We start from the raw sequence: 53,150 nt of genomic DNA, 5'->3' as shown, positions 1-53,150 counted from the left end.
ATAGTTAAGTGGGAAACGATGTGGGAAGGCATAGACAGCTAGGAGGTTGGCTTAGAAGCAGCCACCCTTTAAAGAAAGCGTAATAGCTCACTAGTCGAGTCGGCCTGCGCGGAAGATGTAACGGGGCTAAAACTATGTGCCGAAGCTGCGGATGTAACTTTTAAGTTACGTGGTAGGGGAGCGTTCTGTAAGCCGAAGAAGGTGTATTGAGAAGTATGCTGGAGGTATCAGAAGTGCGAATGCTGACGTGAGTAACGACAAAACGGGTGAAAAACCCGTTCGCTGAAAGACCAAGGGTTCCAGTCCAACGTTAATCGGGGCTGGGTGAGTCGACCCCTAAGGCGAGGCCGAGAGGCGTAGTCGATGGGAAATTGGTTAATATTCCAATACTTCTGTGTAATGCGATGAGAGGACGGAGAAGGTTAAGTCAGCCTGGCGTTGGTTGTCCAGGTGGAAGACAGTAGGCATGCATCTTAGGCAAATCCGGGGTGCTCTATGCTGAGAGTCGATAGCAAGCTGTACTTGTACAGTGAAGTGGCTGATACCATGCTTCCAGGAAAAGTCTCTAAGCTTCAGTTACACAGGAATCGTACCCGAAACCGACACAGGTGGTCAGGTCGAGTAGACCAAAGCGCTTGAGAGAACTCTGCTGAAGGAACTAGGCAAAATGGTACCGTAACTTCGGGAGAAGGTACGCTGCTGACGGTGATGGGACTTGCTCCCTGAGCGGTTGGCAGCCGCAGAAACCAGGCCGCTGCAACTGTTTATTAAAAACATAGCACTCTGCAAACACGAAAGTGGACGTATAGGGTGTGATGCCTGCCCGGTGCTGGAAGGTTAATTGATGGGGTTAGCGTAAGCGAAGCTCTTGATCGAAGCCCCAGTAAACGGCGGCCGTAACTATAACGGTCCTAAGGTAGCGAAATTCCTTGTCGGGTAAGTTCCGACCTGCACGAATGGCATAATGATGGCGGCGCTGTCTCCAGCAGAGGCTCAGTGAAATCGAAATCGCTGTGAAGATGCAGTGTACCCGCGGCTAGACGGAAAGACCCCGTGAACCTTTACTGCAGCTTGACATTGAACTTTGACCTTACTTGTGTAGGATAGGTGGGAGGCTTTGAAGTTGGAACGCTAGTTCCAATGGAGCCGTCCTTGAAATACCACCCTGGTAATGTTGAGGTTCTAACTCTGCCCCGTAATCCGGGACGAGGACCATGTCTGGTGGGTAGTTTGACTGGGGCGGTCTCCTCCTAAAGAGTAACGGAGGAGTACGAAGGTGCGCTCAGCGTGGTCGGAAATCACGCGTAGAGTATAAAGGCAAAAGCGCGCTTAACTGCGAGACCCACAAGTCGAGCAGGTACGAAAGTAGGTCTTAGTGATCCGGTGGTTCTGTATGGAAGGGCCATCGCTCAACGGATAAAAGGTACTCTGGGGATAACAGGCTGATACCGCCCAAGAGTTCATATCGACGGCGGTGTTTGGCACCTCGATGTCGGCTCATCTCATCCTGGGGCTGAAGCAGGTCCCAAGGGTATGGCTGTTCGCCATTTAAAGAGGTACGCGAGCTGGGTTTAGAACGTCGTGAGACAGTTCGGTCCCTATCTACCGTGGGCGCTGGAAATTTGAGAGGATCTGCTCCTAGTACGAGAGGACCAGAGTGGACGAACCTCTGGTGTACCGGTTGTGACGCCAGTCGCATCGCCGGGTAGCTATGTTCGGAAGGGATAACCGCTGAAAGCATCTAAGCGGGAAGCCTACCTCAAGATAAGATTTCCCCGAGGCTTTATGCCTCCTAAAGAGCCGTTCGAGACCAGGACGTTGATAGGTTGGGTGTGGAAGCACGGTGACGTGTGAAGCTGACCAATACTAATTGCTCGTGAGGCTTGACTATACAACACCCAAACAGTTGTTGTATTCAAGATAAATTCAATACACAACTTGATTTAGTGTGAAAACTAGTTAAAATGCTGAACACAAAGTTAGACTCAATATCTAATCCGTTAATAACTCTTTGGTTCGTAAGTAAGGCAGACATGAAGTGAAAACACAACATGATCAATAAGACCCCAAAACACCACAACAGTTTGCTGGCGACAATAGCAAGAGTGAACCACCTGATCCCTTCCCGAACTCAGAAGTGAAACCTCTTCGCGCTGATGGTAGTGTGGCGTTTGCCATGTGAGAGTAAGTCATCGCCAGCTTTTAAATACTAAACCTCCCAACCAATGTTGGGAGGTTTTTTATTGCTTAATAGGATAAGAATACAGCTATAGCAATTAGCAAAATTTAATATCACTCGTACTCAATAAAATTTAGAATAGAAAAATTTCTAGTCAAGAGTATTATTCAAATGGCAACTAAGTTAGATTGATCCTAGCCAAAATAATGGACAGCACGTCCCTCTAAAGATAACGTAACTTTAATCTTTGGAGATTCAAGAAATGGCTAAACGTTTTAGTCCCGAATTTAAACAGCAAGCGATTGATTATGCACTTTCAAACTCCCACGAAGCTATAGCTGCAATCGTCCAGAAATTAGGTGTGGGTTATTCAACCTTAGACAAATGGATTCGTGAAGCCAATCCAGTGGGTTCAAGCAAACGTCAACTTTCACCAGAACAACAGCGGATCGTGGAATTAGAGAAAGAAGTCAAACAGCTCAAGGAAGCCAATGACATCTTAAAAAAAGCGCATGTGTACTTTCTAACAGATCATGCCAAGAAAAGTACACGGTAATTCAAGATCTAGATATGAATGAAGTCACCGTATCTTCTGCCTGTAAATACCTAGGTGTCAGCACTTCAGGCTATTATGCCTGGCGAAAATGTCAAGCCAATACGGCACAGAAATATAATGACTTAAAAGCCGTATATTGGCATCATCATGCACGATTGGGTGCACCTTCATTAGTACATGACATGCATGATTTAGGTTACAACATGAGCGAACGTACTATTGGAAGGATGCTAAAAAAGCTTGGTTTACGTAGCAGGATTGCACGTAAATACAAGCATACGACTGATTCAAACCATCGTTTGCCTACAGCACCCAACTTGTTGGATCGCCAATTTACAGTTACTCAGCCTAATAAAGGCTGGACAACAGACATTACCTATATCCGCACTAAAGAAGGTTGGTTGTATTTATGTGTGATGCTAGATTTATTTAGCCGTCGTATCGTGGGGTGGCAAACCAGCCATCGAATAGACCGCCAGTTGGTGTGTGATACGTTTAACTATGCAATGGCTCGTCAGGGTTATCCAACTGGTGTTATGGTACATTCAGACCAAGGTTCACAGTACTGTAGTCGTGATTTTAGAGCGCTGTTACTGACAAATGATTGTACTCAGAGTATGTCTAGACGTGGAAACTGTTGGGATAATGCAGTGACTGAAAGCTTCTTTCATACATTAAAAGGTCATGTGGTACATGGCAGTGTGTTTTCGACTCGAAAAGAAGCGAATGCTGTCTTGTTTGACTATATTGAAATTTATTACAATCGGATCAGAAGACATTCTGCAAACGGCTGGTTAAGTCCAGAAGCCTTTGAACAGAAATATATTAAAAGTTTAGAGGGGCTGGTTGTCCACGATACTGTCTAGGATCAGATATACAAAATTGGATTATTGATTCTCTGAAAAGAAATAATGGTAGTGCTTACTTGGTTCAGGTGACTAAAGATATTTGATTATTCCATGAGACTGATCTACGGAGCTCAGGAGATTTATTTTATCCATGGCAATATGATATGCGTTGGGCCGCTAATGCTTTACGTAGGAATGGTATTTCAAAACCTACTGATGTATCTCCTCTGAGAATTTGGGAACTAGTATAGGCGTGAAAGGAAATGCAATATCTCAAATGTCCGTTTTGTATTTATGATCAGAATGAAATGACTTTAAAATTATCTATTTTTTGTGATAGTCGGTATGGTCGAGTTTTTACCTATCACAATGGAACACAATCTTATTACTCTACAAGAGGAGTTCATAGTTTATTAAAAATGTAGAGTTCGATGAGTAGGAATAATTTCTTATAAAAATTAAAGCAGTGGGATGAATTGAATATATTTTTTAACTTTTAATTTTGCCAAGCGCTTGCTTGGTTTTGGTGGTTTTGATACCTTAGTGTTCATTAAATATTCGAAAAAAATGATCAATAATTGCCAGGAAGCAAGCATGCAACTTAATCCCCTATATTATACTGAGCAACATTTAGCCTTTGCTGAGAGTGTTAGGCGCTTTACTGAAAAAGAAATTAGCCCTTTTATCAATGAATGGGATGAAGCTCAAACCTTTCCTCGAGAGCTTTATAAAAAGGCCGCAGATATTGGTCTGCTCGGTGTTGGCTTTGATGAAAATTATGGTGGTATTGCAGGAACGGATGCATTTTATATCTTGCTTGCTTCGGTTGAATTGGCAAAGTGTGCATCAGGTGGTTTAGCTGCATCATTGCTTTCGCATACTATTGGGACACCACCAATTCAGCATTTTGCCCAAGAGGAGCTAAAAGCTGAGGTCTTGCCACAAATTTTGTCAGGCGAAAAAATATCGGCATTGGCCATTACTGAACCCAGCGGTGGTTCTGATGTGGCAGCCCTAAAAACCAAAGCAGTTCGGGATGGCGACAATTATATTGTCAGTGGTGAAAAGACCTTTATTACATCAGGTATTCGCGCCGACTATTATACCGTTGCAGTGAGAACCGATCCTAATGCCAAAGGGGCAAATGGTATTTCTATGCTGTTGATTGATGCGCATAGTGAGGGCATCACCAAATCCAAGCTGGATAAAATGGGATGGTGGGCATCGGATACAGCACATTTGCATTTTGATAACGTGCGTGTGCCAGCCAGAAACCTGCTTGGTGCAGAAAATATGGGCTTCTTTGTGATTATGAACAATTTTAACATGGAGCGTTTTTTTCTTGCTGCAAGTAGTTATGGCTATGCACTGGTCTGTTATGAGGAAGCCTTGGATTGGGCGAAACAGCGTCAGACTTTTGGTAAGCGTTTGATTGATCATCAAGTGGTTCGACATAAGCTGGTGGATATGGCAACACGTTTAACCTCAACCCATGCCCTGTTGGAAGATACAGCTTATCGTTTGGCCAAGCCTGAATTACAGGGCAATCAACTGATTGCACAAATTTGTATGCTCAAAAATGTGGCAACACAAACCATGCAATTCTGTGCCGATGCTGCAGTACAAACACTGGGTGGTATGGGCTTTATGAGGGGTACAAAATCTGAGCGAATTTATCGTGAAGTGAAAGTGAACATGATTGGTGGGGGTGCAGAGGAAATTATGAAAGACCTTGCCAGTCGCCAACTGGGTTATTAATCGAAATTTTTTAGGGCTTTAGATCATGAGAAGATTGGTTTAAAGCCTGATTCATACAACAACAATGAGTTAAATAATAATTTAGGAAAAAGAGCATGGATGGTTTATTCAACCCGATTTATTACACAGCAGAACATCGGGCTTTTGCAAGCAGCATCAAACGTTTTGTAGAAAAAGAAATTTCACCTTATGTTAATGAATGGGATGAAGCTGAAACGTTCCCACGAGAGCTTTATCAAAAGGCTGCAAGTGTCGGTTTGTTGGGCTTGGGTTTTGATGCTGAACATGGCGGCATTCCTGATGCTGATGCTTTCTATGTGATGTTGGCAGCGATTGAAATGGCAAAAGCGGCATCAGGTGGTGTGCATATTTCCCTGATGATTCATAGTATTGGTACACCACCGATTCATCATTTTGCTCAACCTGGAATTCGGGATCAGGTGATGCCTCAGATTATTGCTGGCGAAAAAATCTCGGCTTTGGCTATTACTGAACCAAGTGGCGGTTCTGATGTGGCAGCCATTAAAACCAAAGCCGTTCGAGAGGGTGATTACTATATTCTGAATGGTGAAAAAACCTTTATCACTTCAGGAATTCGGGCTGATTATTATACCGTTGCAGTCAAAACCGATCCTCATGCTAAAGGGGCAAAAGGCATTTCCATGTTATTGGTCGATGCCCATAGTGATGGGATAAGCAAATCACCGTTAAAGAAAATGGGCTGGTGGGCATCGGATACCGCACATTTACATTTTGACAATGTCAAAGTGCCTGTTAGCCATTTATTAGGCGAAGAAAATGCAGGTTTTAAAGTGATTATGAACAACTTTAATATGGAGCGTTTTTGGTTGGCGGCAATGGCGTATGGGTATGCGTTGGTATGTTATGAAGAGGCATTGGATTGGGCAAAACAGCGTCAGACTTTTGGCAAGCGTTTGATTGACCATCAGGTGCTTCGGCATAAACTGGTGGATATGGCAACGCAACTGACCACAACGCGGGCATTGCTGGAAGATACAGCCTACCGTATGGGACAGAAAGAGTTACAGGGAGCAGACCTCATTGCACAAATTTCGATGTCAAAAAATGTAGCGACTCGTACTATGCAATTTTGTGCGGATGCTGCTGTGCAAACTTTGGGTGGAATGGGTTTTATGCGTGGAACGAAGTCCGAACGAATTTATCGTGAAGTCAAAGTGAATATGATTGGTGGTGGTGCTGAAGAAATTATGAAAGATCTAATCAGTAAGCAGCTAGGCTATTAATACCTCCATGACAAATAAAAAGTGCGGTTAATTTCCGCACTTTTTATTTTTTATTTTCAAATTTATTCGAGTTCAGCCAATTCTTCTAAAGAAATCTGGCGGATTTCAAATATAGGTTGTTTTAGAAATGAATTTAGTGCTTTGATATCAATAAATTTTATGTTGTCGAGTGCAATACCCTCGATACTGTCTTTTTCAGCATCGTAACGAATATCTGGAGTTTGTTCGATAAACTGTTTGAGTAATAGTGGACTATCGCTTAACTCTGCAAGGGGTTTGTCCATCAAAGCTTCAAACTCATAGTCCATCGCATAAATATTGGACTCCCAAGAAACATCACCAAAGTTTTCATCTTGACTTGAAATGATGCTGCCAGTTTCATAGCCACTAAAATAGTCTTCTTCAGAGTTAATCCAGAGTACATAGCAAGGTTGTGATGCATCAACTTCCAATAATTGGTACCAGACAATACCTGAGATTTTAGCAAATTCAAAAGCATCATCTTCATTCAATTTAGGAATTTCACCATCATCTATATTAAAAGTTTTTCCTGTTTTTTCTAAAATTAAAGCTTCAAGTTTTTCGTAGATTTCATCATCTGCTTCACCATTGCCAATATCATAGTTACATAGTTCATCATAGTATAAGCCTTCAACGACTAATGATTTGTATGCCTTTTCTGCTTCAGCTTTATCTGTATAAATCTGCTTGATCGCCCCAGTTGAAACACAATTAGTCAGATGCCATTCATCATTGTAAGCAAAGTCGTTTTGACGAATAACGTATTGGATAGTACTCATTTTTATTTCCCCTTAAATTAAGCGATTTTCATTTTTAAGTCTTGCAATTTGGCTGCACTTGGCGGGAAGGTCATCCCATTGTCCATCCAGAGTTCAAAACGCATTGGATTGAAAAAGAAGTCTGGACTAATATCAAAATCAATAAATTTAGCTTCGCTTTTTCCCATCATTGGAAGAATGGTATTGATAAACCAACTATTGTGAGTGATCAGTAAAGATTTTAGTTGTCCTGTCACTGATAATGGCGAGAGTAGTGTTGCTGATAGCTTTGGGTCATCAATCACATCTGAGTGGAATTTTTCGAGGCGTTTAGCCAGTCCATCTGTGGGAATATCCTGCATGGCTGCAACAAAATCGCCAATAGTTGGAATAAAACGATGGTGGAAATCCACCAGTAAATGATCTTTTTCGCACAGGTCTTTGACCTCGATACTTTTACCCGCACTATTTTCAAAATGATGTCCAAAAATCGGAATGATCACCTCTTGAACTCCCCAAAAGGTATGCAAAATACGATGGCGGTTGTCGGTACAAAGCATTTTGGTGCTGTCGATGAGCGCATGAATATCAATATAATCTTCAAGCTCGCCCCCACGACGTTTCACTGAAATATTGGCATGTTGAACTGGATTCATTTTTACTATTTCTTGTAATCTTTTGATGTTTAAGCAGAATAGCAGTTTTTAATTTGAACGAGAATAGAGCAAATTGGTTAGGCGTTAAGTTGTGTCGTTTGTTTTATTAAAGTAAAAGTCATCATTTAACTGAATTATTTTAACCATGTATTGCTGATAGTTTGAATATATAAGTGGCGGCAGCGCTGAAGAAATTATCAAAGACTTGATTAGTAAACAGTCTGGTTACAGATATTTATATTTGGGAGACTATCTTATTAACTCAATCCAATAGTTTCCTTTCCCTTCTGGATGAACTGCTATATACCAAAGTGATGAATCTTTAGCATATACGAAAATTTGAAACCCCTGATCCTGCATTTCCTTTTTTGTACCATGATTTACAGTACTTATTTTAATTGGAATTGCACCTTGATCGCTAAAATACTTTAGGTCTGTTGGTGAAAAAGTAAAAGAGCCGTTACCTTTATTCAAGTCTAGATCATTTGTTTCAACAATATTTTTTGTACTGGGCGGTAAAATTGGAGGTAACCAACCGCGTTCAAAAGCATGTTCAACTTTCGCATGCCGCAAATCTGTAAATTTGGTTGTAACGATATCATCTGTACAACCGAGTATTAGGCTGGAAAGTAAGATTATAAATGTTCGTTGCATATATTTTGCTCAAAAATATAAGAGGAAATTATTCATTATTTTAGTGCCATTTCCCAAACCATTTCAGTCAGTTCATCCACTTTGACTTTACCATCTGGGTTATACCACGTGACCGACCAAGAAATAGAACCACCAACCAAACGTCGCCAGATAAAGGCATCATGCTTAACCTTGCCTTGGGCACGTAATTTCTCAATCACATCCAGCCAGATCTGCTCATATTCATTACGCATTTTAAGCAGATATTCCTGTTTCTCTTTAGAGAGGGCAAACCATTCATGTACCAGTACAGCCATTGCTGCCCCTGTATCGCCCGTAATTGAAATCAGTTCAGCCTTGATCAAGTCGCGTAATTGTTGTTCAGGATCATTGGAGCGTTCAGCCGCCTCTTTTAAACGGGCAAAGTTATAGATAATGGTTTGCTCCATTACCGTGGCGAGAATATCATCTTTACTTTTAAAATGATGAAATAGACTGCCTGACTGAATACCAATAAACTCACCGAGTTGGCGAACCGTGGTTTTATCATAACCCTGTTTATAAAACAGATAGGCGGCACCAAGCAGCAAGCGTCCACGTGGACTATCGTCAAAACATACAATTTTAGGTATTTGCTCAATTGAAGTTGCGATCATGCCAGTCTGTCTATCCTATTAAATCTAGTAAGCATTGTAACAAAATTCATTTCATGAATTGTCTTATCTTTTTATAACAAGCATTTGCCTGAGTTTGTCTATTTTTGCCAATACAGCATATCATTATGCACTTTACAAACCAAGCACTTGCTTGGTAATGTTAAGGCGTTTTTAGCAATAACAATGAGAAAGCTCATGACAAGCGTCAAACAGCATGACCAGAGGGTAGTCAAAATTGGGTGTGCATCAGGGTTTTGGGGTGATACCAACACAGCCGCATTTCAGTTGGTCCATCTGAGTGATATTGATTATCTGGTTTTTGATTATCTGTCAGAAATTACCATGTCGATCATGGCCAAGGCGATGATGACCGACCCAAGTCATGGCTATGCACTGGATTTTGTCAGTCGTGTCATGTCACCGCTTATCAAAAAAATTGCAGAGAAAAAAATAAAAGTCATTAGTAATGCAGGGGGTGTTAATCCTTTAGCGTGTCGTGATGCCTTACAAAAAATAATTGATGAAAAAGGATTAGATTTAAAAGTTGCAGTGGTACTTGGTGATGATGTACTGCCTAAACATACTGAATTACTTAAACAAAATTTTCAGGAAATGTTTAATGGTGAAGCTTTGCCTGCGCATGTTGCCAGTAGCAATGCCTATCTAGGAGCCGTTGCGATTCGTGATGCCCTGGACTTGGGGGCGGATATTGTGATTACGGGGCGTGTGGTCGATTCGGCGGTTGTGCTTGCACCCTTATTACATGAATACAAATGGTCACTCGATGATTATGACAAGCTCGCACAGGGTTCATTGGCAGGGCATGTGATTGAATGTGGTGCTCAATGTACAGGTGGTAATTTTACCGATTGGCGCTTGGTGCAAGGCTTTGACAATATGGGCTTTCCAATTGTTGAAGTAAATGCTGATGCTTCCTTTATCGTGACCAAGCCACAAGGTACAGGTGGATTGGTTTCGACTGCGACTGTAGCAGAGCAGATTGTTTATGAAATTGGTAATCCACAAGCCTATCTCTTGCCTGACGTGACTGCTGACTTTAGCCAAGTCCATTTAGAACAGGTGGGTGAAGATCGGGTTAAGGTGATGGGAGCTACAGGTCATGCACCAACAGGGCAATATAAAGTTAGTGCAACCTATGCCGATGGTTATCGCGTTCTCGTCAGTTTCTTGATTGCAGGTCGTGAAGCACCTGAAAAAGCCAAAACTATTGCTGATGCGATTTTGAATAAATGCGAACGCGTCTTGGCTCTGCGTTCAGTCCCACCATTTAGTGAAAAATCCGTCGAAATCCTAGGCATTGAAAGTACCTATGGATCTCATTCTCGAATTCAAGAAAGCCGTGAAGTGGTGGTCAAAATTGCGGTCAAACATATGTTTAAAGAAGCATGTATGTTTTTTGCTTCGGAAATCGCCCAAGCTTCCACAGGTATGGCGCCTGCATTGGCAGGGATTGTTGGTGGTCGCCCTAAAGCATCGGCAGTGGTGAAATTGTTCTCTTTCCTGATTGATAAAGATAAAATCAATGTTGAGGTGGACTTTGCTGGACAACGTCATGCAGTACAGATTCCAACAGGTTTAGTTCCACAAGAGATTAACCTGCATCTAGTGGGTGAAGTTGCAATCTATCAAGGTGATGAAATTGAAGTGCCGTTAATTGAAGTGGCACATGCGCGCAGCGGCGACAAAGGCAATCACAGTAATATCGGAGTGATTGCCCGCAAAGCAGAATATCTACCTTGGATTCGGGCAGCCCTGACGGAGCAAGCCGTTGCAGAATATATGCAGCATGTTTTAGATGCTGAAAAATCAAAAGTCATTCGTTATGAATTACCAGCCATGAATGCAATGAATTTTATGCTGGAAAACGCACTAGGTGGCGGCGGGATTGCTAGTTTGCGTATTGATCCACAAGGTAAGGCTTTTGCACAGCAATTATTGGATATGCCAGTGAAAGTACCAGCACAACTGTTAGAAAAATAAGTAAAGGATGTAAATCACATGAGTTACCAATCAATTTTCAGGGCAGATGCATTTGCTGACAAAGTGATTGTCGTGACAGGCGGAGGTTCTGGTATTGGTCGTTGTACCGCACACGAATTGGCTTCTTTGGGCGCTCAGGTGGTGATCACAGGGCGCAAAATTGAAAAGTTAGAAAAAGTCAGCCAAGAAATTTTAGAAGATGGTGGCAAAGCCCATTTCATCGTCTGCGATAACCGTGATGAAGCACAAGTCAAAAACATGATTGCTGAAGTGATTGAAAAATTTGGCAAGCTCGATGGTTTAGTCAATAACGCTGGTGGGCAATTTCCATCTGCACTTGAAAGTATTTCTGCCAATGGCTTTGATGCTGTAGTACGTAATAACCTGCATGCAACTTTTTACCTGATGCGTGAAGCCTATAACCAGTGGATGGCAAAACATGGCGGTAGCATTGTCAATATGGCTGCTGATATGTGGGGCGGTATGCCAGGAATGGGGCATTCTGGTGCAGCACGTTCGGGCGTGGACAATCTGACCAAAACCGCTTCAGTTGAATGGGGGCGTTCAGGTGTTCGAGTCAATTGTGTCGCACCAGGCTGGATCATTTCTTCTGGTATGGATAACTACAGTGGTGACTTTGCCAAATTTATTATTCCAAGTTTGGCTGGCAATGTGCCTTTAAAACGTATGGGAACTGAGTCTGAGATTTCTTCAGCGATTTGTTACTTACTGTCTGATGCTGCTGCATTTGTTTCAGGGGTAACATTAAGAGTTGATGGTGCTGCTTCACAAGGAACACGGATGTATCCGCTCGCAGATGCAACCAATAGCCAGTCTTTTAATGGCTTCCATCGAGCATTTATTCCTGATGTACTCAAAGATCAGATTGGAAACGCAGAGCAACACTCTGCCCAAGCGCAAGATGCGAACAAGGATTAAATTATGACTATTCTTCAATCTGAAATTGCAGTCGGTAGTGAACAATACCAACAAAATCGAGATGCTTTATTAAGCCAAATTGCAGAAGTGCGTGCCGTACAGCAAAAAGGTATTGATAAGTCTTATGCAGCAAAACCCAAATTTGATAAGAAAGGCAAAATTCTTCCACACGAACGGGTACGTTTACTTCTCGATGCTGATTCACCTTTTGTGGAGTTATGCGGTCTCGTTGGCTATAACATGCATGATGATAAAGATGGCTCTGAAGCGGGTGGTGGTATTATCGCGGGAATTGGTTTTGTCAGTGGCGTTCGTGCGTTGGTTACTGCCAGTAATAGCGCAATCAAAGGCGGTACGATGTCACCGATGGGTGTACAGAAAACCTTACGTTTACAGAAAATCGCACTTGAACAAAAACTACCGATTGTGACCTTAACGGAAAGTGGTGGGGCAAATTTAAACTATGCAGCCGAAGTATTTACTTATGGTGGTATGACTTTTGCTAATCAAGCACGAATGTCTGCGGCAGGGATTCCACAGATTTCGGTGGTGCATGGTAATGCCACCGCAGGTGGTGCATATCAACCAGGTCTATCTGACTATGTGATTGCCATCCGTAAGCAAACCGAAATGCTGTTGGCTGGCCCACCATTATTGTTAGCAGCAACAGGTGAAGTTGCAACGGCTGAGGAACTCGGTGGTGCAGAAATGCATACCCAAGTGTCAGGCGTGGCGGAATATCTGGCTGAAAATGATGCTGATGGCATTCGTATTACCCGTGAAATTTTTGAGCATCTGAACTGGAAAGAACAAACCAAAAGTCTCGATCAAGACTACAAGGAACCTCGTTATTCAGCAGAAGAACTGTTAGGCATTATTCCACAGGATCCAAAGCAACCTTTTGATATGAAAGAAGTGGTGGCACGGATTATTGATGATTCTGATTTTCTGGAATTTAAACAGGAGTACGATGCTTTAACCGTTTGTGGTTGGGCAAAAATGGGTGGGGTACATATCGGCATTATCACCAATAATGGACCAATCACACCGCAGGGGGCGGTCAAGGCTGCGCAGTTTATTCATCTGTGTGAACAAACCCAACGACCACTTTTATTCTTGCATAACACCACGGGTTTTATGGTCGGAACGGATGCTGAACAAAACGGCATTATCAAGCATGGTTCCAAGCTGATCCAAGCGGTTGCCAACGCGACTGTGCCCAAAATCTCGATCATTGTTGCTGGTTCTTATGGAGCAGGTAACTACGCCATGTGTGGACGTAGTTTATCGCCCAACTTTATCTTTGCTTGGCCAAATTCACATGTGGCGGTGATGGGTTCAGCACAGGCAGGAAAAGTGTTGCGTATCGTGGCTGAGGGGAAACAGAAGGCTTCAGGCATGGAGCCGAATCTACAGATGCTAGATTTTCTGGAACAAAGTACCTCAATGAAACTGGAACAGCAATCAACTGCATTGTTCAACACTGCAATGTTGCATGACGATGGCATTATTGATCCTAGAGACACACGTAAAGTATTGATCTTCTTATTACAGACCATTTATGAAGCACAGCAACGTGAACTAAATCCAACTCGTTTTGGCGTTTCACGTTTCTAATTCAATACAAAATTTAGGCAATAAAAATATTTAGGACAAAACCATGAAATTTACCGCAGAGCATGACGCTTTACGCCGTACCGCACGTCAGTTTGTAGAAAATGAACTCAATCCATTTATTCCAGAATGGGAACAGGCAGGGCGTTTCCCAATTCACGATGTATTTAAAAAAATGGCAGACTTGGGCTTACTGGGTATATGTAAACCTGAAGAAAATGGCGGCTTAGGTCTGGATTATTCTTATAACCTTGTGGTGGCAGAAGAATTAGGGCGTGCGGCATGTGGTGGTGTGCCTCTAGCGATTGGTGTGCAAACCGATATGGCAACACCAGCCCTTGCCCGTTTTGGTAGCAAGGAACTGAGAGAAGAGTTTCTGAATCCTGCCATTCGTGGTGAATATGTAGCATCAATTGCAGTTTCAGAAGTACATGCAGGTTCAGATGTCGCCGCAGTTAAAACCACAGCGAAAAAAGATGGTCATGATTATGTGATTAATGGCAGCAAAATGTGGATTACCAATTCACTGCAAGCAGATTTCTTCTGCCTGCTTGCCAATACCTCTGATGACAAGCCGCATGTCAATAAATCGATGATTATTGTTCCAGCCAAAACCGCAGGGATTAGTTTTTCAGAACCATTGAATAAGCTAGGAATGCGCTCCACCACAACGGCTCAAGTTTATTTTGATAATGTCCGTGTGCCGCAACGCAATCTGGTGGGTGCTGAGGGTATGGGCTTTATGATGCAGATGATGCAGTTTCAGGAAGAACGCATGTGGGCATGTGCCAATGCAGTCGGTGGTCTGGAAAATGTGATTAAACAAACCATTGATTACACCAAGCATCGTACTACTTTTGGACAGCCACTCATCAATAACCAATATGTGCATTTCCGTTTTGCTGAGTTGATGACCGAAGTTGAAGCCCTCAAAGCATTGACTTATCAAGCCTGTGAGCAGCATATCGCAGGGGAGAATGTCACCATGATGGCTTCGATGGCAAAACTCAAGGCAGGACGTTTAACCCGTGAGGTGGCGGATAGCTGCTTACAATATTGGGGTGGCAATGGCTTTATGTGGGAAAACCCAGCGTCTCAGCTCTACCGTGATGGTCGCCTTGGTTCGATTGGCGGTGGTGCGGATGAGATCATGTTAGGAATTATCTGTAAGTTGATGGATATTCTGCCGAAGAAGCAGAAAGGGTGATCTAGGGTTAAGTTATATTTTACCTATAACAATAGTTTTAAAATCTTTATAAAAACATCATCAAGTTGATGAGATTGATATAGACGCTGTGGTGCGTACCGCCAAAGCTAATCACGCGTGATAATGCTTACTTTACAAACCAAGCACTTGCTTGGTTTGTAAAGTGGAGATATATTGTGAAGTATGGCTGGGTTGATGTGAGGGGCTGAGGTCATGGTCATCTGGGCTATAACAATCTCATATATTGGGCAAGGATCTTTGATTCAGGTCATGCTGCCGCGTGATCATCTGGTTGCGTATGATGTTGATCCTGTATAGCTAACCTTTGATTAAGAATGAAAAATTAGGAATAAAATGAGTAGTCTGGATACTTTACAAGTGGATGACAGCATCCAGCTTGAACAACAAGGCGGTATTTTAACGCTATGGCTGAACCGACCTGAAAGCCGTAATGCCATGAGTCTAAACATGGTCAATGCCATTCAGCAGATCTTTGCTCATATTGCCGAAGATACCTCGATTCGTGCCGTGATCCTGCGTGGAAAAGGCGGGCATTTCTGTGCAGGTGGAGACATTAAGGATATGGCAGGCTTACGTGTTGAAGCTGCCAATGCTGGTAGCCTACAACCCTATATTGATTTTAACCGCCGTTTTGGTGCCATGATTGAACAGGTGGATCAAGCACCGCAAACTGTTGTGGCGATTTTAGAGGGTGCGGTATTAGGTGGTGGTTTTGGCTTGGCTTGTGTTTCTGATGTAGCGATTAGTCGTGATAACGCCCAGTTTGGTTTACCTGAAACAGGTTTGGGTGTGTTACCCGCACAAATTGCTCCTTTTGTGGTGAAACGAATTGGACTGACCCAAGCGCGTCGTTTGGCACTGTTGGGCTTACGTTTTAATGGTGAAACCGCGTTAAAGCTTAGTGTAGTGCATGAAGTGGCTTCGGATGAGGCAGAGCTTGAACAAAAACTTGCTGAGACCATCCAACAGATTAAACGTGCTGCGCCGTTGGCATCCCGTACCACCAAAGCCTTATTACATCGGACCTTAAATGAGTCTTTAGACACTTTGCTTGATGATGCTGCACAGCAGTTTGCCCAAGCGGTTGGTGGGGCAGAAGGTCAGGAAGGCACGATGGCCTTTATTCAAAAACGTTTGCCAACTTGGGCAATGGATGAGCAGTGATCAGCAAAGCATTGCTTTGCCACTGCGCAAGAGTGATCAGCAAAGCACTGCTTTGCCACTGCGCAAGAGTAATCAGCAAGGCGAAATGATGCTTTGAGAGAGAATAAAAATGGCTTTTACAAAAGTTTTAGTGGCAAACCGTGGTGAGATTGCCGTTCGGGTGATGCAAACAGCGAAAGCAATGGGCTATCAGACCGTTGCCGTATATTCAGATGCCGATGCCAATGCACGCCATGTTCAGGTTGCAGATGAAGCAGTGTATATCGGAGCGTCTAAAGTTTCAGAATCCTATCTGTCGATTGCCAACATTATTGCAGCCTGTCAAAAGACAGGTGCCGATGCGGTACATCCTGGCTATGGTTTCCTGTCTGAAAACACTGATTTTGCACAGGCATGTATTGACCACAACATTAGCTTTATTGGGCCGACTGCACCTGCAATTGAATTGATGGGGAGCAAACGTTTATCCAAGATTGCCATGATTCAGGCAGGTGTGCCGTGTGTTCCTGGCTATGAGGGTGATCAGCAAGATATTGACTACTTGGCTGAACAGGCAGAGAAAATTGGTTTCCCTTTAATGGTCAAAGCTTCGGCAGGTGGTGGTGGACGTGGTATGCGTTTGGTACACCAGTCGGCTGATTTGTTGGAAGCCTTAAAGACTGCGCGTTCAGAAGCAGAAAATGCCTTTGGTTCAGGTGAGTTGATCATTGAAAAAGCAGTGATTGCACCGCGCCATGTGGAGATACAGGTATTTGGTGATACCCATGGCAATTATGTGTATCTATTTGAACGCGATTGCTCGATTCAACGCCGTCACCAAAAAGTGGTGGAAGAAGCTCCGTGCCCAGTCATGACCCCAGAACTACGCCAGAAAATGGGCGAGGCTGCTGTTGCTGCCGCTAAAGCCTGTGATTATGTCGGTGCGGGAACGGTTGAGTTTTTACTAGACCAATCGGGTGAGTTTTATTTCCTTGAAATGAATACCCGTTTGCAGGTGGAGCATCCTGTCACAGAAATGATTACAGGGCTGGATTTGGTGGAATGGCAACTGCGTGTGGCCAATGGCGAAACTTTGCCATTACAGCAACATGAATTGACCCTAAATGGCCATGCGATTGAAGTGCGTTTATATGCGGAAGACCCACGTCAGGACTTCTTGCCACAGACAGGAAAAGTGTTGCGTTGGCAGCCTGCTGCGTTGCCGAATGTGCGTATTGATCATGGCATGCTGGAACAGGGTGAAATTAGCCCATTCTATGACCCAATGGTTGCCAAGGTGATTGCCTATGGTAAAACCCGTCAGGATGCCATTCGCTTACTGGCAAGAGCAGTTGATGATTGTGTGTTGCTGGGTGTAAACAGCAATAAACAGTTTTTGGTGAATTTACTGCGTCATCCGATTATTGTGGCGGGTGATACCAATACCGCATTTATCCAGCAGCATTTTCAGGATGATGTTAGCCTGCATCAGCAAAGCCTGAATATTGAAACATTGGCGGTAGCTGCGGCGTTGTTTACCCAGCACAATCAGTCAAAAGTTTCTTGGCAAACAGGTGTTTCAATCCCGTTCCCACTCAAGCTGAAATATGCAGACCAGCAATTACTGCTGCATGTCCAAACCAATCACCAGCAAGTGAAAGTGGAACTATGCGACCAGCAAAGCACGGTGGATGTGGTTGAAATTAGTGATGATCAGATTATTTACAATGTGAATGGTGTGCGCCGTAAACTAGATTATGTGCTTGATCAGAATCAGCTTTATTTAGATGCGGGCAATGGCAATCTTGTCATTGAAAATACCACTTATGCGGCTCCAGAGGCTGCTGAGGTGGTGGGCGATGGTAAAATCCGTGCACCAATGGATGGAGCGATTGTGAATCTGTTGGTTAATGTGGGTGACACCGTAAGCAAAGGCCAAACCTTGCTGGTCTTGGAGGCCATGAAGATTCAACAACAGATTAAGTCTGATGTGGATGGTGTGGTTGATGAACTGATCGGTCAGGTGGGACAGCAGGTGAAAAAACGACAATTACTGTTAAATGTCACGATTACATAAAGCGTATAAATTAAAAAGCTAGGTTCCACGCCTAGCTTTTTAATAGCTTTTCAACTGAGACCAATGAGTTTGTTGAATTTCCTTTCGGATTAATCAATAAGTTAAGGATTAAGCTTGATCAGCGGCAACAATCGCGGCACTGGCCTGTTTTAAACTATAAAGCAACTGTCCGAGTAGAACATCCTTATTACTCAGCGTCACCATGACCATCGGATGATGTGGTGCAGGGATAGAGGTCAGGATTGCCTTGCCATTCTCCGCATCGAGGGTGATGCTTTGACATCCAGTCAACTGGATTTCATTCAGGAACGCACTGACCATTGCCAGAATGGAACTGCTGACAGCAGCAAGCTTGGTACTGTTATAAGGATTCTTCTTATAAACGGAAGCCAGTTCAAATCCATCTGTTGAACAGAGCATGATGTAATCAATACCCCGAATGTTCATTAAAATATCATTGGCCTGGCCTTTCGCCATTTGAATGAGTTCTTTGGGCGCCGTACGTTGTTGACTCGGGATACTGAACATAATTCTTCTCTTTATAAAGCGATTAATTTGTTGCTTTTAAATTGACTTCTAATGCTGCAATCAGTGATTCAATCATGAGCAACACATGCTCCTGTTTACGGGCATCAATAAAAAACAGGGGATATTGATAGTCGTTCTGTATCAGCCACTCCCGATAAATAGAGGTAGTATGTTCCTTGTTTTCATCCACATGCGTAATACCAATCGAAATATTCTTGGTATAGTCCTTAAACGTGTCAAGATAGCCCTCAAGTTCTTCAAGGGGAACCTTGCTGTTATGGTCGACTAATAGAATAACACCTAAAGCACCCTGACAAATAACAGGCCAGATAAAGTCAAAGCGTGATTGTCCAGGTGTTCCATATAAACCAATCTTTACCCCATCATCTAATGTAATTTCACCATAATCAATACCAACTGTCGTTTGCATCTTATTATGGGCCTGACTATCTGTATTGAGTGCTTCGGTGGCAAGGACTGGAATTTCAGAAAGGGACTTAATCGCTTCTGTTTTACCTGCACCCATGCTTCCTGCAAACACAATTTTATATTGTTGAAGAATCATATTGTTCCTTAAAGTCCAAAGCGGCGTCTGATTTTGCCGAAAAATTTATTCAGAAGACCTTGCTGTTCAGCGGGTTGTACAGCAGTTTCAGTTTGTAAATAATGGCTTTCTGAAGCAGGGATAATGCCGCCGTTGTTGGAAACAATGCAGGCAGCAATAAACTGTTGAACCGTTTGAATGGGAAGTTTTAATTGTGTGGCGACTTGGGAAAGTTGAGCTCCTTGTATAAAGCAGGCTGAAAGTTGCAGTGTAATTTTTCGATAATTATTTTGTGTTGGCTGAGGCCAATACTCAAGTTTATAGTATTCACTTTCCTCTGGTGCTAAACGCTGAAATTCCAGTGAATGCCAAAACAGGTTCCATAACCAGTCCTGTAAATTATATTCGACCCTGCGAGACACTTTGGTGAAATCTGAAGTGGTCGCAAACTCATAGTTAAAACTGTGATTGGTCTGGGTCTGGGTTCGTGTTGGCTCTAGCCAGGCAATCTGGCTACGTGTGTCAATAATTGCCAGAGTGCCATGATCATCAAAAAGATGAAGTCGGGCATTTTCTGGATTCAGCATGTTGGCCAGAAACTTTTGGCTGACGGCATTATGTTGTGAACCAGTCTTTATTTTAGTCTGCTGTGATTCCTGACTGGCCTGATTGGATAGATAACTTAAAAGACGAAGATGAATCCATTTTTTCAAGGCATCGGTCTGTTGAAAGGGTAAGTAAATTGTATTGTGTTCTTCTATATTACAAGTTCCTTGCCCTTTGGAAACCTTTAAGCAGGGAAGTTGTTTTTGTTCTAAAATACGTTGAATGCCTTCAGTATCAAAAAAATTTTCATTTATGAGTAGTAAGTCGATATTTGGATGGGCAATGTTAATCCAGTTAATGCCAAATTCATGAGGTATTGTTTTTCTAAGTTCTATTTTTAATTCATCTGAAACTTTTAAACTTATACCCGAAATCGCGATATTAATGCAATGTCCATTCATAGTATCACTTTAATAATTTATAAAATATTGGACTGCACAAAACTAGTCTTTATAATAGAGACTAATAATAGACCGCTTGTATATATATTTATCTTCTTATTATAAATAAAGAAGATGAAAATATATACAAGAAGTCTAATTATATTAAATCATTGTGTAATTGCCAATTAAGCAAAGTCTAACTCTTTTTCAAATGTTTTTAACTCATGTCGAGCCATTGCCAGATTAGATTTAGTGCGGTCCAATACCAGATAAAGGAACAGGTTGCCATTGCTTTCCAGAGGGCGGATCAAGTGATATGCCTTACCAAGGGTGATGAGAATATCTTCAATATCATCATTCAATTTCAGTGAGTTAGTAACACGGCGTTTTGCTCGAACAACCTCAGTGTTACCCGCAGCTGCCAATTCTAAATCAAGTGTGCCCCCACCTTGAGTTGCCAGCGCCAAACCGCTTTCTGTATCTACCAAAGCCGCGGCAACGAAACCATCAATATCTGTCAAGCTTTCTAATGAAATTTTAGCCATGATTTTATCTCTACTAATACATCTTGTTTATGAATTTATATTCTCTACTTTTGTTTTTGATGAGTTTTCAAAAGTAGATAACCTTATTTATAGGAAACTCTTTTATGAAATCAATAATACTTTGAAATTATTGCAATCACAGGAATGCTAATAATTGACAATTTTTCTCAAATAAACAGGTCAAAACACCGAATAAGGGTTGAAATTGAGCTTTAATGTGATTTTATTCATATAAATATTGAAAATATAATGCTGCTTTTGATTGTAAATAAATGTAAATATATTTCTTGTTAAACTGTATTAAAACATATTTTATGAAATTTAAATTTATTATAAGTGTATGATAAAGAAAGTTTTTAAACTTTCTTTATCAATTATTGTTTAATTAATGTGCAAGTAATTGACTGTAAGAATAATACATGAATAGTAAAATGACCAATGCAATGACTGGGGAAAGTAGATAGGACCAGGCTGGAACATCTGGCTGTTCAACCTCAATTTCTTCAGTGTGATGGATGCTAGGTTGTGCCTGATGAACCATTTGATTGAACTCCTGCATGGTGGTTTCCAGTGAAATATCTTGCTGCTCAACAGGTTTGGAGCCTTTCAGTTCGGTGAGCTGGTTAGTTGACCAAACCCAGTCTTCTGCCTGTCCAGACAAGTGCTCGATTTGTCCAAGCAAAAGCTCTGTGAGTCCTGTTTGTCCAAAGCTTCCTGTCTGGTCAAGTTGATTGAGTTCAGTAAACTGTAGACTCAATACCTCTGAGATACTGGGCTCTAGCTCGGCTGGGCTAAGTGCAGATTTATTATGTTTGGAGGTAGTGAGGTGTCGGGCAATTTCCTGAATATAAAGCGGGTCGGCAGCCTTGATTTCATGATAAAGTTTTTTTGGGTCTTGTCTCCAAATGCTAATCAGTTGTCCTAGTGTCAGCACATTGACTTCATGAATATAAAATTGCTTTTCTTTGGGAGAATACTGGCTAAAAAGCTGTGGTTTTTGAAGCTTAATTTGTTCGGAAAAGTATTGAACTAAGTCGAATGCCATCGTCTATTTCCTCGTTTAATCTAAAATTCTAAGAGAAGGTTTCTTTTTACTTGGTTCTGCTTCTTTTTTTGTTTCACTCGCCTGGGCAACATGTGTATCTTCAATGTCCGCATATTCAGCTGGGTCGAAAAATAAACCCTGTCCATTTTCTTTGGCGTAAATTCCCAGCATCGCCCGAACAGGCACATAAATTTCTTTTGCTACTCCACCAAAACGTGCCGAGAACGTAATGGCTTCGTTACTCATGTGCAGAGCATGGATTGCATGTGGGGCAAGGTTCAGAACAATTTGTCCATCTTTTACGAACTGTACTGGAACATCGGTATGAGGTTGTGTGGCATCAACCAATAAGTAGGGGGTCAACTGGTTGTCACAAATCCATTCATAAATGGCGCGGGCAAGATAGGGACGTGTTGGGGTAATGGTTATTTGCTCAGACATAATTAAAAAACTTATTAAATCGTAGAAATGAAGTCATTGTAGCTGTTTTTTTCTTGGGCTGTCATTGATTTAATAAAAGATGATCGGCTAAAGATGCGCTGGCAATACAGCAAAATTGGACGGCAGTGTTGTGGAGGAAGTTCTATCCCCATGCTTTTTAAACGCAGGAAAATGGGTGCAAGCATACAATCCAGAATAGAGAAATTTTCAGACATGAAAAATGGAAAATGCTGAAATAAAGGGGTCAGTGAGATCAGGGTATCTCTCAATTCTTTCTGTGCCTTTTGTTTTTGTGTGGGATTGAGTGTGTCTGCGTGACGGAGCATGTGGTCAGCCAGTTGAAACCAGTCCTGTTCAAAACGCCAGATATATTGGCGCTGCTCAGCCCGCGCCATTGGTGCATCGGCATAGAGCTTATTCTGGCGATAACGGTCATCAAGATATTCTGCAATCACGTTTGCCGAGAAGAGTTTTAGATTTTGCTCAATGAGCATTGGCAACTGGTTGTATGGATTCAGGTCGGCTAAGTCTTCATCTTCATGGTCGGTAATGATGAGCTGATACTTGATCTGTTTTTCAGCAAGTAAAAAACGAATCCAGTGTGAACGGAAATCATCTGCATGACTATAAAGCGTAATACCTTGAACAGGCGTATTTTCAACCGATGACATATCACAAAGCTAGAGATATAAACGGATTAGCATACTAAAAAAATGCTGGAAAAGCATCTTTGTGACACTAAAGTGCCCAGAAATAAAAAACCTCGGAAAAATCCGAGGTTTTTTGTCCAACTCAATAAATGATTAACGTTTAGAGAATTGAGGACGTTTACGTGCTTTACGTAAACCAAGTTTCTTACGTTCAACTTCACGAGCATCACGAGTAACGAAACCAGCTTGACGAAGAGCAGGTTTTAAAGTTTCGTCAGCAGCGATCAACGCACGGGTAATACCGTGACGGATTGCGCCAGCTTGACCACCGATACCACCACCCTTAACAGTGATGTAAAGGTCATATTTTTCAGTTGCTTCCAAAAGCTCTAAAGGCTGACGCACAACCATACGAGCAGTTTCACGACCGAAATATTGCTCTAAAGTACGATTGTTGATTACGAGTTTGCCTGTACCAGCAGATAAGAAAACACGTGCAGTTGCGGTCTTACGGCGACCTGTACCATAATTAGTAGCCATGTGCTGTATCCCTTAGATGTCCAAAACTTGTGGCTGTTGAGCAGTATGAGGATGCTCGCTACCAGCGTACACTTTCATCTTCTTGATCATCGCGTAACCAAGAGGACCTTTTGGCAACATACCTTTTACAGCACGTTGGAAGATTTCTTCTGGTTTGTGTGCAACTAATTTTTCAAAATTAGTTTCACGAATACCCCCAGGGAAACCAGTGTGGCGATAGTATTTCTTATCAAGTGATTTGTTACCAGTCACCTGAACTTGTTCAGCATTGATTACGACGATGTAATCGCCAGTGTCAACGTGAGGGGTATAAGAAGTTTTGTGTTTACCGCGTAAACGACGGGCGATTTCAGTCGCAAGACGACCTAAAGTTTTGCCAGAAGCATCAACAACGTACCAGTCGTGTTGAACTTCAGCTGGCTTAGCGCTGAGAGTTTTCATTAACCACTACCTATTATAGTTGGTTTGGGCAAGGAATCACCCAAACAAAAGGAGACCGAATTCTATATGAATTTGAAAAAGTGTACAAGAACAATTCGATGAGGATGCCATATTTTGCTGTAAAGTGACTGATTTTGTAACTATGGCGTCATGAATTTCAGACTACATTATTTCCCTTGTGACAGTATGGGATTTACCCTATCATTTTTATATCAATTAATTGAAATAAATAGAAGTATCTAGCTCTCTTGGGAACCTTTTATGAAACTGTCGTTTGCCACAAAAATTGCTGTAGTCAGCCTGCTAATTGGCGTTTGCTCTACACAAGCAAACGCACGGCGACTATATAAGTGGGTGGACCAGAGCAGTGTGACCAATTATTCTGAATTTAAACCTAAAGAAGGGACAGAACGCAAGCTGGAAGTTTTGGAAAGCCGTGGTAATGATCATGTTGATCCAGCGATGGCGGTAACCGCAGAAATGAAACCGATTGAGATTCCTGTGGATATGGTCAATCCAGCCAGTTCACCTGTGGCAACCAATCCCAATTCGCAAACGATTTATAAACAGGGAGTCATTGCTGAGCCTTATACGCGCCCAGCAAGTGCTGTGGTGCCAACCCAGCCAATCATTGAGAAAAAAGAACCTGTCACCACACAACATCAGTTAATTAACCCTGAAAAACAGGGAAGGACTGCAATTGCAGAAAGAGCAGCGAGTACAGTTGTGGGAAGTGTAGAAAAAGCGAAAAAGGAAGAGCCAGTTGTGGCGGCTGTACAACCAGAGAAAAAAGTACAAATCAAGGTCAATCCGTGGACACGTACGGTGGATGCTGTTCCATCAAATTTGGTGCCTGAAAACCTACCTCGAACATTAAGTGGTAATCCTGAGAAGTAATCGCCATACTGAGTGTGATAAAGCTTGGAAACTCGGATGATTATGCTTCCTTTATATGTCACATCAGGTGAACCTGCGGGGATTGGTCCTGATATTTGCTTAAGTTTGGCTGGGCGAGTGGATGAGCGCCCAGTGGTGGTTTTGGCGGATATGCAGATGTTGCGGCAGCGGGCAAAACAACTGGGCAATCCTGTTGAACTGGTTGCATATCAGGGACAGGAGCAGTCAAGTCTGTCAGGACAGCTTTTTGTGGAGCATATCCCTTTAGTTGAACCTGTTGAACTAGGACAATTAAATCCCGCCAATGCGGCTTATGTGATTGAGCAGTTACGACGTTCAGCCGAGTATGCGATGTCTGGACGTAGCGTGGGTGTTGCAACGGCAGCTGTGCAAAAATCCGTGATCAATGATGCAGGCATTACCTTTAGTGGACACACAGAATATTATCAGGGGTTTGCGGGTGTTGAGCGTGTGGTGATGATGTTGGCCACCAAAACATTACGGGTTGCTCTGGCTACGACACATTTACCCTTGCGTGATGTACCTAATGCGATTACCAAACAACGCCTGCATCAGGTGATTGACATCCTGATTCATGATTTAAAAACAAAATTTAAAATAGCCAAACCACGAATTTTGGTCTGTGGTCTAAATCCGCATGCAGGTGAGAATGGTTATCTGGGACGGGAAGAAATAGAGATCATTAATCCTGTGCTGGAAACCTATCGCCAGCAGGGGATTCACATCAGTTTAAGTTTGCCCGCCGATACATTATTTACCCCTGATCACCTCAAAGAAACAGATGCGGTGTTAGCCATGTATCACGATCAGGGCTTACCTGTGTTAAAATCACAGGGCTTTGGTGAGGCGGTAAACATTACATTAGGCCTGCCATTTATTCGAACCTCTGTCGATCATGGTACGGCACTTTCTCTTGCAGGCACTGGACAGGCAAAATCATCGAGTTTGCATGTTGCGGTTGATTTAGCACTTGATTTAGCCCATCAGTGAGTGATGGATAAATTATTCACGTTGGAATTATTATGTATCAAATTAATGCCCTAAACCCTAAAGATGAAGGGCATCAGGCTCGAAAACGTTTTGGTCAGAACTTTTTGCATGACCAGCGTGTGATTGCCAAAATTGTACGCTCAGTGAATCCACGTGCGGGCGATAATATTGTCGAAATCGGCCCAGGTTTGGCTGCGCTGACATCGCCTCTTATTGGGGAATGCGATGCGCTCACAGTGGTTGAACTGGACCGTGATCTGGCAGCAGGCTTGCCTGCTCGCGTGCCACATCCTGAACGTTTGATCATTGTTGAAGCAGATGCCTTAAAATATGATTTCACCCAGTTGTTTCAGGCAGGCCGTCCACTACGTGTCGTAGGAAATCTGCCCTATAACATTTCAACCCCACTCTTGTTCCATCTGTTAGAGTTTGGTGACAAAGTCAAAGACATGCATTTCATGTTGCAGAAAGAAGTGGTTGATCGTATTACCGCTGTGCCAAATACCAAAGAATACGGGCGTTTATCGGTGATGATTCAGTATTTCTGTAAACCAACCTTTTTGTTTGAAGTACCACCAGGTTCATTCAATCCACCACCGAAAGTGACTTCTGCGGTATTTCGTTTGGAACCTTATGAGACCAAGCCAATTATTGCAAAAAATGAAAAAGCTTTGGCACGTTTGGTCAGCCATGTATTTACCCAGCGCCGTAAAACCTTGCGTAACAGCTTAAAAGGCATGTTGGTTGAAGAGGGTTTTGAGAAAGCAGGTGTGGACCCGATGGCGCGTCCAGAAACCTTGAGTCTGGCTGATTTTGTTGCATTGTCTGATCAAATGGTGTTTTAAAATGTCCAAGCGCTATAATTATGTCATTGGTGATGTGCAGGGCTGCTTTGAAGCCCTGAAAGCGTTATTAAAAGAAATTCGCTTTGATCCAGATCAGGACTTTTTATGGTTTGCAGGTGATTTGGTTGCACGTGGCGAAAACTCAGTAGGTGCCTTGCGCTTTGTTAAAAAGCTGGCTGATCGAGGCGCTGCTGCAACCGTTTTAGGCAACCATGATTTAACCCTGATCGCCTGCGCGCGTGGCTTGAAAAAAATCAAGGACAAAGACCGTACACAAGAGATTATTGACGCAATTGATGGTGATGAATTGATTGATTGGCTGCGTAAACAGCCTCTAAGTTTATGTCCGAATGATCATACCTTGATTACCCATGCGGGTGTGCCTTGTATTTGGTCGGCAGAACAAACTGTGCAGTTGGCAAGCGAAGTGCAACAGGTGGTTGGGCATGACGATCTTAGGGTATTGGATGCTTTCCTTGCAGAAATGTATGGTGAGCAACCTGATCTTTGGTCAGATGATTTGAATGGGCAGGCTCGCTTGCGTTGTATTACCAATTATTTAACCCGTATGCGCTTAACCAATGCGGAGGGTAGGCTGGAGTTTGAGTTTAAGGATGCACTGGATGCACCGATGCCAACAGGCTTTCAGCCGTGGTTTGAGTTTGAGAGTCAGGCGGCCAAAACCCACCAATTAATTTTTGGGCATTGGGCGGCGTTGCAGGGTAAAACCATTAGCTCTCAAATTCAAAATGTTGATGGTGGCTGTGTCTGGGGGCAGCAACTGGTTGCCTTGCGTTTAGAGGATCAACAGTTGTTTAAGGTGGATAATCCGTTGGCTTAGTAAAACTCTGAATTATTTTTTATTGCTCCGCTTGATGTTTAAGTGCAGCATTTTCGTTTTTTAAAGCTGTCAATAAACTGTCATACACTGATCATTAAAGTGTCAAAAAATATTTATAAGCTAAACGCATGAAAATAACGACACAAATGGATGGCGATATGCAGAGTACATACGCGACATCTCTATTAAAGCAAGATCAGTTTCCTGAAAATTTTAAATTCTATTTTAAAAGGAAGCAGCAAAAAGATCAGTCTTATGAACGATCCGAGCTGCGGGATTTGGTTCGTCCACGTCTTAGAATCGCAATTGTAACTGAAACATGGCCACCAGAAATCAATGGTGTGGCTTTATCCATGATGCAGTTATGTCAGGGCTTGCAACGTCTTGGGCATAAAATACTGCTGGTTCGTCCAGTTCAGAAAGAAACCTGTGCGGAATTCCATCCTGAACAGGAATGTCTGGTGCTGTCCCAACCGATTCCAAAATATCCAAGCCTGCAATTTGGCTGGCCGCAATATCTAAAGGTCACCAAAGCTTTTGAAAAGTTTTCACCTGATGTGGTGCATATTGTGACTGAGGGGCCATTAGGACTCACTGCATTACAGGCAGCCAAAGCAAAGAAGATTGCGGTGTCTAGTGGCTTTCATTCGCCTTTTCAGGATTTTAGCCGCTTCTTTGACCTAGCCTTTCTGGTTAAGCCCATCCAGCGTTACTTAACCTGGTTTCATAACAGTACCGATGTGACCTGTGTACCGAGCCAGTATACCGAACAGGCACTGCGTGGTTTTGGCGTGACTTGTCCATTGGTTGTGGTTGGCCGTGGTGTCGATACGGTACGGTTCTCCCCCAAACATCGTTCCCAGCGACTGCGCCAACAATGGTGTGTCGATGCTGATACCCGTGTGATGCTGTATGTCGGGCGCTTATCACCCGAAAAAGAAGTTGATGTGCTGATTAAAAGCTTCCATGCCTTGCAGGTCCAGCAGGGTGTCAATATCAAGTTTGTGATTGTGGGTGATGGGCCTGACCGTATCCGACTCAGCAAGATGACCACATCCAAAGACGTAATCTTTATGGGAAGTCTTGGTGGGCATGAGTTGGCAACAGCCTACGCAAGCGCAGATGTTTTTACCTTTGCCAGTCAGGCGGATACCTTTGGTAACGTGGTGCTGGAGGCAATCGCCAGTGGTTTGCCCGTGATTGCCTATGACTACGTCTGTGCACACCAGCACGTCAAACACAATATCACAGGATGGTTGAGTCCTTTGGGTCATACAACCGACTTGATCCAGTCCATTTGCCGTTTACCCGCGCTTCCTCAATTGCGGCAAATGGGTTTGCTGGCTAGTGAGAGCGTACAGCACAGCAGTTGGCAGTTTCCTGTACAGCAACTTGAACAAGCACTTTATCAGGTGGTGAAGGAGTCTCCCATGACCTCTACCTAAACTATTCTCAACAAGAGGAGAAAAAGTATGAAATTTCAAAATGCAAAAATAAAAATGCTCGATCTCGATTTAAAAGGCTGCGTATATCTCAATCATCTCTCCCAGACGCAAGCAGTTGCCCTGTTTTTTAAAACCATCAGTCGTTTGGGAGATGGACCTTTTTGGTATGTGATGCTGCTGTCCGTATGGATCATGCAGGGGTTGGCATACGGTCTACAAATTCTGTACCTGATTGTGGCAGGTTCAGCAGGCACCTTAATTTATAAATTCCTCAAACACAAAACCACACGTCCAAGACCTTACCAGGTCCACCAAGTCATTGTTTTAGGTGAACGGCCACTGGACCATTTTAGCTTTCCATCAGGACATACCCTGCATGCGGTGATGGTTACGATAGCCTTGGGCTATATTCAACCCATCTTATTATTGTTGATGTTGCCATTTACGATTCTGGTTGCATTGTCACGAATGATTCTTGGGCTACATTATCCAAGTGATGTGATTGTGGGGGCGATCATTGGGGCATCGGTTGCAAGTACAATCATCGTGCTGGCACCGAGCTTTAATATTCTTTTATAAATATAACAGTAAATTTTGGGGTGAATTTACCGAAACAGCACTATCCCTTAAATCTGCTGATTTGTTAAAGTAGGCTAAATCACATTCATTACACTCAGGTTGTTATATGGGCTTACGTTGGACAGATACGATTGATATTGCGATTGAACTCTTGGAGGCGCATCCAGAGGTTGATCCACAATGGATTCGTTTTACCGATTTACACGCATGGGTCTGTGCCTTGCCTGACTTTAGTGATGACCCAAACAAGTCAACAGAGGGCTTGCTGGAAGCCATCCAAATGGCATGGCTGGATGAGGTTCGATAAAAATTCATCAGAAATTAGCGAACTTTTACAGATTCAAGCTGATTATTGGTGCTGACATCGGTATAATGCGGCAAATTTTTTTAATGTTTAGACCTAGATTAGGGAGCCAATCATGGCAATTGAACGTACTTTATCAATCGTAAAACCAGATGCAGTTGCAAAAAACCACATCGGTGATATTTTTGCCCGTTTTGAAAAAAATGGCCTAAAAATTGTTGCAACTAAAATGAAACATCTTTCTCAGGCAGATGCTGAAGGTTTCTATGCTGAGCACAAAGAACGTGGTTTCTTTGCTGACCTCGTTGCATTCATGACTTCTGGTCCAGTGGTTGTTTCAGTTCTTGAAGGCGAAAACGCAGTTCTTGCTCACCGTGAAATCTTGGGTGCTACAAATCCTAAAGAAGCGGCTGCTGGCACAATCCGTGCTGACTTTGCTGTAAGCATCGACGAAAACGCGGCTCACGGTTCTGATTCAGTTGCTTCTGCTGAGCGTGAAATCGCTTACTTCTTTGCTGACAACGAGATCTGCCCACGCACTCGTTAATCCAAAGCATTCAGGCCAGATAAGTGGTATACTGCTTATCTGGTTTTTTATTTTCTTATAGATCGGTTTGTGTAAATAATGCACAGCCTTTTCTAGCGTTGACATCTTTTAGGTAAATTCACATGAGTTCTGTAGCCGTAGTTTCATCAGAAAATCTGGATGAAAAACAACAGTCCTGCGCTACGCCTGTGGTTCAAGCTACTGCTGCAAAAGTGAACCTATTGGGCATGTCTCGTCCTGAACTGGAAAAATTCTTTGAAGACCTGGGCGAAAAGAAGTTTCGTGCTGGTCAGGTAATGAAATGGATTCACCAGTATTTCGTGACTGATTTTGCTGAGATGAGCAATATCTCAGGCAAGCTGCGTGAAAAACTGGAAAAGATTTGTGAGATCAAGGCACCTGAAGTGGTGCACCGCAACTATTCCAAAGACGGTACACGTAAGTGGGTGTTCCGTGTTGGCGATGGCGAGGGTTCCCTGGTTGAAACCGTGCTGATTCCTGCTGAAGATAAAACAGGTGCACGCAAGACCCTGTGTATTTCTTCGCAAGTTGGTTGTGCGCTGGATTGCTCATTCTGCTCTACAGGCAAGCAAGGTTTCCAGCGTGATTTAACCCCTGCGGAAATTATCGGTCAGCTCTGGATGGCAAACTATTCCTATATGGAAGATGTGCCTGTTGCTGAGCGTGAACGTACTGTAACCAATGTTGTGATGATGGGCATGGGTGAGCCATTGCTCAACTATGATGCTGTCCTGAGCTCCATGCAGTTGATGCTGGATGACTTTGCCTATGGCATGTCCAAGCGCCGAGTGACGCTGTCAACCTCAGGTGTGGTTCCGAAAATTGACCAGTTGGCGCAGGATATTGATGTGGCATTGGCGATTTCACTGCATGCCCCAAATGATGAGCTACGAAATGAGCTTGTTCCAATCAATAAAAAATACCCATTACAACAATTGATTGCTGCATGTCAGCGTTATCTGGCCAAAGATGGCAACGAAAGTGCTCGCCGTCATGTCACCATTGAGTATGTGATGCTAGATGGGGTCAATGACCAGCTTGAACATGCACAGCAGTTATTAAAACTATTGAAAAACCTGCCAAGTAAAATCAACCTGATTCCATTTAACCCGTTTCCACATGCGCCTTATGGGCGTTCAAGCCGAAACCGTATTATTGCATTCCAAAAAACTTTGTCTGATGCGGGTTTTGTGTGTACGATTCGTCAGACACGTGGCGATGATATTGATGCTGCCTGTGGTCAATTGGTGGGACAGGTGGCTGACCGTACCCGTCGTGCCGAACAGTGGAAAAAGAAAGTGGCGCAGCAACAAGAAATTTTGCGCACACAAGGATAATACTTGAGGGTAAAGCGTTGAATACAACTCGACCAAAAACGATTATAGCAAGTGCTATTGTATTTACTGTCTTGGGCCTGGGTGCCTGCCAATCAAACACACTGAAAAAAGACCCTGAAAAAGGGGTGCAGGTGCGTACCCAGCTCGCCGCAGAATATATTCGTACAGGTGACTTGGATTCAGCCAAACGCTCCCTTGATCAGGCGTTGAAAGTCGATTCCCGTGATGCAAAAGCCAACATGATGATGGGCATATTGCTGCAACAAGAGGGCAGTAAACCCAATATGGAAAAAGCGGACGCCTATTTCAAGCGTGCGATTTCCTCTGAGCCTGACAATGCACAGGCCCGTAATAATTACGGTACATATTTGTACCAGCTGCAACGTTATAATGATGCCATTGAGCAATTTACCCGTGCGGGTGCAACCCTGGGCTATGAGCAGCGTTATCAGTCGCTGGAAAATCTGGGGCGGATCTATTTAAAACTGGGCGATGTTGCGAATGCTGAAAAATCATTCAAACAGGCGCTACAGGCGAATCGAAATGCCACCATCTCCATGTTAGAGTTGGCGGAAATTTTCTATTTGCAGCAGAATAATAGAGATGCATCACAGCTTTATGAACAATATGTTCGTAATGTGGGGCAGAAGAATCAGGGTGCCCGTGCACTCTGGATTGGTATACGCATTGCTCGAGCCAATGCGGATCAGTTGGGAATGCAGGTGCTGGTCAATCAGATGCGCGCCTTGTTTCCTGATAGTCCAGAATATCAACGTTATTTGCAATTACAGTACAGTACTGAGGCCGTATGGAAATAAATCCAAATTCACATCAGCCAACTGGCTCAAACTCACTTTCGTCATCGTTGGGAAATATTCAACGACCTGGTGAGTATTTGCGTCAAATTCGTATTGCACAAAAGAAAGAACTTGATGAGATTGCAAACGTATTGAACATGCCTGTCAAAACTCTGACTGCATTGGAGCAGGATGACTACAAGTCATTGCCTGAGGCGACGTTTATCAAAGGATATTACCGTGCCTACGCAAAATTCCTGAATGCGGACGCCAGCGCCATCATCCAGCGTTTTGATGAAATCTATGTCAATGACACGGGTCTCAAGGCAAATCATGCCCTGAGTAACTCACCAATCAAGACCATGGGTAAGCTTGCTGGTTCGAAAAGTCTGCGCAACCGTAAATGGTTGAATCGTATTGCTATTTTAGCTACTGTTTTAGTCTTAGGTTGGTTGGCAGTGATGGCTGTACAAAATTGGACATCTAGCCAGAAAGATGAGGCGGATGTGCCTAAAATCACCAACTCGGATGTTGAGATTCTTCCAATGGGGAATAGTGTTGCAACAACGGGTGACCAGCTTGTATTGAATTTTAGCCGACCAACCTCTGTGCATATTGTTGATGCAACAGGTAAAGTGCTGGCTACAGGTCGTCAAGCATCTACATTAACTTTGAGTGGTGAATCACCATTCCAAATTCGTTTAGATGATGCAACCGCTGTATCCTTGACCTTAAATCAGGAACAGATTTCCTTATCTCCATATACTGTCAATGGAAAAGCAGATTTCCGTTTGTCTCGTTAACGCCAAAGAGTAGAGCTATACGATGATTGTGAACCCCATTAAACGCCGTTTGACTCGAAAAATTCGGGTAGGTTCGGTGTATGTCGGTGGTGATGCCCCGATTAGTATTCAAAGCATGACCAATACCGAAACCTGTGATGTTGATGCAACGGTTGCGCAAATTCAGCGCTGTGCCGATGCAGGTGCCGACATCATGCGTGTTTCTGTGCCTTCAATGGAAGCGGCGGAGGCGTTTGGTGCCATCCGTAAGCGTGTTTCTGTACCATTGGTGGCAGACATTCACTTTGATCATCGTATTGCCTTGGCGGTTGCCGATTATGGTGCAGACTGTCTACGGATCAACCCAGGAAACATTGGTTCAGACCAAAAAGTCCGTGAAGTCGTGGCTGCGGCCAAACATCATGGCATCTCAATCCGTATTGGGGTGAATGCTGGATCACTGGAAAAAGACCTACAGGTCAAATATGGTGAACCAACAGGACAGGCCCTGCTTGAGTCTGCCATGCGTCATATCGACATTCTTGATCGTTTAGACTTTCATGAGTTTAAAGTCAGTGTTAAGGCATCGAATGTATTTTTAACCATGGATGCTTATCGTTTATTGTCTCAACAGATTGATAATCCACTGCATTTAGGTGTAACCGAAGCAGGGATTTATCGTACAGGCACGGTGAAATCAGCAATCGCGCTTGGCGGATTATTGATGGAAGGCATTGGCGATACTATGCGTATCTCATTGGCGGCTGAACCTGAAGATGAAATTAAGATTGGTTTCGACATCTTGAAATCCTTGGGTTTACGTTCCAATGGAATCAACTTTATCGCCTGTCCAAGCTGTTCGCGTCAGGAATTCAATGTGATTCAGGTGATGCAGGCGCTGGAAGAGCGTCTGGAAGACATTCGTACCCCAATGGATGTTTCAGTGATTGGCTGCAAGGTCAATGGACCTGGGGAAGCCAAAGAGGCTGATATCGGGATTGTCGGTGCATCACCTCGTTCGCTGGTCTACCGTAATGGCGAAAAGAGTCATTTGATTGACACCAATCAGTTGGTTGATGAAATTGAAACAATGGTTCGTCAACGTGTTCAAGAGCTTGAAGAAGCAAAATCTAAAGAAATTATTCGTAGTTCATCATGAGTTCAATTGTCGCGATCAAGGGTTTTAATGACATCCTTCCAACGCAAACTGCGGCTTGGAGAAGTCTGGAACAACAATTAGCATCTTTAATGGATGCCTATGGCTATCAACAAATCAGGTTGCCGATTGTAGAGCAGACAGGTTTATTTAAACGTGCCATCGGTGATGCAACAGATATTGTTGAAAAGGAAATGTATACCTTTTTCGACAAAGGTAATCCGCCAGAATCACTGACTTTGCGTCCAGAAGGCACGGCGGGTTGTGTACGTGCCATGCTGGAACATAACCTGCTACGAGGCGCTGCGCCGCGAGTTTGGTATGTGGGTCCAATGTTCCGTTATGAAAAACCACAAAAGGGCCGTTATCGCCAGTTCCACCAGTTTGGTGTGGAAACCTTTGGCGTGGCAACACCTGATATTGATGCTGAAATCATTTTAATGACTGCACGTTTATGGAAACGTATGGGTGTGGCAGCGAGTGTACGTCTTGAGCTGAATACTTTGGGTGAAACCGATGAGCGTGCAGAATATCGTGCAGCTTTAGTTGAATTTTTAAACCAGCATAAAGAGGCATTGGACGAAGATTCGCAACGTCGTTTAACCACTAATCCATTGCGTATCCTTGATTCTAAAAGTGAATCCACCCAAAAGATTCTGGAAAATGCACCCAAGTTGCATGACTTCCTAAAAGAAGATTCAATCCAGCATTTTCAGCAATTGCAGCAATATTTAACTGATGCTGGGGTTGAGTTCGTGATTAACCAGAAACTGGTTCGTGGTCTGGACTACTACAACAAGACTGTTTTTGAATGGACCACCACCATGTTGGGTTCACAGGGGACGGTTTGTGCGGGTGGCCGTTACGATGGTCTAGTTGGGCAGCTAAAAGGCAAGGTAGATCAGTCTGTGCCAGCAGTCGGTTTTGCTATGGGGATGGAACGCCTGTTGTTGTTGCTTGAGCAGGTCGAGCAGGCGAAAGAAGTGCGTGACTGTGAAGTGTTTCTGGTAGCCGAACCAGCTTATCAGGCAAAAGCTTTGGTTTTGGCAGAGCAAATCCGTGACCAGTTGGAAGCTGCGAACAGTAATATTCGCCTAAAAACTGGTTCTCAGGGCAGCATGAAAAGCCAGATGAAAAAGGCAGACCAGTCAGGTGCGGTCTATGCCGTAATTCTGGGTGAGCGTGAATGGGAATCACAACAGCTTTTGGTGAAAGAGCTTGCCACGGCTGAACAGTCACAGGTCAGCCTGACTGAGCTGACTCCATTTTTTATCGAAAAATTTAAACAATAAATTGCACAATATTTTAGGAAAAGGACAATCACATGAGTTTAAGTGATGAAGAACAACTCGACCAGATAAAGTCGTTTGCCAAAAAATATGGTTCTGCCATGATTAGCGGAATTCTCATTGCCCTGATTGCCTTTTTCGGATGGGAATACTGGCAAAAGAAGAACTTGACTGAAGCCCAGAATCAAACCGCCAAGGTGCAAAAGCTGATGGATGAGGCGAAAGCGGTATCAGGTCAGCCAAATGCCTTGGCAACAGTCTCTGAAGCGGCAGACAAAATTGTCAAGGATGATGCAGATTCTGTGCAGGCGATTCAAACTCAATTTATCCTGGCGAAACTTGCTTATGATAAACAAGACTACGCTGCAGCTGAAAAAGCATTAAAGAAAGTTGAAAACTCGAAAGTCAAAGATGCGGGTTTGGTGCAGATTGTAAAAATACGTTTAGCGGATTCACAATTAGCACAAAAGAAATATGATGAGGCGCTGAAAACCTTATCAACCGTGACTGAACCAGCGTTTAAAGCAACCGCAGATGAGTTGCGTGGCGATATCTATGTTGCGAAAAAAGACAATGCATCCGCGCGTAAGGCCTATCAAAGTGCCTGGGATAACCTGCTTGAGCGTAAACAGGAGCGTCAGCTTTTACAAATTAAACTCGAAAGTGTTGGCATTTTAGTAGATGATCCTGAAATTGAGCGCCCGATCTTAGATACCAAAGTGGATGAGTCTTAATGCAAAATAAACTAAAACTACCTTTGGCCATTGCAGTTGCTTCAGCTTTATTGCTTGGATGTTCAAGTAATAAGGTTAAAGAGGCCAAACCAAATCCATTGCCGAAAATTCAGCAACAACAAGGCTTGAACCTTGTGTTTTCGCAAAGTGTTTCATCTACAAATGCGGCTGAGGCTTTACGCCTACAGTTGGATACCGACAATGGCGTGATTTTTGCGATTGATCCTGATGGTCAGGTTTCTGCCTATAAGGGCAAGGAACAACTCTGGAAAAGCAAGATTACCAAACAGGAACTCACTGCTGGTGTAGAAGCAGCTGAGGGAATTGTTGTGGTGGGCAACCGTAAGGGACAGTTGTTTGCATTAGATCAGGCCACGGGTGAACAAAAGTGGACAACCCAGTTGTCTGGTGCAATTCTTTCTCCTTCACTGATTCAATCGGGACGAGTTATTACGATTGCAAATGACGGGACTGTATTTGCGCATGACGCTGTATCTGGGCAACAGGTTTGGGCATATAAATTGCCAAACGTCCAGTTTAGCCTACGTGGTCAGCCTGCACCTGTACGTTTGGATGACCGTACTATTTTGGTCGCATCAGCGAATGCCTATGTATATGGTCTGGATGTGATTAGTGGTGTGCCGCGTTTCCAGCGCCGTGTTGCGATCAGTGAAGGACGTTCAGACATTCAGCGCCTGATTGACATTGTGGGCGATCCAGTGGTTGCGGGGCAGTATCTGGTCACCACCAGTTTCCAGGGACAGGTCACAGTCACTGATCTGGCTACACAACGTGTAGTGTGGAGTGAAGATGCCAGCAGTACCAACCGTCCAGAAGTATCGGGTGACAAGGTATTTGTTTCTACGGTGGATGGTAAGCTGAATGCCTATAGCCTGAGCACAGGTCAGTTGGCTTGGCAAAATGAGGAGTTGCTGAACCGTCAGCTCAGTAACCCTGTCATGTTGGGGCAGAGCCTTGTGGTGGGTGATATGGATGGTGTGATCCATCTGCTTGATCCTGCTTCGGGTAAACTGGTTGGGCGTGCCAAAACCAGTGGTGAAGTGCAGTCACTACGCGTGATTGATAACCAGCTTTATGTTGCTACGCGGAAAGGTGCATTAAGCATTTGGCAGAATCGTTAATTTTAGCTCTGCTTGTGCTAAAATAATCAATTAGCGATTGCTAAACAGAACATTGATCGGGGTATTTGATTATCAAAGCCCCGAATTTTTATTGTGATTACTTGATCACCAAAATCTTCCATACTGTTTCTGATACGATGTCATCAAGATGGCTCGTCTGAATTAAGGTTAGTTTATGAAACCCGTTATTGCGCTCATTGGTCGTCCAAACGTCGGAAAATCAACGCTATTTAACCAAATCACCAAAAGTCGTGATGCTTTGGTTGCTGACTTCGCTGGTTTAACCCGTGACCGCAAATACGGTGATGCGGTTTATCAGAACAAATCGTTCATTGTGGTCGATACAGGTGGTATCGGTGAGAATGAGGGGGGTATCGACACCTATATGGCGGAGCAGTCAAAAACTGCCATCCATGAAGCCGATATCATTATTTTTGTTGTGGATGCCCGCGCTGGCTTATTGGCTTCAGATGAGCAAATTGCGCGTGAGTTGCGTACCCTTGGCAAGAAAGTCTACCTCGTTGCCAACAAGGTCGATGGTGTACATGCGGAAGCAGCCTTGGTGGAGTTTTATAAGCTCGGTATGGGTGAACCGATACAGGTCGCGGCCAGTCATGGTCGTGGTGTGCAGCAAATGCTGGAAGAGGTGCTGGCGGAAGTCCCAGAAGATGAAAATCCAGAAGAACACAATAAAAACACGGGCTTGCGTTTAGCAATCATTGGCCGTCCCAATGTGGGGAAATCAACGCTGGTTAACCGTTTACTCGGTGAAGAGCGTGTGGTGGCTTTTGACCAGCCTGGAACAACACGTGACTCGATTTATATTCCATTTGAGCGTGATGGCCGCCAATATACCCTGATTGATACCGCAGGTGTGCGTCGTAAAGGTAAGGTCGATGAAATGATTGAGAAGTTCTCAATCGTTAAGACCCTTCAGGCTATGAAAGATGCCAATGTGGTGGTTGTGGTGGTTGATGCCCGTGAGGGGATTGTAGAGCAAGACCTGCATTTAATTGGTTATGCGCTTGAAGCGGGTCGTGCCATGGTCATTGCCATCAACAAGTGGGACAACATGAGCGAGTATGACCGTAAGCAATGCAAGCTTGATGTTGAACGCCGTTTTGACTTTATTCCCTGGGCAAAAATTCACTTGATTTCTGCACTGCATGGAACTGGGGTGGGAGAATTATATCCATCTATTCACCGTGCTTATGAATCGTCAAACTTAAAAGTTTCACCAGCAAAACTGACCCAGATTTTAAATGATGCCACCGAGGCGCATCAACCGCCATCCATTGGTGGCCGCCGTATTAAAATGCGTTATGCGCATATGGGCGGACAAAATCCACCAACCATCGTGATTCATGGCAACAAGGTCGATAAAACCCCTGCGGATTACCGTCGTTATTTAGAGAACGTGTTCCGTAAAGTGTATAAGCTTGAGGGTACACCTGTAAAAATTGACTTTAAGACCTCAGAAAACCCATTTGAAGGGCGTAAGTCTCAAGTGGATGAGCGTGTTGCCGCACGTAAACGTCGTTATATCCAGAAATTTAAAAAGGCGGAAAAGAAATTCAAGCGTTAAGTTTTTCTTGATGTCAAAAGCCCAAAGTCTGCTTTGGGCTTTTTTATTGCAATGAGGGCAGTTATGGCACGCATCATCCAGATTTATGTTCAGGCATTGGCTCAACTGCTTGAAAAGAAGAAAACAGATTTTGCTGATTTAAGCCGCTTTAATCATTATAAAAAACAGCAGATACAAGCTCAGCGTAACCAGCTTCTGGCCAATCAACTGAATTGCGCCATAGACGATCTAGCTTTTGCCCAGCATGAACATGGCAAACCTTTTTTAACATCTCATTCCTTACACTTTAACCATTCACATAGTCAGCACTATTATGCGCTAGCTATCAGTGAACGAGTTAAAGACATTGGGATTGATGTTGAGGAACTGGATCGGAGCGTTCGTTTTGATGCTCTGGCACAACATGCCTTTCATCCCGAAGAATATCAGACATGGCAAGCAAGTCAGGATAAAGAATATTGGTTTAGGGTCTGGACGACCAAGGAAGCAATTTTAAAGGCATCGGGTTTGGGGATTCGTTTGGACCTGAATAGTTTAAATACCCAGATTCATCCAACCAGTCATGGAGGAATGTGTTCCCATCCACTACTGGGGACTTTTGCCTATCAGAATTTTATCTTAAATCAGAAGATTGTGTTGACAGTGGCATGGCGGGCAGAGCAATCCTGTCGTGGTTTTCAGTTTCCACAGATTGAGGTGGTTCAGCTATAAAAAATGCCAGCGATCATGCTGGCATTTTATTTGAATCAAGAGAAGTAGAAAGTTTAAGGAATCTCTTCTTCTTCAAACTCAGGTTTAACCTGGACAATAAAGTCCTGACGATTCAGGCCACGCCATAAAGCGAAAGCTGTACCGATATAAATGGATGAGTAAGTACCCACAAATACACCGATAAACATCGCCACAGAGAACCAGTGCAGACCATCACCACCCAGGAACATCATGGCAAGCACCACGAGTAACAGGGTCATCGAGGTATGGATCGTACGGCGTAAGGTTTCAGTAAGGGCAATATCCACGATTTCACGCGGGGTTGCACCACGAATCTTACGGAAATTCTCACGGATACGATCCGATACAACGATGTTATCGTTAAGCGAGAAACCTATAACTGCAAGTACTGCTGCTAGAACTGTTAAATCGAATGGCCATTGGAACAGCGCAAATGCACCAAAAATGATCACAATATCATGGAATAGCGACAGTACAGCACCAATGGCAAGTTTAAGTTCAAATCGAATGGTGACGTAAATCAACATAAGAATCAATGCAAGTGCAACAGCACCCGCAGAACGTACATAAAGTTCATTACCCACTGCACCGCCGACAGAATCCACCTTATGCACTTCTGCGGCATTGTTTGGCAATTGAACCGCTTTGGTGATGGTGTTGTTCAGGTCTTCAACATTAAGGTCTTCCTGAACAGGCATACGCACGATCAGGTCAGTGTTACTGCCCAGAGTTTGTACCACGGCATCCTTGAATCCAGCACGATCCAGTGCCTGAACTACCTGAGCAGGCTGAACCGCCTGTTTATAGTTCAATTCAGCCGATATACCACCAGTGAAGTCCAGACCGAGGTTCAGGCCTTTGGTGACAATAAAGAAGATGCTGGCAATAGTCAGCAAAATCGAGAAGATTGCGGCAGGTTTGGCAATCTTCATGAATGGAATGATTTTTAGATTATCTGGACGACCGTATTGTTTTGAGTCTTGTTGAGTCAGATCAGTCATGTGAATCTCCTTAAATACTCAACTTTTTCAAATTACGGCGTTTGCCATAAATGAGCTGTACGATGGCACGAGTCACGGTAATCGCAGTAAACATTGAGCAGATGATACCGATCATCAAGGTCACAGCGAAGCCCTTGATTGGACCTGTACCAATTGCAAACAGAATAAATGCCACGATAAAAGTGGTTAGGTTCGAGTCAAAAATGGTGTTGTAGGCTCGATCATAACCCGCGACAATGGCTTGCTTGGGCGATGCACCCCACAGCATCTCTTCCCGTATCCGTTCACAGATCAGGACGTTGGCATCGACCGCCATACCAATGGTGATCACAATCCCCGCAATACCTGGCAGGGTGAGGGAAGCACCAATCCATGACATCACGGTAAGAATCATGGCAAGGTTAAACACAAGTGCAAAGTTGGCAATCAACCCGAATAAACGGAAGAACACGATCATCCAGATCGCAACCAACAGGAAGCCGATTTGGGTTGATAACACGCCCTTATCAATATTTTCCTGACCAAGGCTAGGACCAACCACGCGCTCTTCCACGAAGTACATTGGCGCAGCCAAGGCACCAGCACGAAGCATCAACGCCAGTTCAGCCGCCTCCTGTGGAGAGTCAAGCCCTGTGATACGGAACTGTGAACCCAACACGGCCTGAATGGTTGCGGCATTGATCACCACAGACTCGGTATATGGAGTACGAACTTCAGTTTGGGTCCCTGTTTGAGGATCAGTGACATAGCTGATTTTTTGCTTATTTTCAATAAACAGCACTGCCATTCGTTTACCCACAGCATCACGGGTGGCATCTGCCATGAGCTTGCCACCAGCGGAGTCCAGAGTAATGTTGACTTCTGCACCACCTGAATCCTGACTAAAGCCAGAGGTTGCGTTCTGGACGCGTTCACCGGTCAAAATACGGTTACGGTTTAACAGAAGTTGTCGGCCACTATCCAGTGATTCATAGGCAAATACTTCCGTGCCTGGAGGAAGCGGCTGACCATTATATTTTCCTGTATATGGGTCAATATATTGATCATTACTATCAGCAACCAAGCGGAACTCAAGGTTTGCGGTACGTCCAAGAACACGTTTTGCCTCGGCAGTATCCTGTACGCCTGGCAATTCAACCACAATACGGTTGTTACCCTGTGTCTGTACCAGTGCTTCAGCCACACCCAACTCGTTAATACGGTTGCGTAGGGTGGTCAGGTTCTGGTTCACTGCATAAGACTGGATTTCCTGACGGCGTGCATCAGTGTAATTCAGTTTTAAGGTGGCGCCTGTAGCCGTTGCAACCGCCTGCTGGGTAAACTCATTACTATTACGGCGCAGGAAATCTGCCGCGGCATCACGATCTGCGTTGTTAGCAAATTGGATGGTAATGGTGTTATTACTTAAATTAAGGTTGTTAAACTTGATTTTGTTGTCACGAAATTGACGACGCAGATCAGTTGCAGATGTTTCCATACGCTGACTAATTGCTTTATCCATGTCGACTTCAAGCAGGAAATGTACACCACCACGCAAGTCCAAACCAAGTTTCATCGGTTTGGCCCCAATCTTTTGCAGCCATTCTGGTGTGGTTGGTGCAAGGTTGAGGGCAACCACGTAGTCATCACCCAAATCACGGCGCAGCACTTCCTTGGCCTTTAACTGGGCCTCTGAGGAGTCTAAACGTAATAATGCCGCGTTGTTGGTGAAGCTGTTGTCGTGACTGCTAATGTTGGCAGCTTTTAAAATCTGCTCAGCTTTTTGCACTATGCTCTGATCAATCTGGGTACCTGCCTTTGCCCCAGAAATCTGGACAGCAGGTTCATCTGGATACAGACTAGGAAGTGCATATAACGTACTGATCACAAGTACCACAAGGATCAGTAAATATTTCCATGCAGGGTAACGCATTCGCTTTCTTCTTAAATGAAAAAGTCGTGCTGAGGCACGACGATCTTATGATTAAAGGTTGTTTAAAGTGCCTTCAGGCAATACTGAAATGACACTGGCACGCTGGATTTTGACCTCTACGCCACGAGAAAGCTCAACAACGGCAAAGTCACCATCAAGTTTGGTGATTCTCCCCATCAAACCACCAGCAAACACGATTTCACTGCCAACACCTAGGCTTTCAATCAAAGAACGATGTTCTTTGGCACGTTTCGCCTGTGGTCTCCAGATCAGGAAATAGAAGATCGCGATAAATACCGCAATCATCAATAAGTTTGCCATCAGGCTAGGACCTTGCTGGGCCGCTGGTGCAGCGTGAGCAGTAGAAATTAAAAAGCTCATTTCGATTTCCTAAAGTTAAAAAGCCAAAAAATTAACAATAAATTCCAATTCGTTTTGCAATGTACCCTGTCTTGCGGTCAGGCGCAAATCTTGATGCACTTACTTCACATTAGTCTTCAGGGCAGGGTGGAACTTCCAGTCCACGACGCCCATAAAAGTCCTGAACATAGTCATCAAATGTGCCATTATCCAGTGCATCACGCATGCCCTGTGTCAGGCGCTGGTAGTAACGCAGGTTATGGATGGTGCCAAGCATGGAGGCCAGCATCTCACCGCATTTCTCTAAATGATATAAATAGGCACGGGTGAAATTTTTACAAGTGTAGCAGTCACAATGTGGATCTAAAGGTCCTTTATCATGACGATATTTACTGTTACGGATTCTGACCAGACCATCAGTGACAAAATAATGGCCATTACGGGCATTACGAGTTGGCATCACGCAGTCGAACATATCGACACCACGGCGAACGGCTTCAACGATGTCTTCTGGTTTACCAACACCCATCAAATAACGTGGTTTATCCTGTGGCATTTTGTTTGGTAAATAATCAAGCACCTTGATCATTTCTTCTTTCGGTTCACCCACCGATAAACCACCAATCGCATAGCCATCAAAGCCAACCTCTAACAGGCCGTTGAGTGACTCATCACGCAGGTCTTCGTACATGCCACCCTGAATAATGCCGAATAAGGCATTTTTATTCTTAAGTTCATCATGGTGGTGGGTTTTACAACGTTTTGCCCAGCGTAAGGAAAGCTGCAATGATTTTTGCGCTTCTTCATGGGTTGCAGGGTAGGGTGTACACTCATCAAAGATCATCACGATGTCTGAATTGAGTACACTTTGAATCTCCATTGAAATTTCAGGAGACAGGAACACTTTCGAACCGTCGATAGGCGAGCGGAAAGTCACGCCCTCTTCCTTGATTTTACGCATTGCACCCAGGCTAAACACCTGAAAACCACCTGAGTCGGTCAAAATTGGTTTATCCCATTGGATAAACTCATGTAGACCGCCATGCTCCTTAATGACTTCCAGACCAGGACGTAAATATAGGTGGAATGTGTTCCCCAAAATAATCTGTGCCTGAATCTCTTCAATGTCACGAGGTAACATACCTTTCACTGTACCGTAGGTACCAACAGGCATAAACACAGGTGTTTCAACCACACCATGTTCTAACGTTAATCGACCACGACGGGCACGTCCCGACTGACCTAATTTTTCAAATTTCATGACACATCCTGAGCAAGATCGAAGCACTGCTTTGAGCGCAGCGCAAGGCGAAAAAACAGTTCGCTGATCAAAAGCGGCTATTTTCCTTGATTATGGCGTGTAGTTCTACTACTAAATGTAGCGAGGGATAAAATAAAAAAGTTTTCTGTATGAAGTGGCTGAATATTGGTTGGTGATGTGTGGAAAAGTCCCCCCTTTGAAAAAGCATAGGTATCTACAATCTGTAACCCCCTCCTAGCCTCCCCCTTGAAAATATGGAGAAACACCATTTAAATCAATTCTTTATAGGATTCTTGAGAAGTCTCCCCCTGATAAGGGGGAGATCTAGAGGGGGTAAAATTAGAACTTGATGATCCTGCTTTGAAAAAGGGGGACTGAGGGGAATTCTAAAAATTCGGCTTATAGTCGAAATTATCTGTCGCAAGATTATCCTTAAACGGGCGAATGGTTTTCTTGGATAAGGTTAGGGTATTGATCAGGTTGTTGGGGAACACCTCGATCTGGTTATTAAATAATTCTACGTTACGGTTAAAGATGGTAATGGCAGCACCGACATTTTCATTTTGTTCCTGAATATCATCCATCATCTTGCTATACAGCGCATCGGCTTTGAGTTCGGGATAGTTCTCAACCACGACATTGAGGCTACGGATCAGTTCCTTACTCATTTTTTCAATGTGCTGTAACTGGGAAATATCCGTGTCATTCATATTTAAATTGAGAATCTGTTGACGTAGCTCAGTGACTTTTTCCAGTGTCGATTTTTCAAACTGGGTGTATTGGGCCAGCGTTACCTCTAAGGCTTCTAGCGTTTTGACTTTTTGACGTTCAAAATTTGCAACTTCAGACCAAGCACGTTTGGTGGCATTAAAGTAACGCACGATGTTGTTTCGTGTATAAACACCCCACACTATGATCACAACAAAAATTCCCAGGAAGATCAGTAAACCTGTCATCGCTATTCCTCTTATTGTTATCGCCAGATTACTAGCTAATTAAATTCAGCATCAGTTGTTGAAACTTTTGATATTGCGGCATGGTCATGGTACGTAAATGTCCACGCAATGCTGAAATATTATGAATTTCACTGCGTTTACTGGCGGTTTGGAAAAGGTTTTGTTCGCCGAGGTAACACAAAATTTGCTCTTCATGATGATAAATTAAATCACCTGAAAAATGTTCAAAAAAATCATGCAATTTTAAGGTCATACTGGGGCCAACTTCCTTGGCGAGCTGATGCTGGTCAAGACCGAAAATTTTAAGTTTCTGGTTGATTAAAATATCGCTGCTTTGCCATGAGTTGGTATAGGGCGCAAAAAAACGTGAACGCTGATTGCTCACCGCGACACCCAACGCAGGTATCTGAAAGATAAAAGCCCCCCACAAATCCTTATGAATTTCTTTTACGATTTTTTTCTCATTGTTTTCCTGAAAAATTGGCATTTCACTGATGTAGTGGTATTGAAAAAGCAGAACCTGATGTTCTGTTATGCCATCATGCCATGTAGTTGAAGCATATTGCGTAATTTCGTTAGATTCAGTGCCACGGTTAAACAGTGGAAAGTACTGCTTTAACCTGCTCATCACCAGGAGGGGTTGTGCCTGTATGGGCAGGTAGGCAGGCAACTGTTGAAACAGTAAACCATAACGCAATACAGTCATGCGCTGTTCCAGATAATTGATGACCTGTGTCAATGGTTCTTTGGGTTCATAGAGTAAATAGGCTAAAAAGCCTGTTAAAAAAGCCCCCAGAAAACTCCAGATAAACTGAATATGGGGATGAAGAAAATAGCCAAAAATGAGTGTACTAATACTGGTAATTGCCAATAGATAAGGCAGTACATTAAAAAAGCGTAAACCATGATCCTCACGCCAAGGATGCAACGCATCCAGCAATTCCTGATCGTTATGTGATTTTTGCCCGATCTCCCAAAGTCGGGCAATATTGCGAAAAACCTGGGCATTTTTTTTGCGTCTTATATGTAGGGCTTCTTGGACGGTGTCGATCGGCATGGAGAGGATCAATTCATTGTAATAAGGCTAAGATCGTTTAATTATGCTTTAACTTTCATAAACCAAGAAGTGGCATGTGAATCTGATTGTTGTTTATCCCAAAGTAAATTTCCTATCATTCAATTTATTTTTATGAAGCAATAGGCTAAACCTTGATTTAGCCTATCTTTATATTCTTTAAATTTCTAGTTTATCAACCAGCATCGCATCGCCATAACTAAAGAAACGATAGCGCTGTTCAACAGCATGTTGATAGGCCGCTAAAATATTTTCTCGATTTGATAAGGCTGAAACCAGCATCAACAAGGTGGATTCTGGTAAATGGAAATTGGTGATCAGTCGATCCACGATACAGAATTGATAACCTGGATAGATAAAGATTTGTGTATCACCTGTCCAGGCTGCAATCTGACCTTGATTGGCTTGCGCTGCACTTTCAAGGGCACGGGTTGCAGTTGTACCCACAGCAATGACTTTATTGCCACGCGCCTTGGTTTCCAAAATCAGGTCAATGGTTGCCTGTGGCACATCACACCATTCACTGTGCATAATATGATTGGTGATGTCGGTGGTGCGTACAGGCATAAATGTCCCAGCACCGACATGCAGGGTCACAAAGGTTTTTTGCACACCTTTGGCTGCCAATTTTTCCAATAGGTCTTGGTCGAAATGCAGGCTTGCTGTTGGGGCTGCTACACTGGCAATTTTTTCAGGGTCGTGAAATACCGTTTGATAACGCTCAGTATCAATCTCTTCAGCTTCACGGTTGAAATAAGGTGGAATTGGCAACTGGCCATATTGATCAAGCACAGATAAAATTGGTTGTGAAAACTCAACGATAAACAGGTTGTCATGGCGACCCTGTACTGTCACAGGAATGGCATCTTCACCAATATATAGCTCTGCACCAGCCTTGGGTGAGTTGCTTGACTTAATGTGGCAATGAGCGGTGTGGGTATCTAGCATCCGTTCAACCAGAACTTCAATGGCACCGCCTGTGGCACGCTTTCCTTTTAAACGTGCTTTCATGACCTTAGTGTCATTTAGCACCAATAAATCACCATCTTCCAGTAAATTCAGGATATCGGTAAAGACATGGTCATGGTAATGACCCTGTGGGTCGATATGCAGTAGGCGTGAGGCGCTGCGGCTTTCTAATGGATAACGTGCAATCAGTTCATCAGGAAGATCAAAAGAGAAGTCAGAGAGTTGCATAATTTCTTTTCCATATCGAATCAGAACAGCATCTTTCCAAGGTTTATCCCTAAAATAAAAAACCCCAAACTTTTAATGCCAGTTTGGGGTTTTTGAAATCTTGGTCCCGAGGGTCGGACTCGAACCGACACGTCATCTCTGACAGCGGATTTTGAGTCCGCCGCGTCTACCAATTTCACCACCTCGGGAAGAGTGCGATGCTTTGTGCTGCGTATAATACCCTGTTTAAAGCAGTTGTCAATCATGCCTGCTGATCAGTTGTTGAATTTTAGAGCAATTTATAGATTTTTTATGTGTTTTCATGAAAATGTTTAGAAAAAGCGAAGTTGCTTGTTTTATAAGCAGAAATAAATTTTTGTTGAAAGGTCACGTTTTGTTGCGAATTGATCTAATCAAGAATTGTCTTTTATGTTAAAGTTTGTTAATAGTGGGGATGATTTTCTCATTCTTTTTTAAATAAAACCTACATACATGTCATAACGATAATATTCGAGAGGCGAGCATGGCGATTCAACTATTAGAATTACATCAGGCTGATAAGTTAAGTGCTTGTAAAATTTCTCTTTCTTTAGGTATAACTTCAGAACAAAACTTGCTTGAGCAATTTTTGCAGTTTAACCGAAACCTGATGCAGGCCAATACCGCATTGCTTGTTTTTCATCAGGAACCTTATCTTTGGCATTGTTGCCCTGAAAAATTAAGAGTGATTGATTCTTCAAAAATTACCAAGAGCTTAAATACCTTATTTGTGAATGATGACCTGATTGACTGTAAACATCCACAATATCCAACATTGCTGGCTTTTCTGGCTTCACTTAAGCGAAAAGCGCAAACCGCAATCGCCCTGCAACTCAGACATCCCAATCAGACTGCCTTGGGTTATGTGATTTTATTCGATGAAGCGGCTCAGGAATTTACCGACTTACAAAAACAATTGTTGCAGGCCCATTGTGTCAGTTTCATGCAGCAACTGGAATTGAAGTTTAACCATGACGAATTAAAAGAATTATACCAACAGGAAGTGGCGCTTAATTTTAGTAAAACCAAGTTCTTCTCCATTATTTCCCATGACCTCCGTGCGCCATTTCATGGCTTGCTGGGTTTTTCCGAGATTCTGGCAAAAGAGCGTGACACACTGGATGAGGCAAGTGTCCAGAATATTGCAGACTATCTTTATGATACTGCCCAGTCGACCTATAACCTGCTGGAAAGTTTATTAAATTGGTCAATGGCCGAGGGTGGACGCTTTAGCGCTTATCCTATTGAGTTTAAGTTAAGACAAGTGACCACCATTGTCACGGATGTTTTAAGGACGCTTGCGGTCAAGAAAAATATAAACCTGATCAATGATGTGCCAGAACATATCAAGGCCTATGCTGATATGAATATGGTTACTTCCCTGATTCAGAATCTGGTGTCGAATGCCTTGAAATTTACCGATATAGATGGTTTAGGCGTAGTGTCGATTCGCGCGGAAAAGCAGGGTCGCCATGTTGCCATTTATATTCAGGATACAGGTTTGGGTATGACCGATGAGCAAATGGCAGAGTTGTTCCATCCTCGCCTAACTGTCAGCTTAAAAGGTACAGCAGGTGAAAAGGGTGCAGGCTTAGGCTTGACCTTGTGCAAGCGTTTTGTCGATTTAAATCATGGCGAAATTAGCGTCAGCTCGAAAGAGGGTGAGGGAACCACCTTTAAGGTGCTGTTGCCAGCCGCAGGTGAGCACATGGATGTATGTGTTGAACAACCTAAAGCCAAGGAAAAATTAGCCTAAACAGATTTTAAAGATAAGCTCGTAACTGATATAAATGATCTGAGATGACATGACATTAGTCGAGCTTTTTTATATGAATGTGGAACAGCGACAAAAAACCTTGGTTGCAAGCCAATATGCTGAGCAAGTTTTAAATTTATACCAGACACAATTAGAACAAGACTACTTGGAAGATCAATTTCTTGATTCGCTTTCAACTGAAAGTATCCACCAGAAAGTCCAGCATGCTGTCATAGATTTAACTGATGAGCAGGCCTGGATGAAAGCCTTGCGTATTCTACGTGCCAGACTGATGTTTCGCTGGATTTGGCAGGATGCCAATCAACTCACCAATGTCGTTACCCTGACCCGTGAACTTTCTGATTTTGCCGATGCCTGTATCTGTGCAGCCAAGGCATTTGCACTTGTTCCCCTGATTGCAAAACATGGCGAACCGATAGGCTATTCAGGTCAGGTTCAGGACTTGATTGTGATTGGTATGGGGAAGTTGGGTGCGCAGGAGCTGAATCTTTCCAGTGACATTGACCTGATATTTGCCTTTGATGAACAGGGTGAAACCAATGGTCGTAAGTGTATAGATGTACAGCAGTTCTGCATTCTCTGGGGACAAAAGCTGATTTACTTGCTGGATCACATTAGTGCGGATGGTTTTGTATTCCGTGTTGATATGCGTTTACGTCCTTGGGGGGATGGTTCTGCCTTGGCGATTAGCCATACGGGACTGGAAAAATATTTAAGCCAGCATGGACGTGAATGGGAGCGTTATGCCTGGATCAAGGCACGGGTGATTACAGGTGGCAAGGCAGGCGCTGAACTGATGGAAATGGCGCGTCCATTTGTTTTCCGCCGTTATGTGGATTATTCCGCATTTGCTGCGATGCGTGAAATGAAAGCCATGATCGAACGTGAGGTGATGCGCCGTAATATTGAGGATGATATCAAGCTCGGTGCTGGTGGTATCCGTGAAATTGAATTTATCGTCCAAGTATTTCAGCTGATTTATGGTGGCTCAAAACGTGAGTTGCAGGACCGTCAATGTCTGGTCAATTTACATCATCTCGGTGAGGCTGAATTACTGGATCAGCAGGCGGTGATTGACCTTGAAGATGCCTACCTGTTTTTAAGACGGGTTGAGCATGCTATTCAGGCATTGAATGATCAGCAAACCCAGTCCCTGCCAAATGAACCTGAATTAAGGCAGCGCATGATTGAGACTTTGGGCTTTGCAGATTGGCAAGCCTTTCTCGATGTGTTGAACCAGAAGCGTGACAAGGTGAAAGTTCAGTTCAAGCAACTGATTCAGGAACAGGAGTTTTCTGCACCGATTGATGATTTTTCACAGTTGGAACAGCGTCTCAACACGGTGCTGGATGAAGATGCCAAGAATTTGATTCAAAATTTCTGGCATGGGCAAGCACTACGCAAAATCCCAGCCAGCGCTTTGGAGCGATTAAAGAAATTTTGGCCACATTTGATCGAGGCAATCTTACAGTCACCGCAACCACAAGTCGCTTTGTTACGTTTGATGCCCTTGGTGGAGTCAGTGCTGCGCCGTACCGTGTATTTGGTGATGTTGATGGAAAGTCGTGGTGCCTTGCAGCGACTGGTCAAAATGGCAACCGTCAGTCCCTGGATTTGTGAGGAACTGGCGCAATATCCAGTGTTGCTGGATGAATTCTTGTCGATGGATTTTGGCTTGCCGCAACGCAAGGATTTAGAGGATTCATTACGCCAGCAATTACTACGTATTGAGATTGATCAGGTCGAAGACCAGATGCGGGTATTGCGGCTATTCAAAAAGAGCAATGTATTGACTGTTGCCGCCAGCGATGTACTGGCTGAAAGTCCACTGATGAAGGTTTCCGATGCCTTAACCGATATTGCCGAAGTCAGCGTACAGGCAACTTTAAATTTAGCCTATCAGGCGGTGGTGGAACGGCATGGCTATCCTGTTGGAATCAATGGTCAGCGCTGTCGTCTCGATGCCAAAGGCTTTGCGGTGATTGGTTATGGCAAGCTGGGTGGGATTGAGTTGGGTTATGGTTCTGACCTTGATCTGGTGTTTATTCATGCACTTGAGGAACAAAGTGAAACCGATGGCAAGAAAAGCATTAGTGGTGCCGAGTTCGCCATTCGGGTGGCACAAAAGTTTATGTCCCTGATGACCACGCAAACGCTGGATGGACGGGTGTATGAAATTGATACACGTCTCAGACCCTCGGGTGAGGCAGGGATGTTGGTCACTAGTCTGAAAGCCTATGAACATTATCAGCAAAAAAGCGCATGGCTATGGGAACATCAGGCACTGGTTCGGGCACGTTCAATCGCAGGTGATACCGATTTATGCCAGCAGTTTGAACAGATTCGTTGCCAGATTCTGACCCAAGTCCGTGATGAAGATGAAGTTCGTCAGGAAGTGCTGAAAATGCGTCAAAAAATGAAAGATCACCTTGGTTCATCGACAGAGCAAAAAAAACATGGGATTTTTCATTTAAAACAGGACTCAGGTGGTATCGTTGACATCGAATTTATGGCACAGTATGCAGTGCTTGCATGGAGTGGGACGAATCCAGATCTCGCCCATTTTTCCGACAATGTAAGAATTCTTGAAGATGCTGCTCAAGCAGGCTGCTTATCCAGTGAAGATGCCACAGCACTCATACAAGCTTATCTCCGTGAACGAGCCGAGAGCCACCGTTTAGCCCTTGCAAATCAATCTATGCAAGTCAATGCTGCGGACTGGCACGATACCCGTGAGATCGTTTACAAGTTATGGCAAAGATTAATTGATCCGAGTGCAATTATTGCATTAGATTTTGAATAAATTTTTTGTAACTTTATTCAAACCCTTTTGTTTCCCCCCTTATCAAGGGGGAATTAAAGGGGGTTACAAAAAATGATTGTGTAAAAATTTGGAGTATGTGCCATGAATTTGGCTGATCGTGATGGTTTTATTTGGCAAGATGGAAAATTGGTTGATTGGCGTGATGCGAAAATCCACGTCTTAACACACACACTGCACTACAGTATGGGTGTTTTTGAAGGTGTCCGTGCTTATGAAACCCCAAATGGTACTGCAATCTTCCGTTTACAAGACCATACCAAGCGCTTGTTAAATTCAGCAAAAATTTATCAAATGAATGTTCCATTTGATCAGGCGACATTGGAACAGGCACAAATCGACGTTGTACGTGAAAATAAATTGGCATCTTGCTACTTGCGTCCATTGATCTGGATTGGTTCTGAGAAGCTGGGAATTGCCGCAACTGACAATACCATCCATGCTGCGGTTGCCGCGTGGGGCTGGGGTGCATACCTTGGTGAAGAGGCAATGGCACGTGGTATTCGTGTTAAAACCTCATCATTTACCCACCACCATCCAAACGTGACCATGTGTAAGGCAAAAGCCTGTGGTAACTATACGGTATCAATCCTGGCACATCAGGAAGTGGCGCGTTCAGGTTATGACGAAGCCATGTTGCTTGATCCACAGGGCTTTGTATGTCAAGGTGCAG

49 protein-coding genes, 1 tRNA gene, 1 rRNA gene, 1 pseudogene and 3 other annotated features (1 of these 55 only partly in view) are annotated in these 53,150 nt (G+C 43.6%); of the genes and pseudogenes, 31 read left to right on the top strand and 21 right to left on the bottom strand.

Features of this window, described 5'->3' with window-relative positions; genetic code table 11:
• Nucleotides 1-136: a sequence feature (23S ribosomal RNA rRNA prediction is too short), on the top strand.
• Nucleotides 137-247: 111 nt separating this feature from the next.
• Nucleotides 248-1,004, top strand: a sequence feature (23S ribosomal RNA rRNA prediction is too short).
• Between the two features lies 1 nt (nt 1,005).
• Nucleotides 1,006-1,878 (top strand) — a sequence feature (23S ribosomal RNA rRNA prediction is too short).
• A 208-nt stretch (nt 1,879-2,086) separates the two neighbouring features.
• From rrf to F973_RS12525, 5 genes and pseudogenes are all read left to right on the top strand, one after another.
• A 5S ribosomal RNA gene (gene rrf / locus F973_RS12545) occupies nt 2,087-2,201 on the top strand.
• Nucleotides 2,202-2,441: 240 nt separating this feature from the next.
• A protein-coding gene (locus F973_RS12535) for an IS3 family transposase (protein WP_155756471.1) occupies nt 2,442-3,601 on the top strand; the annotation gives its coding sequence in 2 pieces (ribosomal slippage) (nt 2,442-2,676 and nt 2,676-3,601; 1,161 coding nt in all).
• A 305-nt stretch (nt 3,602-3,906) separates the two neighbouring features.
• Nucleotides 3,907-4,008, top strand: a pseudogene (locus F973_RS15130) (DUF4256 domain-containing protein); the annotation flags it as partial.
• Nucleotides 4,009-4,177: 169 nt separating this feature from the next.
• Complete coding sequence (locus F973_RS12530) at nt 4,178-5,341, top strand: acyl-CoA dehydrogenase family protein (RefSeq protein WP_004762131.1); 1,164 nt, start codon at nt 4,178-4,180, stop codon at nt 5,339-5,341.
• 95 nt (nt 5,342-5,436) lie between these two features.
• Entirely contained in the window at nt 5,437-6,606 is a 1,170-nt protein-coding gene (locus tag F973_RS12525) for an acyl-CoA dehydrogenase family protein (protein WP_004762130.1), read from the top strand.
• Nucleotides 6,607-6,668: 62 nt separating this feature from the next.
• Here the strand turns inward: F973_RS12525 and F973_RS12520 are convergent, their stop codons facing one another.
• The 4 genes from F973_RS12520 to F973_RS12505 all read right to left on the bottom strand — a co-directional run bounded on the left by F973_RS12520 (nt 6,669) and on the right by F973_RS12505 (nt 9,330).
• The gene (locus F973_RS12520) at nt 6,669-7,406 is read right to left on the bottom strand and encodes a hypothetical protein (protein ID WP_004762128.1); all 738 of its coding nucleotides are present in this window, start codon (nt 7,404-7,406) and stop codon (nt 6,669-6,671) included.
• Nucleotides 7,407-7,423: 17 nt separating this feature from the next.
• Entirely contained in the window at nt 7,424-8,041 is a 618-nt protein-coding gene (locus tag F973_RS12515; RefSeq protein WP_004762127.1) for a DUF6915 family protein, read from the bottom strand.
• A 249-nt stretch (nt 8,042-8,290) separates the two neighbouring features.
• Nucleotides 8,291-8,695 (bottom strand): YbbD-related protein, encoded by a 405-nt coding sequence (locus tag F973_RS12510; RefSeq protein WP_004762126.1) that lies wholly within the window; start codon nt 8,693-8,695, stop codon nt 8,291-8,293.
• A gap of 35 nt (nt 8,696-8,730) precedes the next feature.
• The gene (locus tag F973_RS12505) at nt 8,731-9,330 is read right to left on the bottom strand and encodes a TetR/AcrR family transcriptional regulator (protein WP_004762124.1); all 600 of its coding nucleotides are present in this window, start codon (nt 9,328-9,330) and stop codon (nt 8,731-8,733) included.
• A 195-nt stretch (nt 9,331-9,525) separates the two neighbouring features.
• Here F973_RS12505 and F973_RS12500 point away from each other — a divergent pair, with 195 nt between their 5' ends.
• The 6 genes from F973_RS12500 to F973_RS12475 all read left to right on the top strand — a co-directional run bounded on the left by F973_RS12500 (nt 9,526) and on the right by F973_RS12475 (nt 18,332).
• Nucleotides 9,526-11,331, top strand: coding sequence for an acyclic terpene utilization AtuA family protein (locus F973_RS12500; protein ID WP_004762123.1), 1,806 nt, complete (start codon nt 9,526-9,528; stop codon nt 11,329-11,331).
• An 18-nt stretch (nt 11,332-11,349) separates the two neighbouring features.
• Nucleotides 11,350-12,270: an SDR family oxidoreductase gene (locus F973_RS12495; protein ID WP_004762121.1), complete on the top strand. Its 921-nt coding sequence runs from the start codon at nt 11,350-11,352 to the stop codon at nt 12,268-12,270.
• A 3-nt stretch (nt 12,271-12,273) separates the two neighbouring features.
• A complete protein-coding gene (locus F973_RS12490; RefSeq protein ID WP_004762119.1) occupies nt 12,274-13,887 on the top strand; it encodes an acyl-CoA carboxylase subunit beta in 1,614 nt (537 codons plus the stop codon).
• Between the two features lie 43 nt (nt 13,888-13,930).
• On the top strand, nt 13,931-15,091 hold the full coding sequence (locus F973_RS12485; RefSeq protein WP_004762118.1) for an acyl-CoA dehydrogenase family protein: 1,161 nt from the start codon (nt 13,931-13,933) through the stop codon (nt 15,089-15,091).
• A gap of 354 nt (nt 15,092-15,445) precedes the next feature.
• Nucleotides 15,446-16,276 (top strand): enoyl-CoA hydratase/isomerase family protein, encoded by an 831-nt coding sequence (locus tag F973_RS12480; protein WP_004762115.1) that lies wholly within the window; start codon nt 15,446-15,448, stop codon nt 16,274-16,276.
• Between the two features lie 109 nt (nt 16,277-16,385).
• Nucleotides 16,386-18,332 (top strand): acetyl/propionyl/methylcrotonyl-CoA carboxylase subunit alpha, encoded by a 1,947-nt coding sequence (locus F973_RS12475; RefSeq protein WP_004762113.1) that lies wholly within the window; start codon nt 16,386-16,388, stop codon nt 18,330-18,332.
• Between the two features lie 108 nt (nt 18,333-18,440).
• Here F973_RS12475 and F973_RS12470 read toward each other — a convergent pair whose 3' ends face one another.
• The 9 genes from F973_RS12470 to rplM all read right to left on the bottom strand — a co-directional run bounded on the left by F973_RS12470 (nt 18,441) and on the right by rplM (nt 24,055).
• Nucleotides 18,441-18,860 (bottom strand): roadblock/LC7 domain-containing protein, encoded by a 420-nt coding sequence (locus tag F973_RS12470; RefSeq protein ID WP_004762112.1) that lies wholly within the window; start codon nt 18,858-18,860, stop codon nt 18,441-18,443.
• Nucleotides 18,861-18,882: 22 nt separating this feature from the next.
• On the bottom strand, nt 18,883-19,425 hold the full coding sequence (locus tag F973_RS12465; protein WP_004762110.1) for a GTP-binding protein: 543 nt from the start codon (nt 19,423-19,425) through the stop codon (nt 18,883-18,885).
• Nucleotides 19,426-19,433: 8 nt separating this feature from the next.
• Nucleotides 19,434-20,411, bottom strand: a complete 978-nt coding sequence (locus tag F973_RS12460; protein WP_004762109.1) for a hypothetical protein — start codon at nt 20,409-20,411, stop codon at nt 19,434-19,436.
• A gap of 167 nt (nt 20,412-20,578) precedes the next feature.
• Nucleotides 20,579-20,938 carry a roadblock/LC7 domain-containing protein gene (locus F973_RS12455; RefSeq protein WP_004762106.1) on the bottom strand — a complete coding sequence of 120 codons (360 nt, stop codon included), beginning with the start codon at nt 20,936-20,938 and terminating at the stop codon, nt 20,579-20,581.
• 385 nt (nt 20,939-21,323) lie between these two features.
• Nucleotides 21,324-21,983, bottom strand: coding sequence for a hypothetical protein (locus F973_RS12450; protein WP_004683195.1), 660 nt, complete (start codon nt 21,981-21,983; stop codon nt 21,324-21,326).
• A gap of 15 nt (nt 21,984-21,998) precedes the next feature.
• On the bottom strand, nt 21,999-22,424 hold the full coding sequence (locus F973_RS12445) for a ClpXP protease specificity-enhancing factor (RefSeq protein WP_004675483.1): 426 nt from the start codon (nt 22,422-22,424) through the stop codon (nt 21,999-22,001).
• Between the two features lie 14 nt (nt 22,425-22,438).
• Nucleotides 22,439-23,095: a glutathione S-transferase N-terminal domain-containing protein gene (locus F973_RS12440; RefSeq protein ID WP_004762105.1), complete on the bottom strand. Its 657-nt coding sequence runs from the start codon at nt 23,093-23,095 to the stop codon at nt 22,439-22,441.
• A gap of 132 nt (nt 23,096-23,227) precedes the next feature.
• Complete coding sequence (gene rpsI, locus F973_RS12435) at nt 23,228-23,614, bottom strand: 30S ribosomal protein S9 (RefSeq protein WP_004675485.1); 387 nt, start codon at nt 23,612-23,614, stop codon at nt 23,228-23,230.
• Between the two features lie 12 nt (nt 23,615-23,626).
• Nucleotides 23,627-24,055: a 50S ribosomal protein L13 gene (gene rplM, locus F973_RS12430; protein ID WP_004675486.1), complete on the bottom strand. Its 429-nt coding sequence runs from the start codon at nt 24,053-24,055 to the stop codon at nt 23,627-23,629.
• A gap of 261 nt (nt 24,056-24,316) precedes the next feature.
• Here rplM and F973_RS12425 point away from each other — a divergent pair, with 261 nt between their 5' ends.
• From F973_RS12425 to F973_RS12345, 17 genes are all read left to right on the top strand, one after another.
• On the top strand, nt 24,317-24,952 hold the full coding sequence (locus F973_RS12425; RefSeq protein WP_004762103.1) for a hypothetical protein: 636 nt from the start codon (nt 24,317-24,319) through the stop codon (nt 24,950-24,952).
• Nucleotides 24,953-24,988: 36 nt separating this feature from the next.
• Nucleotides 24,989-25,963: a 4-hydroxythreonine-4-phosphate dehydrogenase PdxA gene (gene pdxA, locus F973_RS12420; protein ID WP_004762101.1), complete on the top strand. Its 975-nt coding sequence runs from the start codon at nt 24,989-24,991 to the stop codon at nt 25,961-25,963.
• Nucleotides 25,964-25,995: 32 nt separating this feature from the next.
• On the top strand, nt 25,996-26,808 hold the full coding sequence (gene rsmA / locus F973_RS12415; RefSeq protein ID WP_004762100.1) for a 16S rRNA (adenine(1518)-N(6)/adenine(1519)-N(6))-dimethyltransferase RsmA: 813 nt from the start codon (nt 25,996-25,998) through the stop codon (nt 26,806-26,808).
• A gap of 1 nt (nt 26,809) precedes the next feature.
• On the top strand, nt 26,810-27,649 hold the full coding sequence (locus F973_RS12410; RefSeq protein WP_004762098.1) for a symmetrical bis(5'-nucleosyl)-tetraphosphatase: 840 nt from the start codon (nt 26,810-26,812) through the stop codon (nt 27,647-27,649).
• 158 nt (nt 27,650-27,807) lie between these two features.
• Nucleotides 27,808-29,094: a glycosyltransferase family 4 protein gene (locus F973_RS12405; RefSeq protein WP_004762096.1), complete on the top strand. Its 1,287-nt coding sequence runs from the start codon at nt 27,808-27,810 to the stop codon at nt 29,092-29,094.
• A 27-nt stretch (nt 29,095-29,121) separates the two neighbouring features.
• Nucleotides 29,122-29,673, top strand: a complete 552-nt coding sequence (locus F973_RS12400; RefSeq protein WP_004762095.1) for a phosphatase PAP2 family protein — start codon at nt 29,122-29,124, stop codon at nt 29,671-29,673.
• Between the two features lie 106 nt (nt 29,674-29,779).
• Nucleotides 29,780-29,980 carry a Fe-S cluster assembly protein IscX gene (gene iscX / locus F973_RS12395; protein ID WP_004762093.1) on the top strand — a complete coding sequence of 67 codons (201 nt, stop codon included), beginning with the start codon at nt 29,780-29,782 and terminating at the stop codon, nt 29,978-29,980.
• A gap of 112 nt (nt 29,981-30,092) precedes the next feature.
• The gene (ndk, locus tag F973_RS12390; protein ID WP_004683185.1) at nt 30,093-30,524 is read left to right on the top strand and encodes a nucleoside-diphosphate kinase; all 432 of its coding nucleotides are present in this window, start codon (nt 30,093-30,095) and stop codon (nt 30,522-30,524) included.
• Nucleotides 30,525-30,646: 122 nt separating this feature from the next.
• A complete protein-coding gene (rlmN, locus tag F973_RS12385; protein ID WP_004762092.1) occupies nt 30,647-31,882 on the top strand; it encodes a dual-specificity RNA methyltransferase RlmN in 1,236 nt (411 codons plus the stop codon).
• A 17-nt stretch (nt 31,883-31,899) separates the two neighbouring features.
• Nucleotides 31,900-32,700 (top strand): type IV pilus biogenesis/stability protein PilW, encoded by an 801-nt coding sequence (pilW, locus tag F973_RS12380; protein ID WP_004762091.1) that lies wholly within the window; start codon nt 31,900-31,902, stop codon nt 32,698-32,700.
• Entirely contained in the window at nt 32,691-33,482 is a 792-nt protein-coding gene (locus tag F973_RS12375; RefSeq protein ID WP_004762090.1) for a helix-turn-helix domain-containing protein, read from the top strand. Before pilW ends, F973_RS12375 begins: the two co-directional genes overlap by 10 nt.
• A 22-nt stretch (nt 33,483-33,504) precedes the next feature.
• Nucleotides 33,505-34,620, top strand: coding sequence for a flavodoxin-dependent (E)-4-hydroxy-3-methylbut-2-enyl-diphosphate synthase (gene ispG / locus F973_RS12370; protein ID WP_004762088.1), 1,116 nt, complete (start codon nt 33,505-33,507; stop codon nt 34,618-34,620).
• A complete protein-coding gene (hisS, locus tag F973_RS12365; protein WP_004675503.1) occupies nt 34,617-35,909 on the top strand; it encodes a histidine--tRNA ligase in 1,293 nt (430 codons plus the stop codon). The genes ispG and hisS overlap by 4 nt, the downstream gene beginning before the upstream one ends.
• A 32-nt stretch (nt 35,910-35,941) precedes the next feature.
• Complete coding sequence (locus F973_RS12360; protein WP_004762086.1) at nt 35,942-36,640, top strand: YfgM family protein; 699 nt, start codon at nt 35,942-35,944, stop codon at nt 36,638-36,640.
• A complete protein-coding gene (gene bamB / locus F973_RS12355) occupies nt 36,640-37,782 on the top strand; it encodes an outer membrane protein assembly factor BamB (protein WP_004762085.1) in 1,143 nt (380 codons plus the stop codon). Before F973_RS12360 ends, bamB begins: the two co-directional genes overlap by 1 nt.
• A gap of 175 nt (nt 37,783-37,957) precedes the next feature.
• Nucleotides 37,958-39,367 (top strand): ribosome biogenesis GTPase Der, encoded by a 1,410-nt coding sequence (gene der / locus F973_RS12350; RefSeq protein ID WP_004757160.1) that lies wholly within the window; start codon nt 37,958-37,960, stop codon nt 39,365-39,367.
• A gap of 63 nt (nt 39,368-39,430) precedes the next feature.
• Entirely contained in the window at nt 39,431-40,078 is a 648-nt protein-coding gene (locus F973_RS12345) for a 4'-phosphopantetheinyl transferase family protein (protein WP_004762084.1), read from the top strand.
• A 53-nt stretch (nt 40,079-40,131) separates the two neighbouring features.
• On the opposite strand, the gene secF is transcribed toward F973_RS12345, so the two are convergent.
• From secF to F973_RS12305, 8 genes are all read right to left on the bottom strand, one after another.
• Complete coding sequence (gene secF, locus F973_RS12340) at nt 40,132-41,100, bottom strand: protein translocase subunit SecF (protein ID WP_004762082.1); 969 nt, start codon at nt 41,098-41,100, stop codon at nt 40,132-40,134.
• 10 nt (nt 41,101-41,110) lie between these two features.
• On the bottom strand, nt 41,111-43,012 hold the full coding sequence (secD, locus tag F973_RS12335) for a protein translocase subunit SecD (protein WP_004762080.1): 1,902 nt from the start codon (nt 43,010-43,012) through the stop codon (nt 41,111-41,113).
• A 51-nt stretch (nt 43,013-43,063) separates the two neighbouring features.
• Nucleotides 43,064-43,393: a preprotein translocase subunit YajC gene (gene yajC, locus F973_RS12330; protein WP_004675516.1), complete on the bottom strand. Its 330-nt coding sequence runs from the start codon at nt 43,391-43,393 to the stop codon at nt 43,064-43,066.
• Between the two features lie 109 nt (nt 43,394-43,502).
• Complete coding sequence (gene tgt / locus F973_RS12325) at nt 43,503-44,633, bottom strand: tRNA guanosine(34) transglycosylase Tgt (protein ID WP_004762079.1); 1,131 nt, start codon at nt 44,631-44,633, stop codon at nt 43,503-43,505.
• A gap of 386 nt (nt 44,634-45,019) precedes the next feature.
• Nucleotides 45,020-45,589: a LemA family protein gene (locus F973_RS12320; RefSeq protein ID WP_004762077.1), complete on the bottom strand. Its 570-nt coding sequence runs from the start codon at nt 45,587-45,589 to the stop codon at nt 45,020-45,022.
• Nucleotides 45,590-45,620: 31 nt separating this feature from the next.
• Nucleotides 45,621-46,646: a hypothetical protein gene (locus tag F973_RS12315; RefSeq protein WP_004762075.1), complete on the bottom strand. Its 1,026-nt coding sequence runs from the start codon at nt 46,644-46,646 to the stop codon at nt 45,621-45,623.
• A gap of 177 nt (nt 46,647-46,823) precedes the next feature.
• Nucleotides 46,824-47,861 carry a tRNA preQ1(34) S-adenosylmethionine ribosyltransferase-isomerase QueA gene (gene queA, locus F973_RS12310; protein WP_004762074.1) on the bottom strand — a complete coding sequence of 346 codons (1,038 nt, stop codon included), beginning with the start codon at nt 47,859-47,861 and terminating at the stop codon, nt 46,824-46,826.
• A gap of 101 nt (nt 47,862-47,962) precedes the next feature.
• Nucleotides 47,963-48,049, bottom strand: a tRNA-Leu gene (locus F973_RS12305).
• Between the two features lie 314 nt (nt 48,050-48,363).
• Here F973_RS12305 and F973_RS12300 point away from each other — a divergent pair.
• From F973_RS12300 to F973_RS12290, 3 genes are all read left to right on the top strand, one after another.
• The gene (locus F973_RS12300; RefSeq protein WP_004762073.1) at nt 48,364-49,635 is read left to right on the top strand and encodes a sensor histidine kinase; all 1,272 of its coding nucleotides are present in this window, start codon (nt 48,364-48,366) and stop codon (nt 49,633-49,635) included.
• Between the two features lie 73 nt (nt 49,636-49,708).
• Nucleotides 49,709-52,459 (top strand): bifunctional [glutamate--ammonia ligase]-adenylyl-L-tyrosine phosphorylase/[glutamate--ammonia-ligase] adenylyltransferase, encoded by a 2,751-nt coding sequence (gene glnE, locus F973_RS12295; RefSeq protein ID WP_034432769.1) that lies wholly within the window; start codon nt 49,709-49,711, stop codon nt 52,457-52,459.
• Nucleotides 52,460-52,561: 102 nt separating this feature from the next.
• Nucleotides 52,562-53,150, top strand: the 5' portion of a protein-coding gene (locus tag F973_RS12290; protein ID WP_004675528.1) for a branched-chain amino acid transaminase. It continues 338 nt past the right edge of the window; 589 of the gene's 927 nt are visible here — the first part of the coding sequence; it begins with the start codon at nt 52,562-52,564; its stop codon lies beyond the right edge, outside the window.

This window comes from Acinetobacter sp. CIP 102129, assembly GCF_000368305.1.
Classification (GTDB): domain Bacteria; phylum Pseudomonadota; class Gammaproteobacteria; order Pseudomonadales; family Moraxellaceae; genus Acinetobacter; species Acinetobacter parvus.
Note: the sequence above shows the minus strand (reverse complement) of the source record. Positions and strands in the feature narration are given on the sequence as shown.

Excerpts from the sequence above, each read along its gene's own strand:
- F973_RS12530 (WP_004762131.1), top strand. The coding sequence starts at position 4,178 with ATGCAACTTAATCCCCTATATTATACTGAGCAACATTTAGCCTTTGCT.
- F973_RS12525 (WP_004762130.1), top strand. The coding sequence starts at position 5,437 with ATGGATGGTTTATTCAACCCGATTTATTACACAGCAGAACATCGGGCT.
- F973_RS12520 (WP_004762128.1), bottom strand. The coding sequence starts at position 7,406 with ATGAGTACTATCCAATACGTTATTCGTCAAAACGACTTTGCTTACAAT.
- F973_RS12515 (WP_004762127.1), bottom strand. The coding sequence starts at position 8,041 with ATGAATCCAGTTCAACATGCCAATATTTCAGTGAAACGTCGTGGGGGC.
- F973_RS12510 (WP_004762126.1), bottom strand. The coding sequence starts at position 8,695 with ATGCAACGAACATTTATAATCTTACTTTCCAGCCTAATACTCGGTTGT.
- F973_RS12505 (WP_004762124.1), bottom strand. The coding sequence starts at position 9,330 with ATGATCGCAACTTCAATTGAGCAAATACCTAAAATTGTATGTTTTGAC.
- F973_RS12500 (WP_004762123.1), top strand. The coding sequence starts at position 9,526 with ATGACAAGCGTCAAACAGCATGACCAGAGGGTAGTCAAAATTGGGTGT.
- F973_RS12495 (WP_004762121.1), top strand. The coding sequence starts at position 11,350 with ATGAGTTACCAATCAATTTTCAGGGCAGATGCATTTGCTGACAAAGTG.
- F973_RS12490 (WP_004762119.1), top strand. The coding sequence starts at position 12,274 with ATGACTATTCTTCAATCTGAAATTGCAGTCGGTAGTGAACAATACCAA.
- F973_RS12485 (WP_004762118.1), top strand. The coding sequence starts at position 13,931 with ATGAAATTTACCGCAGAGCATGACGCTTTACGCCGTACCGCACGTCAG.
- F973_RS12480 (WP_004762115.1), top strand. The coding sequence starts at position 15,446 with ATGAGTAGTCTGGATACTTTACAAGTGGATGACAGCATCCAGCTTGAA.
- F973_RS12475 (WP_004762113.1), top strand. The coding sequence starts at position 16,386 with ATGGCTTTTACAAAAGTTTTAGTGGCAAACCGTGGTGAGATTGCCGTT.
- F973_RS12470 (WP_004762112.1), bottom strand. The coding sequence starts at position 18,860 with ATGTTCAGTATCCCGAGTCAACAACGTACGGCGCCCAAAGAACTCATT.
- F973_RS12465 (WP_004762110.1), bottom strand. The coding sequence starts at position 19,425 with ATGATTCTTCAACAATATAAAATTGTGTTTGCAGGAAGCATGGGTGCA.
- F973_RS12460 (WP_004762109.1), bottom strand. The coding sequence starts at position 20,411 with ATGAATGGACATTGCATTAATATCGCGATTTCGGGTATAAGTTTAAAA.
- F973_RS12455 (WP_004762106.1), bottom strand. The coding sequence starts at position 20,938 with ATGGCTAAAATTTCATTAGAAAGCTTGACAGATATTGATGGTTTCGTT.
- F973_RS12450 (WP_004683195.1), bottom strand. The coding sequence starts at position 21,983 with ATGGCATTCGACTTAGTTCAATACTTTTCCGAACAAATTAAGCTTCAA.
- F973_RS12445 (WP_004675483.1), bottom strand. The coding sequence starts at position 22,424 with ATGTCTGAGCAAATAACCATTACCCCAACACGTCCCTATCTTGCCCGC.
- F973_RS12440 (WP_004762105.1), bottom strand. The coding sequence starts at position 23,095 with ATGTCATCGGTTGAAAATACGCCTGTTCAAGGTATTACGCTTTATAGT.
- rpsI (WP_004675485.1), bottom strand. The coding sequence starts at position 23,614 with ATGGCTACTAATTATGGTACAGGTCGCCGTAAGACCGCAACTGCACGT.
- rplM (WP_004675486.1), bottom strand. The coding sequence starts at position 24,055 with ATGAAAACTCTCAGCGCTAAGCCAGCTGAAGTTCAACACGACTGGTAC.
- F973_RS12425 (WP_004762103.1), top strand. The coding sequence starts at position 24,317 with ATGAAACTGTCGTTTGCCACAAAAATTGCTGTAGTCAGCCTGCTAATT.
- pdxA (WP_004762101.1), top strand. The coding sequence starts at position 24,989 with ATGATTATGCTTCCTTTATATGTCACATCAGGTGAACCTGCGGGGATT.
- rsmA (WP_004762100.1), top strand. The coding sequence starts at position 25,996 with ATGTATCAAATTAATGCCCTAAACCCTAAAGATGAAGGGCATCAGGCT.
- F973_RS12410 (WP_004762098.1), top strand. The coding sequence starts at position 26,810 with ATGTCCAAGCGCTATAATTATGTCATTGGTGATGTGCAGGGCTGCTTT.
- F973_RS12405 (WP_004762096.1), top strand. The coding sequence starts at position 27,808 with ATGCAGAGTACATACGCGACATCTCTATTAAAGCAAGATCAGTTTCCT.
- F973_RS12400 (WP_004762095.1), top strand. The coding sequence starts at position 29,122 with ATGAAATTTCAAAATGCAAAAATAAAAATGCTCGATCTCGATTTAAAA.
- iscX (WP_004762093.1), top strand. The coding sequence starts at position 29,780 with ATGGGCTTACGTTGGACAGATACGATTGATATTGCGATTGAACTCTTG.
- ndk (WP_004683185.1), top strand. The coding sequence starts at position 30,093 with ATGGCAATTGAACGTACTTTATCAATCGTAAAACCAGATGCAGTTGCA.
- rlmN (WP_004762092.1), top strand. The coding sequence starts at position 30,647 with ATGAGTTCTGTAGCCGTAGTTTCATCAGAAAATCTGGATGAAAAACAA.
- F973_RS12375 (WP_004762090.1), top strand. The coding sequence starts at position 32,691 with ATGGAAATAAATCCAAATTCACATCAGCCAACTGGCTCAAACTCACTT.
- ispG (WP_004762088.1), top strand. The coding sequence starts at position 33,505 with ATGATTGTGAACCCCATTAAACGCCGTTTGACTCGAAAAATTCGGGTA.
- hisS (WP_004675503.1), top strand. The coding sequence starts at position 34,617 with ATGAGTTCAATTGTCGCGATCAAGGGTTTTAATGACATCCTTCCAACG.
- F973_RS12360 (WP_004762086.1), top strand. The coding sequence starts at position 35,942 with ATGAGTTTAAGTGATGAAGAACAACTCGACCAGATAAAGTCGTTTGCC.
- bamB (WP_004762085.1), top strand. The coding sequence starts at position 36,640 with ATGCAAAATAAACTAAAACTACCTTTGGCCATTGCAGTTGCTTCAGCT.
- der (WP_004757160.1), top strand. The coding sequence starts at position 37,958 with ATGAAACCCGTTATTGCGCTCATTGGTCGTCCAAACGTCGGAAAATCA.
- F973_RS12345 (WP_004762084.1), top strand. The coding sequence starts at position 39,431 with ATGGCACGCATCATCCAGATTTATGTTCAGGCATTGGCTCAACTGCTT.
- secF (WP_004762082.1), bottom strand. The coding sequence starts at position 41,100 with ATGACTGATCTGACTCAACAAGACTCAAAACAATACGGTCGTCCAGAT.
- secD (WP_004762080.1), bottom strand. The coding sequence starts at position 43,012 with ATGCGTTACCCTGCATGGAAATATTTACTGATCCTTGTGGTACTTGTG.
- yajC (WP_004675516.1), bottom strand. The coding sequence starts at position 43,393 with ATGAGCTTTTTAATTTCTACTGCTCACGCTGCACCAGCGGCCCAGCAA.
- tgt (WP_004762079.1), bottom strand. The coding sequence starts at position 44,633 with ATGAAATTTGAAAAATTAGGTCAGTCGGGACGTGCCCGTCGTGGTCGA.
- F973_RS12320 (WP_004762077.1), bottom strand. The coding sequence starts at position 45,589 with ATGACAGGTTTACTGATCTTCCTGGGAATTTTTGTTGTGATCATAGTG.
- F973_RS12315 (WP_004762075.1), bottom strand. The coding sequence starts at position 46,646 with ATGCCGATCGACACCGTCCAAGAAGCCCTACATATAAGACGCAAAAAA.
- queA (WP_004762074.1), bottom strand. The coding sequence starts at position 47,861 with ATGCAACTCTCTGACTTCTCTTTTGATCTTCCTGATGAACTGATTGCA.
- F973_RS12300 (WP_004762073.1), top strand. The coding sequence starts at position 48,364 with ATGGCGATTCAACTATTAGAATTACATCAGGCTGATAAGTTAAGTGCT.
- glnE (WP_034432769.1), top strand. The coding sequence starts at position 49,709 with ATGAATGTGGAACAGCGACAAAAAACCTTGGTTGCAAGCCAATATGCT.